The 57,671-nt window shown below is 61.9% G+C and carries 45 protein-coding genes, 2 tRNA genes and 1 riboswitch (1 of these 48 running past the window's edge); of the genes, 14 read left to right on the top strand and 33 right to left on the bottom strand.

Annotated features, from left to right (window positions below):
• A protein-coding gene (locus AB8E48_RS03245; protein WP_439958497.1) for an alpha/beta fold hydrolase crosses the window boundary here: on the top strand, positions 1-865 show its 3' portion. It extends 587 nt beyond the left edge of the window; only the last 865 of its 1,452 coding nucleotides appear in the window; its start codon lies off the left edge, out of view; its stop codon occupies positions 863-865.
• A gap of 128 nt (positions 866-993) precedes the next feature.
• Here the strand turns inward: AB8E48_RS03245 and AB8E48_RS03240 are convergent, their stop codons facing one another.
• From AB8E48_RS03240 to uvrB, 3 genes are all read right to left on the bottom strand, one after another.
• A complete protein-coding gene (locus tag AB8E48_RS03240) occupies positions 994-2,196 on the bottom strand; it encodes a TerC family protein (protein ID WP_368885741.1) in 1,203 nt (400 codons plus the stop codon).
• Positions 2,197-2,551: 355 nt separating this feature from the next.
• Entirely contained in the window at positions 2,552-3,331 is a 780-nt protein-coding gene (locus AB8E48_RS03235) for an ornithinee aminotransferase (protein ID WP_368885740.1), read from the bottom strand.
• A gap of 152 nt (positions 3,332-3,483) precedes the next feature.
• A complete protein-coding gene (gene uvrB / locus AB8E48_RS03230) occupies positions 3,484-5,652 on the bottom strand; it encodes an excinuclease ABC subunit UvrB (protein ID WP_368885739.1) in 2,169 nt (722 codons plus the stop codon).
• Between the two features lie 454 nt (positions 5,653-6,106).
• On the opposite strand from uvrB, the gene AB8E48_RS03225 reads away from it, so the two are divergent.
• The 3 genes from AB8E48_RS03225 to AB8E48_RS03215 all read left to right on the top strand — a co-directional run bounded on the left by AB8E48_RS03225 (position 6,107) and on the right by AB8E48_RS03215 (position 9,511).
• Positions 6,107-7,249: a FecCD family ABC transporter permease gene (locus tag AB8E48_RS03225; protein ID WP_083321742.1), complete on the top strand. Its 1,143-nt coding sequence runs from the start codon at positions 6,107-6,109 to the stop codon at positions 7,247-7,249.
• Positions 7,249-8,205 carry an ABC transporter ATP-binding protein gene (locus tag AB8E48_RS03220; RefSeq protein WP_368885738.1) on the top strand — a complete coding sequence of 319 codons (957 nt, stop codon included), beginning with the start codon at positions 7,249-7,251 and terminating at the stop codon, positions 8,203-8,205. The genes AB8E48_RS03225 and AB8E48_RS03220 overlap by 1 nt, the downstream gene beginning before the upstream one ends.
• Positions 8,206-8,368: 163 nt before the next feature.
• Complete coding sequence (locus AB8E48_RS03215) at positions 8,369-9,511, top strand: ABC transporter substrate-binding protein (RefSeq protein ID WP_368885737.1); 1,143 nt, start codon at positions 8,369-8,371, stop codon at positions 9,509-9,511.
• Between the two features lie 254 nt (positions 9,512-9,765).
• Here AB8E48_RS03215 and AB8E48_RS03210 read toward each other — a convergent pair whose 3' ends face one another.
• Both AB8E48_RS03210 and AB8E48_RS03205 read right to left on the bottom strand, forming a co-directional pair.
• Positions 9,766-11,082: a 2-oxoglutarate dehydrogenase gene (locus AB8E48_RS03210; protein WP_368885736.1), complete on the bottom strand. Its 1,317-nt coding sequence runs from the start codon at positions 11,080-11,082 to the stop codon at positions 9,766-9,768.
• A 496-nt stretch (positions 11,083-11,578) separates the two neighbouring features.
• Entirely contained in the window at positions 11,579-12,265 is a 687-nt protein-coding gene (locus AB8E48_RS03205; RefSeq protein WP_368885735.1) for a YigZ family protein, read from the bottom strand.
• A 58-nt stretch (positions 12,266-12,323) separates the two neighbouring features.
• On the opposite strand from AB8E48_RS03205, the gene coaE reads away from it, so the two are divergent.
• A complete protein-coding gene (gene coaE / locus AB8E48_RS03200) occupies positions 12,324-12,959 on the top strand; it encodes a dephospho-CoA kinase (protein WP_368885734.1) in 636 nt (211 codons plus the stop codon).
• 181 nt (positions 12,960-13,140) lie between these two features.
• On the opposite strand, the gene rpsA is transcribed toward coaE, so the two are convergent.
• Positions 13,141-14,595, bottom strand: coding sequence for a 30S ribosomal protein S1 (gene rpsA / locus AB8E48_RS03195; RefSeq protein WP_314728891.1), 1,455 nt, complete (start codon positions 14,593-14,595; stop codon positions 13,141-13,143).
• Positions 14,596-15,297: 702 nt separating this feature from the next.
• The gene (gene polA / locus AB8E48_RS03190) at positions 15,298-18,309 is read right to left on the bottom strand and encodes a DNA polymerase I (protein WP_368885733.1); all 3,012 of its coding nucleotides are present in this window, start codon (positions 18,307-18,309) and stop codon (positions 15,298-15,300) included.
• A gap of 453 nt (positions 18,310-18,762) precedes the next feature.
• Between polA and AB8E48_RS03185 the strand changes: the two genes are divergently transcribed.
• The 3 genes from AB8E48_RS03185 (at position 18,763) to AB8E48_RS03175 (ending at position 20,972) form a co-directional block, all read left to right on the top strand.
• A complete protein-coding gene (locus tag AB8E48_RS03185; protein WP_368885732.1) occupies positions 18,763-20,040 on the top strand; it encodes a dicarboxylate/amino acid:cation symporter in 1,278 nt (425 codons plus the stop codon).
• 122 nt (positions 20,041-20,162) lie between these two features.
• Complete coding sequence (locus AB8E48_RS03180) at positions 20,163-20,669, top strand: PaaI family thioesterase (RefSeq protein WP_070847530.1); 507 nt, start codon at positions 20,163-20,165, stop codon at positions 20,667-20,669.
• 54 nt (positions 20,670-20,723) lie between these two features.
• The gene (locus tag AB8E48_RS03175) at positions 20,724-20,972 is read left to right on the top strand and encodes a hypothetical protein (RefSeq protein ID WP_049341350.1); all 249 of its coding nucleotides are present in this window, start codon (positions 20,724-20,726) and stop codon (positions 20,970-20,972) included.
• A gap of 255 nt (positions 20,973-21,227) precedes the next feature.
• On the opposite strand, the gene AB8E48_RS03170 is transcribed toward AB8E48_RS03175, so the two are convergent.
• Positions 21,228-21,839 carry an ANTAR domain-containing response regulator gene (locus AB8E48_RS03170; protein ID WP_049327112.1) on the bottom strand — a complete coding sequence of 204 codons (612 nt, stop codon included), beginning with the start codon at positions 21,837-21,839 and terminating at the stop codon, positions 21,228-21,230.
• A 441-nt stretch (positions 21,840-22,280) separates the two neighbouring features.
• Between AB8E48_RS03170 and AB8E48_RS03165 the strand changes: the two genes are divergently transcribed.
• A complete protein-coding gene (locus AB8E48_RS03165; RefSeq protein ID WP_368885731.1) occupies positions 22,281-23,183 on the top strand; it encodes a PIN-like domain-containing protein in 903 nt (300 codons plus the stop codon).
• Positions 23,184-23,363: 180 nt separating this feature from the next.
• On the opposite strand, the gene AB8E48_RS03160 is transcribed toward AB8E48_RS03165, so the two are convergent.
• The gene (locus tag AB8E48_RS03160; protein ID WP_368885730.1) at positions 23,364-24,404 is read right to left on the bottom strand and encodes a glycosyltransferase; all 1,041 of its coding nucleotides are present in this window, start codon (positions 24,402-24,404) and stop codon (positions 23,364-23,366) included.
• Positions 24,405-24,610: 206 nt separating this feature from the next.
• A complete protein-coding gene (ftsY, locus tag AB8E48_RS03155; protein ID WP_368885755.1) occupies positions 24,611-25,720 on the bottom strand; it encodes a signal recognition particle-docking protein FtsY in 1,110 nt (369 codons plus the stop codon).
• A 180-nt stretch (positions 25,721-25,900) separates the two neighbouring features.
• On the opposite strand from ftsY, the gene AB8E48_RS03150 reads away from it, so the two are divergent.
• Complete coding sequence (locus AB8E48_RS03150) at positions 25,901-27,352, top strand: MFS transporter (RefSeq protein WP_368885729.1); 1,452 nt, start codon at positions 25,901-25,903, stop codon at positions 27,350-27,352.
• An 86-nt stretch (positions 27,353-27,438) separates the two neighbouring features.
• On the opposite strand, the gene AB8E48_RS03145 is transcribed toward AB8E48_RS03150, so the two are convergent.
• The 21 genes from AB8E48_RS03145 to AB8E48_RS03045 all read right to left on the bottom strand — a co-directional run bounded on the left by AB8E48_RS03145 (position 27,439) and on the right by AB8E48_RS03045 (position 52,449).
• Positions 27,439-28,872, bottom strand: coding sequence for a hypothetical protein (locus tag AB8E48_RS03145; RefSeq protein WP_368885728.1), 1,434 nt, complete (start codon positions 28,870-28,872; stop codon positions 27,439-27,441).
• Positions 28,873-29,541: 669 nt separating this feature from the next.
• The gene (gene trpC / locus AB8E48_RS03140) at positions 29,542-30,357 is read right to left on the bottom strand and encodes an indole-3-glycerol phosphate synthase TrpC (protein WP_368885727.1); all 816 of its coding nucleotides are present in this window, start codon (positions 30,355-30,357) and stop codon (positions 29,542-29,544) included.
• 14 nt (positions 30,358-30,371) lie between these two features.
• A complete protein-coding gene (locus AB8E48_RS03135) occupies positions 30,372-31,982 on the bottom strand; it encodes an anthranilate synthase component I (RefSeq protein ID WP_368885726.1) in 1,611 nt (536 codons plus the stop codon).
• A 313-nt stretch (positions 31,983-32,295) separates the two neighbouring features.
• Positions 32,296-32,772 (bottom strand): 6,7-dimethyl-8-ribityllumazine synthase, encoded by a 477-nt coding sequence (gene ribH, locus AB8E48_RS03130; protein ID WP_005506244.1) that lies wholly within the window; start codon positions 32,770-32,772, stop codon positions 32,296-32,298.
• Between the two features lie 112 nt (positions 32,773-32,884).
• On the bottom strand, positions 32,885-33,655 hold the full coding sequence (locus AB8E48_RS03125; protein WP_368885725.1) for a GTP cyclohydrolase II: 771 nt from the start codon (positions 33,653-33,655) through the stop codon (positions 32,885-32,887).
• Between the two features lie 8 nt (positions 33,656-33,663).
• Positions 33,664-34,947: a 3,4-dihydroxy-2-butanone-4-phosphate synthase gene (gene ribB, locus AB8E48_RS03120; RefSeq protein WP_368885724.1), complete on the bottom strand. Its 1,284-nt coding sequence runs from the start codon at positions 34,945-34,947 to the stop codon at positions 33,664-33,666.
• A 196-nt stretch (positions 34,948-35,143) separates the two neighbouring features.
• The gene (ribD, locus tag AB8E48_RS03115) at positions 35,144-36,454 is read right to left on the bottom strand and encodes a bifunctional diaminohydroxyphosphoribosylaminopyrimidine deaminase/5-amino-6-(5-phosphoribosylamino)uracil reductase RibD (RefSeq protein ID WP_368885723.1); all 1,311 of its coding nucleotides are present in this window, start codon (positions 36,452-36,454) and stop codon (positions 35,144-35,146) included.
• Position 36,455: 1 nt separating this feature from the next.
• Entirely contained in the window at positions 36,456-37,187 is a 732-nt protein-coding gene (pnuC, locus tag AB8E48_RS03110; protein ID WP_005506248.1) for a nicotinamide riboside transporter PnuC, read from the bottom strand.
• Between the two features lie 384 nt (positions 37,188-37,571).
• Positions 37,572-37,771: riboswitch (FMN riboswitch) on the bottom strand.
• 1,312 nt (positions 37,772-39,083) lie between these two features.
• The gene (fabF, locus tag AB8E48_RS03105) at positions 39,084-40,355 is read right to left on the bottom strand and encodes a beta-ketoacyl-ACP synthase II (RefSeq protein WP_297606769.1); all 1,272 of its coding nucleotides are present in this window, start codon (positions 40,353-40,355) and stop codon (positions 39,084-39,086) included.
• Between the two features lie 250 nt (positions 40,356-40,605).
• Entirely contained in the window at positions 40,606-40,848 is a 243-nt protein-coding gene (locus AB8E48_RS03100) for an acyl carrier protein (RefSeq protein ID WP_005507475.1), read from the bottom strand.
• A gap of 204 nt (positions 40,849-41,052) precedes the next feature.
• Entirely contained in the window at positions 41,053-42,078 is a 1,026-nt protein-coding gene (locus AB8E48_RS03095; protein ID WP_368885722.1) for a beta-ketoacyl-ACP synthase III, read from the bottom strand.
• A gap of 116 nt (positions 42,079-42,194) precedes the next feature.
• Positions 42,195-43,094 carry an ACP S-malonyltransferase gene (locus AB8E48_RS03090; protein WP_070830661.1) on the bottom strand — a complete coding sequence of 300 codons (900 nt, stop codon included), beginning with the start codon at positions 43,092-43,094 and terminating at the stop codon, positions 42,195-42,197.
• 310 nt (positions 43,095-43,404) lie between these two features.
• A complete protein-coding gene (locus tag AB8E48_RS03085) occupies positions 43,405-44,508 on the bottom strand; it encodes a tyrosine recombinase XerC (RefSeq protein ID WP_368885721.1) in 1,104 nt (367 codons plus the stop codon).
• Between the two features lie 154 nt (positions 44,509-44,662).
• The gene (gene dprA, locus AB8E48_RS03080; protein ID WP_368885720.1) at positions 44,663-46,318 is read right to left on the bottom strand and encodes a DNA-processing protein DprA; all 1,656 of its coding nucleotides are present in this window, start codon (positions 46,316-46,318) and stop codon (positions 44,663-44,665) included.
• A 120-nt stretch (positions 46,319-46,438) separates the two neighbouring features.
• Positions 46,439-47,977 carry a YifB family Mg chelatase-like AAA ATPase gene (locus tag AB8E48_RS03075; protein ID WP_368885719.1) on the bottom strand — a complete coding sequence of 513 codons (1,539 nt, stop codon included), beginning with the start codon at positions 47,975-47,977 and terminating at the stop codon, positions 46,439-46,441.
• Positions 47,977-48,432: a YraN family protein gene (locus AB8E48_RS03070; protein ID WP_368885718.1), complete on the bottom strand. Its 456-nt coding sequence runs from the start codon at positions 48,430-48,432 to the stop codon at positions 47,977-47,979. Before AB8E48_RS03070 ends, AB8E48_RS03075 begins: the two co-directional genes overlap by 1 nt.
• A gap of 325 nt (positions 48,433-48,757) precedes the next feature.
• Entirely contained in the window at positions 48,758-49,084 is a 327-nt protein-coding gene (locus AB8E48_RS03065) for a DUF2469 domain-containing protein (protein ID WP_368885717.1), read from the bottom strand.
• A 78-nt stretch (positions 49,085-49,162) separates the two neighbouring features.
• Positions 49,163-49,975 (bottom strand): ribonuclease HII, encoded by an 813-nt coding sequence (locus AB8E48_RS03060; protein ID WP_368885716.1) that lies wholly within the window; start codon positions 49,973-49,975, stop codon positions 49,163-49,165.
• Positions 49,976-49,990: 15 nt separating this feature from the next.
• Positions 49,991-51,124: a signal peptidase I gene (gene lepB / locus AB8E48_RS03055; protein ID WP_368885715.1), complete on the bottom strand. Its 1,134-nt coding sequence runs from the start codon at positions 51,122-51,124 to the stop codon at positions 49,991-49,993.
• Between the two features lie 223 nt (positions 51,125-51,347).
• Positions 51,348-51,695: a 50S ribosomal protein L19 gene (gene rplS, locus AB8E48_RS03050; RefSeq protein ID WP_012903660.1), complete on the bottom strand. Its 348-nt coding sequence runs from the start codon at positions 51,693-51,695 to the stop codon at positions 51,348-51,350.
• Between the two features lie 217 nt (positions 51,696-51,912).
• The gene (locus AB8E48_RS03045; protein ID WP_368885714.1) at positions 51,913-52,449 is read right to left on the bottom strand and encodes a single-stranded DNA-binding protein; all 537 of its coding nucleotides are present in this window, start codon (positions 52,447-52,449) and stop codon (positions 51,913-51,915) included.
• 398 nt (positions 52,450-52,847) lie between these two features.
• Between AB8E48_RS03045 and AB8E48_RS03040 the strand changes: the two genes are divergently transcribed.
• Entirely contained in the window at positions 52,848-53,747 is a 900-nt protein-coding gene (locus AB8E48_RS03040) for an HNH endonuclease family protein (RefSeq protein WP_368885713.1), read from the top strand.
• A 119-nt stretch (positions 53,748-53,866) separates the two neighbouring features.
• Here the strand turns inward: AB8E48_RS03040 and AB8E48_RS03035 are convergent.
• A tRNA-Arg gene (locus AB8E48_RS03035) sits at positions 53,867-53,942 on the bottom strand.
• A 107-nt stretch (positions 53,943-54,049) separates the two neighbouring features.
• Positions 54,050-55,723, bottom strand: a complete 1,674-nt coding sequence (gene mptB / locus AB8E48_RS03030; protein WP_368885712.1) for a polyprenol phosphomannose-dependent alpha 1,6 mannosyltransferase MptB — start codon at positions 55,721-55,723, stop codon at positions 54,050-54,052.
• 230 nt (positions 55,724-55,953) lie between these two features.
• Here mptB and orn point away from each other — a divergent pair, with 230 nt between their 5' ends.
• From orn to def, 3 genes are all read left to right on the top strand, one after another.
• Positions 55,954-56,640, top strand: coding sequence for an oligoribonuclease (orn, locus tag AB8E48_RS03025; RefSeq protein WP_368885711.1), 687 nt, complete (start codon positions 55,954-55,956; stop codon positions 56,638-56,640).
• Between the two features lie 106 nt (positions 56,641-56,746).
• Positions 56,747-56,819: transfer RNA gene (locus AB8E48_RS03020), tRNA-His, on the top strand.
• Positions 56,820-57,035: 216 nt separating this feature from the next.
• On the top strand, positions 57,036-57,608 hold the full coding sequence (def, locus tag AB8E48_RS03015) for a peptide deformylase (protein WP_049334074.1): 573 nt from the start codon (positions 57,036-57,038) through the stop codon (positions 57,606-57,608).
• The last annotated feature ends 63 nt before the right edge of the window (positions 57,609-57,671 follow it).

Here is a 57,671-nt window from a genome sequence, read left to right as displayed (position 1 = left end):
TCAGTCGCTGCGTGACTGCCGCATCACCGCGGGTCTGGCACCGATTCGTACCTCCGTGGACAACGTCTACCAGCACACCTTCGACCGCATGAAGGAACGTGTTGAGGAGTACTACAGCTGGTTCCCCGAGGACGCTGAGCTCGCTACCCGCATCGCTGAGCACCTGCGCACCCACAAGGAGTACCTGCCCACCGGTGAGCGTCTGACCGACCACCGCTTCCAGATGGCTGGTCACTTCCTGGGTGGCCGCTGGCGCGAGCGCGGCCTGCACTACTTCCTGGAGAACGCTTTCGCTGAGGGTAACGACCACCTCTCCGATCAGTTCCTGACCGCTATGGGTGCCGAGGTGACCTTCCAGGCGAACCCGCTGTACGCCCTGATGCACGAGACCATTTACGCTGACGGCCCCTCCGACGGCGTTCTGCCCGGCATCCCCGGCTACGAGCTGTCCCCCTCCCCCGCACCGACCAACTGGTCTGCTGCTCGCGTGGCGGCTTCCCGCCCCGAGTTCGCACCGGATGCGGACCGTCTGCTCTTCACCGGCGAGCACATCTTCCCCTGGTACTACGAGGAAGATCCCTCGCTGCGTCCGCTGGCTGAGCTTGCTAACCTGCTGGCTGAGAAGAAGGACTGGGGTCGCCTGTACGACCACGCACAGCTGCACAAGAACGAGGTTCCCGTGGTGGCTGCGGCGTACAACCCGGACGTGTACGTGGACTTTGAGCACTCCATGGAGACCGCCCGCTGGGTTGGTAACACCCACGTGTGGACCTCGAAGACCCACCACCACGACGGTTTCGGTTCTGACTCGCTGACCATTCTGGGTCACCTGAAGAACATGCTGGCTGAGGTTCACAACCAGTAATTCTTCTGAAATATCTTTGATATAGCTAAAGCCCCTCACCCCGGTTGATCCGGCGTGAGGGGCTTTAGTGTTGCGCTTGAGCTGACTAACTCAGGCTCTTGCGCTCAGTGCTACTTATGCGTTCAGCGCTACTTGGAGGAAGAGTGCGCATCCTGCGCAGTGCGGGCACGCACCACGAGGGCGTGGTACTCGTCTTCCTTCTCAATCAGCTCGTCACGCAGCTTCTGCGGAATGGCGTTGAGCTTCTCGGTTTCCTTCTGCCAGCGGGCGGTGATGTCCGCACGCTCGGCGGCGGGTGCATCCTCGGGCAGTGCCAGGTACTTCTCGGAGAGCGCCTGCACACGCTGGATGGTCTGCAGTGCGCGACCCTTGGGGCTGAGCAGCGAGGCGAGCACGGTAATGACCAGGACGCCCACGATGACCAGCAGCGACATTTCGGTGGTAATCTCAACCACGTGCACGGATTCGCCGTGGTTGATGAACGGCAGGTTGTTCTCGTGCATTGCGTGCAGGATGAGCTTCACACCAATGAACGCGAGGATAGTCGCCAGGCCGTAGGAGAGGTAGACGAGGCGGTCCAGCAGGCCGTCAATGAGGAAGTACAGCTGGCGCAGACCCATGAGGGAGAACGCGGTCGCGGTGAACACGATGTAGACGGACTGGGTGAGGCCGAAGATTGCGGGGATCGAGTCGAGTGCGAAGAGCAGGTCGGAGCCCGCGATAGCGACCATGACGAGCATCATGGGGGTCATGACGCGCTTACCGTTTTCGATGGTGAAGAGCTTGTCGCCGTCGAAGTGGTCGCTGGTCTTCAGGTACTTCTTGGCGAGGCGGACCATGATGTTGTCGGCTTCGTCGTCGCCGTCGCCTTCGGTGAGTTCGTCCTTGAGCAGGTTACCTGCAGTCATGAGCAGGACCAGGCCGAAGATGTAGAACACCCAGGCGAAGGAGTTGATAATCGCTGCGCCGGCGAAGATGAAGGTGCCGCGCGCCAGGATCGCGAAGACGATACCGAAGAGCAGGACCTTCTGCTGATTCTCACGGGCAACACGGAAGGTGCCCATAATGATCATGAAGACGAAGAGGTTATCAACCGAGAGAGCTTCTTCGGTGATGTAGCCTGCGTAGAATTCGGTGGCGGCGGTCGGGCCGTTCGTCACAAAAATGTACAGGCCAAACAACAGCGCGATGCCGATGTAAATACTCGACCAAATGGCCGCTTCCTTAACGGTGGGTTCGTGCGCCTTACGGACGTGGAACACGAAATCGAAGGCCAACAGACCCGCGATGATGAGAATAGTAACCAACCATTGCAACCCGGTAACTTCCATGGGGAGCCTTTCTTGTGGTGTGCGTACAGGACCACAAGTCTCTCCCGCCGACCTGAATGGAGGTCGGCTCGATTCACCGGTTAGACGCCTTCGGCTAACGTGCTGACGATGAGTCGATTGGTGGGATACTCCCTTGCTCGGTGAACGATTATACAGCAGGTTGAGGTTTTCGCACAGGAGCCCCTCCCGGAGGGTTCTTCAAGAGCAGCGGGCACGAGAACGCCACGTTGCCGGCCAGCACCGGGCAGACCAACACCGGGCAGACCAACACCGGGCCGCAAGCCCGCATAGAAGTAGCCCTCCCCGTGAACCATGCACGGGGAGGGCTACTTCTTTATTCAGTTAAGACAGCTGTTTAGGAGACCATATTGAAGGTCGGCGGGGTGAACGCAATCGCGTTCACCTGCTTGCTCGTATCAAGCTTGCCGTTCTCATGAATCGTCGGGACGGTAATAACCACCTCGAACTGGTACATGCCTTCCATGAGCGTATTGCCACGCAACGCAAAACGCGCGGAGATGCCGGTCGCCTTATCATTCACGCTCGACGCGAAGGGAATGACCTGGCCCTGAACGGTCTGAGTCTTGCCGTTACGGGTCATGACGGTTGCCACGCCGGTCGGGTCAGTCGTGAAGACCTGACGGTCAATGATTTTACCCTCGGGCGAGAAGAGGTAAATGTCCATGGACGGGTGCAGGTGCGTGGTGCCGGTCGTCGCCTCCAGCGCGGAGACGTTGTAGGTCATCACGAACTCACCGCAGTTCAGGTTGAGGTCGCCCTCGGGGCCGTGAGTCGCCTCGTACACGGACATGAGGCGAATCGTTGCGGGGTTCGGGGAGGTGGCATTCTCCATGGACCACCACGCCTGACCGGTCTCCGGGGCAGTCACGGGCTTGTTCTTAGTGCGCGACTGCAGGGCGCCACTGGCGGGGTTGGTAATCATCCAGCCGCCGACCTGGGTAAAGTCCGGGCCCTTGACAGCCTTGCAGTCATCAGCCGAAGCAGCGAAGGCGGGCACCGCCGTGGAGGCGGCAATAGCGGGCACAGCCCACAGCGCGCCGCGGGTGAGGTTGCGGCGGGTAACGGAACGAGCTCCCGTAGTGCGTGCGTCTGAAGAGTTATTCGAAATGGTCACAGATTTTTCTTTATCGTTCGGAAGCATCAAGGTTTTATTTGACACGTAAAACACCTTGATAGTGTACAGCATGTATCTGCACTCAGTAGAAGTTCATGAACAATGAGTTACCTCATGGCGAAAAACCCAAGTCGAACCCCTAAACACAGGGTTTAGGCGTGACCCGCCTCCTTCATCAGGCGCAGCTCCTTCTTCAAATCGGCAAGCTCATCACGCAGACGCGCCGCCAACTCAAACTGCAGGTTCTCCGCCGCCACGCGCATCTGCTCGTTCATCTGCTCAATCAAATCCAGCAGGTCCTCGGCGGGTGCCGCCGCCAGGCCGTCGGCGCGAACGCGCGCCTCCGCACGGGCGAGAAGCTCCTCCGACTCCGGGGTGCTCGTGGCAATCTTCGACGAGGTCGCAGAACCGGTCTTCGCACCCGCGCTCACCGTGCGGGCACCCTTCTTACCGCTCTTACGCTGCTGCAGAAGCTCGCGGGTGTCCTCTTCCTCGCGGGCGAGCACATCCGTAATATCGGCAATCTTCTTACGGAGCGGCTGCGGGTCAATGCCGTGCTCACGGTTGTACGCCTGCTGAATCTCGCGGCGGCGGTTTGTCTCATCAATCGCCACGCGCATCGAGTCCGTAATCTTATCGGCGTACATGTGCACCTGACCGGACACGTTACGCGCCGCGCGGCCAATGGTCTGAATCAGCGAGGTGGTCGAACGCAGGAAGCCTTCCTTATCGGCATCCAAAATCGCAACCAAGGAAACCTCGGGCAGGTCCAGGCCCTCACGCAGCAGGTTAATACCGACCAGCACGTCGAAGGTGCCCAGGCGCAGCTCGCGCAGAAGCTCCACGCGGCGCAGCGTATCCACGTCAGAGTGCAGGTACTGCACCTTCACGCCGTGCTGCAGCAGGTACTCGGTCAAATCCTCCGCCATGCGCTTGGTGAGGGTCGTAACCAGCACACGCTCGTCACGCTCCACGCGCACGCGAATCTCCTCGAGCAGGTCATCAATCTGACCCTTGGTCGGCTTGACCACAATCTCCGGGTCGACCAGGCCGGTCGGGCGAATAATCTGCTCCACATAACCATCAGCCTGCGACAGCTCGTACTTGCCCGGGGTTGCCGACAGGTAAATCGTCTGACCGATGCGCTCCAGGAACTCCTCCCACTTCAGCGGGCGGTTATCCATCGCAGAGGGCAGGCGGAAACCATGCTCCACCAGGGTGCGCTTACGAGACATATCACCCTCATACATGGCACCAATCTGCGGGACCGTCACATGCGACTCATCAATAATCAGCAGGAAATCATCCGGGAAATAATCCAGCAGACAGTTCGGGGCGCTACCGGGGGCACGACCGTCAATATGGCGCGAGTAGTTCTCGATGCCATTACAGAAGCCCATCTGCTCCATCATTTCCAGGTCGTAAGTGGTGCGCATACGCAGGCGCTGCGCCTCCAGCAGCTTGCCCTGGGATTCGAGGGTCTGCAGGCGCTCACGCAGCTCATCCTCAATGGAGGTAATAGCCTTCGCCATGCGCTCGGCGCCGGCAACGTAGTGGCTTGCGGGGAAGACGTACATCTCTTCTTCCTCGCGAATCACCTCTCCGGTCAGCGGGTGCAGGGTGTAAATCGCCTCAATCTCATCACCGAAGAACTCAACGCGGATCGCGTTCTCCTCGTACATGGGGATGATTTCGACGGTATCGCCGCGCACACGGAACGTGCCGCGGTGAAAGTCCATGTCATTACGCGCGTACTGCATCGCCACGAACTGGCGCAGCAGCTCGTCGCGGTCAATCTCCTCACCGCAACGCAGAGTCACCATCTGCTCAATGTACTCCTCGGGCGTACCCAGACCGTAAATGCAGGACACGGTCGAAACCACCACCACGTCGCGGCGAGTCAGCAGGGAGTTCGTCGCCGAGTGGCGCAGACGCTCCACCTCCTCATTGATGGAGGAGTCCTTCTCAATGAACGTATCGGTCTGCGGCACGTACGCCTCAGGCTGGTAGTAGTCGTAGTAGGAGACGAAATACTCCACCGCATTATTCGGTAGCAGCTCGCGCAGCTCATTCGCCAGCTGCGCCGCCAGAGTCTTATTCTGCACGAGCACCAGAGTCGGACGCTGCACCGCCTCAATCAGCCAGGCTGCGGTCGCGGACTTACCGGTACCGGTAGCGCCCATCAGCACAATGTCTTTCTCGCCGTTCTGCACGCGCTCGGTGAGCTCGGCGATCGCCTTCGGCTGGTCGCCGGCAGGCTGGAAGGGGCTGACCACTTCAAAGGGGGCAACAACACGGTTGATCTGGGGTGCGTAACTCATGTATCCATCCTAGGGGAAAGCCGCCCCATACGCCCCCGGATTGGTCGCCCTTTTCTGCTGGCGCAATATAATCACGCGCAATAGTCCATCACAACCGGGTCCATCACAACCATCGGCGTAGCTACCCGTGAAAGTGCCCAAGTTCATAAAAGAAAGGACGCAAAAGATAAGGGGTATTCGACTGGTTCATCTGCGCTACCGGGCAGGAGGCGAGCGGGAGCATTTTCCCGCACGATGACGGTGCTCTTAGGAACAGCGCTCTTAGGGGTGGCCGCCCTCCCCCACAGCCACCGCCATTCACGGGCGCCGCACCGCAGAAGATAAGCGGCAACACATAAAGACTTATGACGGGCGCTCCGCACTCACCCCCTTTGCCTCCTTGATGTGGCTCACATATGTTTAGAGCGCATACACGCAGACAGAACGGGACCACAAGAGCGCACGGAAGGACTCCATGAGCACGACCACGGAGACAGCTTCACAGGCAACCCCGAAAGAATCCACAGAAGCAAACCCGGAGGCGAACCCCACCGGCGCACCGGCCGCCACTTTAGTTGCCAAGACTGAGCATCGCCGCAGCCTCTTCGCATCCTCGTACCCGCTGATTCTGCTCATCGCCCTCACCATTCTGTTAGGCGTCACCTACCTCTCACTCATCACCGGCAGGTACCCGCTCGAATTGGACGAGCTCTTCCGCATTCTCGGTAAGAACTGGTTCGGCATGGACCTGAAAGTCTACAAGCCCGCAGAAAACATGTTGCTGACCGTGCGTATTCCGCGTCTGCTCGCCGCCGGGCTCATCGGTGCCGCCCTCGCCATTGCGGGCGCCACCTTCCAGGCGGTCTTCCGAAACCCGTTGGTCTCCCCGTACCTGCTGGGTGTTTCGCAGGGTGCGTCGGTGGGTGCCGCCTCCGCCATTCTACTGGGTGTGGGCACGAGCATCGCCATTCAGGGTTCTGCCCTGGCCGGTGGTCTTGCCGCCGTGCTACTGACCGTGAGCATTCCGCGTCTGCTCAAGAATCAGTCCACGCTCATGCTGGTGCTCTCCGGCGTGATTGTGGGTGGCTTTGGCACCGCCGCGCTGGGTGCGTTGAAGTTCATTGCGAACCCTGAAACTCAGCTGGCACAGATCGTGTTCTGGCAGATGGGTTCCCTGCAGGACGTACGCGCGGAAGCACTCACGCAGTTTGCGCTGGTGGCGGTGCCCTGCATTCTGTTGCTCTTGGCGATGCGTTGGCGCATCAATATCCTCTCGCTCGGTGACGATGAGGCGCGCACCCTCGGCATTAACCTGACCCGCACCCGCGGTATCACCATTCTGCTGGCAACCCTGGTCACCGCGACCAGCGTGTGTATTGGCGGCCCGATTTCTTGGGTTGGCCTGGTCATTCCGCACCTGTGCCGCCTGCTGGTCGGTAGTGACACGACCAAGCTCATGCCGCTGTCCATTCTGATGGGTGCTTCGTTCATGATGTTCGTCGATACCCTGGCACGTAGCCTCACCAGTGCGGAGGTGCCTTTGAGCGTACTGACCGGCTTCATTGGCACACCCCTGTACGTGGCGCTACTGCTGTTTGGAAAGGTTCGGGTGAAGTAATGTCGTCTTCCATTCCCGATGCTCAGCACCGCACGGATGCGAGCGCCGAGGTTCTGCTACACCTGGACGGTGCGGGCTTCCGTTACGGCCACCGGGGCGGGCACATCAAGCGCCGCCGCACGGATCACCGCGCTGGTCTGCACCGTTCCGGGCACCGCTCCAGCCGCTGGATTTTCCGCAACGTGAACCTGCAGGTGCGACGCGGTGAGGTCCTCGCCATTCTGGGTCGCAACGGTGTGGGTAAGTCCACCCTGTTGAACTCCCTGATTGGTTTGCACTCGCTCACCGAGGGCACCGTCCACCTGGGCGGTGAGCCGCTGGATTCTTTGACCGCGACTGAGCGTGCCCGCCGCATCGCGTACCTTCCGCAGATGGAAGGTCACGGCATCTCCTACACCGTGACCGAGTACCTGCTGATGGGTCGCGCACCCTATATCGGGTTGTTCTCTTCGCCCTCGCATCGTGACCGTGAGCAGGTGCACACCGTGATGGAGGAGCTGGGGCTGCTCGACCTGGCGCACTCCCCGCTGGATCAGCTGTCCGGCGGTCAGCGTCAGCAGGTGGGTATTGCCCGAACCCTGGTGCAAGACGCCCCGCTCATCGTTCTGGACGAGCCGACGAGCGCCCTCGATGTGGCGAATCAGGCGAAGGTTCTGCGGAAAATTCGGCAGCTGCGCGATGCCGGGTACGGGGTCATCTTCACGACCCACAACCCGGATCACGCCCTCATGCTGGATGCGACCGTCGCCCTGCTTGGTGCGCGCGATATGCCCGATACCGTGCCAAACGCAACGCCGGAGGTACCTGCAGATGCGCCGGCTCAACTTTTGACGGGCCGCGCCTCCAAGGTGCTCACGAGCGAGGTTCTCTCACGCACCTTCAATACCGGCCTGACGGTGGCCTACTCCCCCGAGCTGGGTCGTTCCAGCGTGCACATGACGAGCCTCGATAGCTGAGACTCCGCAGCGTTTAGTTTTCCGGTGGCGGTTTGGGCAGTACACAAGAGATGCGGTAGAGGTGCCCTTTGTCTTGTGAGAGGCGTGTCCCTAGCACGCCTGCCCCACCCAGGCCGCCGCCGGGTTATTCACCTATCCGTTGTACACCACAGAAAGACACATCATGAAGATTACGAAGTTCCACACCGGCATTGCCCTGACCACTTCCCTGCTGCTGGCTGCCCTGACCGGTTGCGGTGCCGCAAACACCGCTTCCTCCTCGGGTTCGGCTTCGAGCTCGACCTCCGTTTCGGCTTCGAGTAATTCCGCGAAGAAGCACACCAGCTTCTTCGTGAAGGATAACGGCGACGGCACCAAGGTCATTAAGGACATTGACGGCAAGGAGGTCACCGTCCCCACCAACCCGGAGCGCATCGCTGACCTGTGGCACGCAAACAACCAGGTGGTTCTGCTGCTGGGCGGTGCCGAGAAGCTGGTGTCCACCACAACGAACGTGAAGTCCCTGTCCTGGTTCAAGCAGGTGTACCCCGGTATTGAAAAGGTTGATGCGCCGGTGAAGGGCACCGACGTGAACATGGAGCAGCTGCTTGCCGATAAGCCGGAGGTGCTGCTCGCCTCGTCGAAGGATCAGATTTCGAAGGCTGCTGAGGCGGGCATCCCGGCGGTGCACGTGGAGTTCCAGAACTTCGCGGACCTGAAGCGCACCGTTGAGCTGACCGCTGAGGTTATTGGCACCGATGAGGCGATTGAGCGTGCCGAGAAGTACCTGGCGTACCTGGAGAAGAACGAGAACCTCATCAAGGAGCGCCTGAAGGACGTCACCGAGTCCCCGAAGGTTCTGCACATTGCGGGCGGTTCTGACCTGACGAAGGTGGACGGCTCGAACTCCCTAATTGGTGAATGGATGAAGCTTTCGGGTGCGAAGAACTCCCTGGACGGCGTGGAGAACTTGAAGAACATTTCCCTGGAGCAGATTATTGCCTCACAGCCGGAGTACATCATCATTGGCGGCGCGGATGCGCAGAAGGGCGTGGACGCGATTAAGGCGGACGCCGCGTGGGCTGACGTTCCGGCGGTGAAGAACGGCAAAATTATTAAGAACCCGGTCGGCACCTTCAACTGGGACCGCTACTCCGCCGAGGAGGCTCTGCAGATTCTGTGGGCGGCGAAGCTGTTCCATCCCGAGAAGTTCTCCGACGTTGACCTGGTGAAGGAGACCCGCGAGTTCTACTCGACCTTCTACGGCTACAACCTGACCGAGGATGAGGCTCAGCGCATCATCAACGGCCAGGGCCCCGCAAAGTAGTCCCCGTGGCTCGCTAGTTCGCTAGTTTTGTAGCTACCCCCGCCGGTTCTGCTGAGGCTCTTCTACCGAGGCTCTACGTCTGGAGCTCTTGTGGAGCCTCTGGATTCTCAGCGGAGCTGGCGGGGCTCCAAGTTTTTCACTCTTCTTCTCTCTATTCCTGTGTGCACATACCGCCCGGGACCGTGCTCAAGGCATGGTTCCAGGCGGTATTTATTGGTTCGCAGTGTTCGCTACAGCGTTAGTTGGTCGCTGCGTTAGCGCACCTCCACGGTGGCTCCGGCGAGGCTCATCAGCGCCCGGTTCGTCAGCGGAAGGTACCCGTTCAGGGCGCTCAAAATCAGCTGCATGGTGCGCTCTTCATCCTCCACGCTCAGCCCGCGCGGAATACCCACGCCCGGCACGCAGATACGCTGCTTGTACAGGTCAATGACCGCGCACACTGTACGGTTCGGCACGCCCAGCACGGGCAGCATGCCGCGGTGGTTGACGGTGCGCAGGCTCTTACCAACCACGGCGGCGGTGCGGATATCCGGGCGGATACTCCCCTCAAACCGGGAGGCGCCCGCACCGTTCGCAAAAGCCGCCGGGTCGGGGATGCTGTTCGGCACCGTGCTCTTCTCGTTCAGCGCCGCCAGCAGCGGCTCACCCACGGTGGCGGTGACCGCCACGTAGCGCACCTGCCGGTCCATCGCGTTGAGGAAGTCCAGTTCCGCGTACTCCTCCACGCGGTAGTTTTCGACCAGACCGGCTTCACCCGACCCGGTTTCTTCCACGGTTCGGGTGATGACTTCCTCGTCGTAGAAGCTTGCCACGCACACCTGCGGGGCGCCTCGCTCAATGCGGGCACGGCACCGATAGTCGTCGTCGAGTAGCCAGAGGGACAGCTCGTAGCCGTCGGGCACATCGCGCACACCGGTCGCGAGCAGCACCTCGCTGCCGTCCAGGTGGAAGGGTTCCCAGCCTGCCGGTTCGAACGCGTTGAGGGCGCCGTCCAGGGCGGGGTTGCAGGATCCGAGGCTCGGTGCCTGCTCAGCCGGGGTGAATGCCTCGGTGGAGGGCATGGCGACGGTGAGCCCGCGCATCCTGCCGGCGAGGCAGAGCTCAACCGCCATGAGCAGGTGGCCCGCCCCTTCACGGCTGAGTGCGGGGCTCTGCACCAGGTGCGCCACGCCGGAGTTGTCCAGGCTGAGGTGTTCGCCGACTCCGCGGGCGGCGTTGGAGTAGCGGTTGTGCAGGCGCACGAGCTCATCAATGGGCAGGGCACGACCAACGGTGCCGAATGCCTGGGCGATAGCGTGAACATGTTCGGGGAAGACGCGGCAGAGCCTGCCAAGCTGGCGGGCGAATTCTGCCGGACGCTGCGTGAGCACACTCAACAGGGTACCGAGGTTCTGCTGGCGGTAGGCGTTGAGCAACTGGGCAACAGTGGCGGGTTCGAGCTGTTCGACTGCACCCCTCTTAGGGAGGCGCGCTCCCCCACGGTTGAGGGTTGCGGTACCGCCGCGGCTGCCCGCGGACTGCTCCAGTGATTTTTTACCTGCTTGTTCTCGGTAGGTTCCCGACTGCGTCACGTTTTCACGACCTTGCGCTCTTCAGAGCGTTCGTTAGCTGATTCTTCGTAAGGTGACGGGCGGGGCTCAGCGCCTACCGGCAGATGGTTCATGCACACACACCACCGTCTGCCGGCTCGTATAGTACCGGCATACAGCTGTGCCTCGTTCCTTGAGTAACTAGGCTATAGCTTCAAGACGTCAGCATCAGGACCTCAGCGCTGAGATAGTACCCAGTTCTCCGCGCTGAGATGTCAGCGTTGAGCCCTGCCCGTCGGTGCGGGCGTACGCGCTCCCTCGTGGAGGCGCCGGGGCTGGGTTACCGCTGGTAATGAACCCGTTGCCCGTGCCGTGGAGGGGCGTGTGCGTTCCGCAACATTGTTTAGGCTATCAGCTTTAGCAGGCAATTACTAGGGCTAGAGTAACTATTAACTAAGGTTGGACTACCTTTTAGGTTTTGAGACCTTTATGAGAATGATTTAGCCCGGCAATCCAGGTGGCGGTAAGGGGCGGAAACCTAGACCGGCAGATCCACCCACTGCGTATCGCCCCAGGTTACGCTCGCCGCACCGGAACTCAGGCTCACCACCAGCTCCTCGGCACGCTCCAGCTCCTCGGGGCGATCAAACACGCCCAGAGAAATCATGGCACCCTCCGCACCGTACTCGGTACCCAGCACATTCAGACCGGCGGCGCGGATTTCGTTCTCCAGACGGCCAGCGTCCGCATGCGAACTGGGCACCTGACCCACGCGCAGACGCTCACGCGAATCGAACTGAGCCGAGTCCAGGGTCTGCACCACCGCATCCGTGTAGGCGCGCACCAGGCCGCCCGCGCCGAGCTTAATGCCGCCGAAATAGCGCACAACCACGGCAACCACATCCGACAGGTCAGTAGTGCCATCCTCGCGGGTCTGACGCGCCAGCAGCGCCTGCATCATCGGTACACCGGCGGTACCGGCGGGCTCACCATCATCGGAGGAACGCTGAATATCGCGGTCGGCACCAATAATGAACGCCGAGCACACGTGGCGGGCATCGTGGTAGGTCTTGCGCACCGACTCAATGTAGGCGCGCGCCTCCTCGACGGTGCTCACGCGCTTGATGTGGCCAATAAATTCGCTACGCTTAATTTCGAGGAGGCTCTCATAGGGCTCATCGCCGCGCGGCACAAGGTAGCGGTTGGCGCGAGTTTCTTCCTGCATGTGTCCTCCTCTAATCAGTACCTATCTATTGTGGCACAGCCCGTCAGGAGCACCGTCCATGTCCCAATCTTCTTCCCCCGCGCCTACTGCCCTGCGCCGTTACGCCCTCACCGGGGGTATCGGCAGCGGCAAGAGCACCATCGCCTCCCTTTTCGTTGAGCAGGGCGCGTTCCTGGTGGATGCGGACGCTATCTCCCGCTCCCTCATGGAGCCCGGCGAGGCGGTGCTCGCCCGCACGGTCGCGGAGTTCGGTGAGCATCTGCTCGATGAGGACGGCACCCTCAACCGCCCCGCTCTGGCGCATATTGTGTTCAATGATGAGCAGGCGCGTCTGCGCCTGAACGCGATTGTGCACCCGGCTATTCGTGAGCGTGCCGCACAGCTGGTGGAGCAGGCACAGTCCGAGCCGGGGTTCAGCGGCATCATTCTGGAGGACATTCCGCTGCTCGTGGAGAGCGGTGACCCGTCCGCCTTCGACGGCGTGGTCGTGGTGCGCACTCCCCTGGCGACCCGCCTGCAACGCCTGGTCTCTTCACGCGGCATGAGTGAGGAGGATGCGCGTGCCCGCATTGCCGCGCAGGCAACCGATGAGCAGCGTGAGGCGGTCGCCACCTGGATTATCGATAATGGCGGCTCGCTGGAGGAGACCGCCGAGCAGGTGCGCGCCGTGTGGGAGCAGATGACCGCCGCCTAAAGATACCTCAACACCCCGCATCACCCGGCACCCAAAACCTACCCCGGGCCCCAGCCTCCCCATAACGCAAAGAACCCCCTCACCTCCCAAACGGGAGATAAGGGGGTTCCTCTGCTCTAAGCGGCCCCGCGGGGCCACCTATCGGCTATAACGCCTGATGAGTGCTCATCTGAGCGGCAGATTAGTTGCCGGTCAGCTTCTTGCGGAGCTCAGCCAGTGCCTCATCCGATGCGAGGGTGCCTGCGGAAGCGGGCTCCTCGGAGGAGTAGGAGGTCGGTGCGGGCTCAGCTGCTGCGGGAGCTGCTGCTGCAGCCTCTGCGTCAGCCTCGAGAGCCTTAGCAACCTGAACCTTGTGAGCCTCGAAGCGAGCCTGTGCCTCTGCGTACTGTGCTTCCCAAGCCTCGCGCTGTGCGTCGAAGCCTTCCAGCCACTCGTTAGCCTCGGGGTCGAAGCCCTCGGGGTACTTGTAGTTGCCAGCCTCGTCGTACTCTGCAGCCATGCCGTACAGAGCGGGGTCAAACTCGGTAGCGTTGGGGTCAACGCCCTCGTTTGCCTGCTTGAGGGACAGGGAGATGCGGCGGCGGTCCATGTCGATGTCGATGATCTTAACGAAGACCTCTTCACCAACGGAGACGACCTGCTCAGCCAGGTCAACGTGGCGGGTTGCCAGCTCGGAGATGTGGACGAGGCCCTCGATGCCGTCCTCAACGCGCACGAATGCACCGAAGGGAACGAGCTTGGTGACCTTGCCGGGAACAATCTGACCCAGAGCGTGGGTGCGAGCAAATGCCTGCCACGGATCTTCCTGGGTTGCCTTGAGAGACAGGGACACGCGCTCGCGGTCCAGGTCCACCTCGAGAACCTCGACGGTAACGGGCTGGCCAACCTCGACAACCTCGGAGGGGTGGTCGATGTGCTTCCAGGACAGCTCGGAAACGTGAACCAGACCGTCCACGCCACCCAGGTCCACGAATGCACCGAAGTTGACGATGGAGGAGACAACGCCCTCGCGGACCTGACCCTTCTCCAGCTCGTTGAGGAAGGAGGAGCGAACAGCGGACTGGGTCTCTTCCAGGTATGCACGGCGAGACAGAACAACGTTGTTGCGGTTCTTGTCCAGCTCGATGATCTTAGCTTCGAGCTGCTGGCCGATGTAGGGAGCGAGGTCGCGGACGCGGCGCATCTCAACGAGGGATGCGGGCAGGAAGCCACGCAGACCAATGTCGAGGATGAGGCCACCCTTGACAACCTCGATAACGGTACCGGTAACGACGCCGTCGTTTTCCTTGACCTTCTCGATGTCGCCCCATGCACGCTCGTACTGTGCGCGCTTCTTGGAGAGGATCAGGCGACCTTCCTTGTCCTCCTTGGTGAGGACGAGTGCCTCAACCTCGGAGCCGAGCTCGACAACCTCAGAGGGGTCGATGTCGTGCTTGATGGACAGCTCGCGGGAGGGGATGACGCCTTCGGTCTTGTAACCGATGTCGAGCAGAACCTCATCGTGGTCGATCTTAACAACCTGGCCGGAGACGAGATCGCCGTCGTTGAAGACCTTAATGGTCTGCTCGACAGCCTCGAGGAATGCCTGCTCGTCGCCGATGTCGTTGATTGCGACCTGAGGGATGTTGGTGCTCATGTAGTGAGGGCTCCAATTGGATTTCTAATAGGTCGACGCTGCCGGTTCGCCGTTCAACACCTCCGGGTGGAGGCGCCGGCTGGCTCACTTTTTCACCCCGGCGCGCACGGCATAGGGCCGCGAACACCATGACTTGGGGTGAGGAAACGTCGAGCTGACGGATACTTACAATGTGTACCACCCACCGGAAGCAGATGCTTTAAGCAGGGTGTACGAGCGGTCTGCGCCCGTTTTCTCAGGGAGAAAAAGAGCATAGAAAACCCGTACGTTGGTACACGCGATTAACAGTGTACGGGAATCCCGGGCGTGTCGTCAATGGTTACGCGCCCGGAATTCCCGTACTTATTTGCGGTTTTAGAGTTGTGGTTTGCGGAGGGTGCGGCGTTCGTCCTCGTTCCTACAGGGAACCCGCCCTCGCTTCGCTTCGGGCACCCTGATGTCACTACGGACGATACCGCCCCTCCACACGACGCACCAAGCCTAACCGGAGCGGGGTAGCTATACCCTCCGGAAGCGACATCAGGGTGCCCACCCGGACGCTCTCCGCAGCGAAGCAAGGAGAGAGCGGAGCGTCCGGGTGCGGCGGGTGCCCCTGCAGGAGCGGAGGAAGGGTATAGCGTACCCACCCACCCAGCCCTGTAGGAACGAGGACGAATACCGCTTTTCGCACGCAACCAAACGGAGTCGAGTGGCGAGACGAACCTAGTGACCCGCCTCCTGCCAGGACTTACCCCAGCCGACCTGCACATCCAGAGGAACACGCAGGGATGCGGCACCGCTCATCTCCTCGACGAGTACGCGTTCGGCGGCTTCACGCTCACCGGTGGCGACTTCGAGGATGATTTCGTCGTGCACCTGCAGCAGCATGCGGGTCTTCAAACCCTCTTCGCGTAGGCGGCGGTGAATATTGATCATGGCGATCTTGATGATGTCCGCGGCGGTGCCCTGAATGGGGGCGTTGAGGGCGGCGCGTTCGGCGGCTTCGCGGCGTACGCGGTTGGGCGAGTCCAGGTCGGGCAGCACGCGGCGGCGACCGAAAATGGTTTCGGTGTAGCCGTCCTGGTGTGCCTGCTTGAGCACGCCGCGAAGGAAGCGTCCCACGCGTCCGAAGCGCTTGAAGTAGTTGGTACGCAGTTCGCCTGCTTCGTCGGAGCTGATATTCAGCTGCTTGGCGAGGCCGAAGCGGGACAGGCCGTACGCCAGGCCGTAGGACATTGCCTTGACCTTGGAACGCTGCTCGGGGGTGACGTCCTCGGGGGCTACGCCGAAGACTTCGGAGCCGACGTAGCGGTGCAGGTCCTCCCCCGCTTCGTAGGCGGCGATGAGCTTCTCGTCGGCGGCGAGGTGCACCATGATGCGCATTTCAATCTGCGAGTAGTCGGCGGTGAGCAGACCCTCGTACTCCACACCGTCGATGGGTGCGGGCGCGACGATGAAGGCGCCACGGATGCGGCGGCCTTCCTCGGTACGGATCGGGATATTCTGCAGGTTCGGTGCGGTCGAGGAGAGTCGGCCGGTGGATGCGGCACCCTGCTGGAAGGTGGTGTGCACGCGTCCGTCGTCGGCGGCTGCTTTCTGCAGGCCTTCGACGGTCTGTACGAGTTTGATGTTGTCGCGGTAGGCGGCGAGCGCACCGAGGAATGCGGCACCGTCGGACTCCGGGGAGATTTTGGTGAGCAGTTCGGTGACGGATTCGGCGTCGGTGGAGTAGCCGGACTTGATTTTGCGGGTGTGCGGTAGGGCGAGCTTGTCGAAGAGCACGGTCTGCAGCTGTTTGACGGAGGCGAGGTTGAGGGGTTCTTCGCCGTCGTCGGTTTCGACGGTGTCGCCGACGATGGTGCGTGCGGCGTCCTGTGCCTGGGCGGCGCGTGCGGAGAAGGTGTCGTGCAGTTCGGCAAGGAGCGCGTCGGAGACGGCGATGCCTGCCTGCTCCATGTCTGCGAGGACGTAGAGCAGCGGCAGCTCGATTTCTTCGTAGACCTTCAGCTGGCCGTGCTCTTCCATTTCGTAGTGCAGCAGGCGCGCGAGTTCGTGGATGATGCGGCTAATCTGCGTGAAGTAGCGCAGGTTTTCGACGGGTTCGGCTTCGCCGGGCATGCTGAAGAGGGAGGGTTCTGCCTCTTCTTCTTCGGGCTGGAAGACGAGCTGTGCGTAGGGGTCCTTGGGAATCCAGAGGTAGCGTTCGGCGAGGTCTTCCATGCGTTCGGAGAAGAGCTTGCGGGTTGCGGTGGGGATGAAGCCGCACATGTAGGAGGACAGTGCGGGGTCTTCGACGGCGCCGGCGAGTTCGTAGCCGTAGGCGCGCATGAGTTTGCGCTGAACCTTGAGGTCCATGACGATTTTGCGGGCTGCTTCGTCGGAGAGCCACGCGGCGAGGGCGGCGTCAAGTTCCGGGTCGATGCTGCGGGTGTCAATCCAGAGGCTGGTGCTCTTGCTGGTGAGGAGCACGCCGAGCAGTTCGGGGTTTTCTTCGGCGGCGCGGATCTTGGTTTTGGTGACCTTGACGGCGGGTGCGTCGCCGATGGCGGGGCGTGCTACGGGCAGGTTGGTGACCGGGTAGAGGGTCACGGCGCCTTCGAGGCGTTCGGGTACGGCGATGGGCGCGCCCTGTTCGTCGGTGCCGTAGTTTTCTTCGGCTGCGGCGGCGCAGAAGGCGCGGAATGCTGCTGCGTCTGCGTTTTTGGTAGGTGCGCTAGTGGCGATGGGTGCGTAGACGGGGCCGGTGGGTGCCTTCTTGGCGGCGCCCTCCTCCCCTGCTTCTGCGGCGGAGCTGGTGGAGCCAGCGGATCCGGCGGCGCGCACGATGGGGCCGAGGGTGTCGGCGGCGCGCTTGCGGATGGTGCGGAACTCTACCTCGTCGAAGAAGGTGTTGAGTGCATCCAGGTCGGGGGTGAATGCGGTGTCTTCGAGGGTGACGTCCAGGTCGAGGTCGTTGACGAGCTGGTTGAGGCGACGGTTACGCACCACGTTGTCCACGTTCTCGCGCAGCGCCTCGCCCTTCTTGCCGCCAATCTTGTCGCGGTTGTCGAGCACGCCCTGCAGGGAACCGTATTCGCCGAGCCACTTGGCGGCGAAGCCGGGGCCCACGCCGGGCACGCCGGGCAGGTTGTCCGCCTGCTCGCCGGTGAGGGCAGCAAGGTCGGGGTACATGTGCGGGGGCACCTTGGTTTTCTTTTCGACGGCGGCGGGGTCCATGCGCTGAATACCCTTGGAGGAGCCGGTGGTGACCGGGTAGAGCAGGGTGACGTCGTCGGTGACGAGCTGGAAGATGTCGCGGTCGCCGGAGAGGATGAGAACCTTGTAGCCGGCTTCGGTGCCGCGGCGGGTGAGGGTTGCGACGATGTCGTCGGCTTCGTAGTTCTCGTAGGTGAGCGCGGGAATGTTCAGCGCGCCGAGCATCTTCTTGATGAGGTCAATCTGGCCGTTGAAGGCTTCGGGGATGGCGTTGCGGCCGCCCTTGTATTCGCCGTATTCGGCGGTGCGGAAGGTGCCGCCGGGCAGGTCGAAGGCTACGGCGATGTGGCTGGGCTGGTTGTCTTTGATGATGCTCAGCAGGGTGGAGAGGAAGGCGTGGACAGCTTCGGTGTGCTGGCCGTCGCTGCGCACGAAGATGTGCTGTCCAGTCTTCTCCGCCATGGTGTAGATGCCGAAGAAGGAGCGTAGGGCGAGGGAGTGTCCGTCAATGAGCAGGAGGGTTTTGTTCTCTGTAGTCACCCCTCTAGTGTATCGAGTCTGAGTTTTCTCGGTGGTTGGGTTCGTGACGGCTGGGTTCGAGCGGCTAGTTTCGACGGGTGCGGGTCAGCCCTGCAAGGAGGCGCCCGCGCCGTATTGGGTGCAGGCGCCGTGTAAGTCCTCGCGCCGTTCCGTGTGGCGGTTTGGCGGGGTGCGGGGAAGGAGTTTTACCTCATATATAGGTGATGTATAGGTGCTCGTGGGGTGCGTTTGGTGAGTTTTTCCTGCAAAACTGTGCCCCAAGCCACTATGTGAGGTGGATAATAATACAGTTTCCAGATAATATATAACCTTATTATCGCCTCCAGCGTAGGAAACCCCCACACCCCCGTGTATTCATAGGCAGAACTCTACCCAGAATTCACCGGCAGGATTCACCAGACCGTGAGGGCACCTCCCACGCTCAACACACAACGAACCCTCATTTAGGAAACTATGAAGGCACTCAAAAAACTTCCCCTCCTCGCGTGGATTATCATCGCGATCGCAGCGGGCGTGCTCATCGGCATGCTCACCCCCGGAATGATTAGCGGCATCAATGACGCAACCGGAGCAGCTATCCCCACTGACTTCATTGTGCAGCTCTTCGTCTCCTTCTCTACCGTGTTCAGCGCCTTCCTGAGCTTCGCTATCCCGCTGATTATTATCGGCTTCATCGTGCCCGGCATTGGTTCCCTCGCGCAGGGCGCGGGCAAGATGCTCGGCATCACCGTGGGCCTGGCGTACGTTTCCAGCATCCTCGCTGGCTTCCTGGCACTGATTAGCGCGTTGCTGCTCTACCCCATCATTCTGAAGGGCCAGCAGCTCGCCTCCTTCGACAACCCCGAGAACGCTCTCTCCAAGGGTTACATCTCCTTCGAGCTGACCCCGATTATGGGCGTGCTGAGTGCACTGATTCTCTCCTTCATCCTGGGCCTGGGCATTACCGCCCTGAAGACCCGTGCGATGCTGAACCTCTTCGAGGACTTCCAGGTCATCGTTGAGAAGATGCTCGGCTACGTGATTATTCCCCTGCTGCCCGTGCACATCGTGGGCGTGTTTGCGAACATGACCCTCGCCGGTCAGGTGGCGAAGATTCTCTCGGTCTTCGGTCTGGTGTTCGTCATGGTGATCATTCTGCACTGGGTCACCCTGGTACTGCAGTACTCGGTGGCTGGTGCGGTATCTCGCCGTAACCCTATCCAGATGCTCAAAGCCATGCTCCCGGCATACTTCACCGCAATCGGTACCCAGTCTTCGGCTGCAACCATTCCGGTGACCGTGCGTTCGGCAAAGAAGGCTGGCATCTCGCCCCGCGTGGTGGACTTCGCGATTCCGCTGTGTGCGACCATTCACCTCTCCGGCTCCATGATTACCATTACCTCCTGCTCGGTGGCAGTGCTATTCATGACCGGTCAGCACCCCGACTTCGGTAGCCTGATTCCCATGATTCTGGTGCTCGGCGTGATGATGGTTGCCGCTCCCGGCGTTCCCGGCGGTGGCGTGATGACCGCAATCGGTCTGCTGCAGTCCATGCTCGGCTTCGACGCCTCCATGATTGCCCTGATGATTGCCCTGTACCTGGCTCAGGACTCCTTCGGCACCGCAACCAACGTGACCGGTGACGCGACCATCGCAGCCCTGACCGAACGTATCTCCAAGGCAAGTGGCGTGAACCCCGATAAGGAAATCCGCGACGAGGACATCGAAAAGGCAGAAGCTATTTCCGCCTAACCCTCTCCGCCTCCGCAGCGTTTTTCAGCCCCGTCTCCCCATTCAGGAGGCGGGGCTGATGCGTACCCGGAGCCTCCCCCCGCAGGTCAAAGCACCAAAAACCGAGGAGTACACTGGAAGTCATGACTGAAAACAACACACAGCACGCACCCGTCCGCGCGGCAGCACCCACCACCCTTACCGCAGAAGAAATCAAGGCACAGCTGACCGAGAGCGGCATCCCCGAGCACCTGCACTCCTACTTCCCCCGCGGCCTGGGCGAGCTCATCCCCGCCATGGGCATTAAGTTCCAGGAACTCACCGCAGAACGCACCGTCGCAACCATGCCCGTCGCCGGTAACACTCAGCCCATCGGCCTGCTGCACGGTGGCGCTAACGTGGTGCTCGCCGAGACCCTCGGCTCCCTCTCTGCAGGCGTGCACGGCGGCGAAGACCTCGTAGCAGTCGGCGTGGACATCAACGCAACCCACGTGCGCCCGGCAGTCTCCGGTGTGGTCACCGCAACCTGCACCGCCGTTAAGCTCGGACGCACCCTATGCATCCACTCCATCGACATTGTGGATGAGCGCGGCCGCACCACCTGCACCGCACGCATCACCAACATGCTGATTCCCCGCCCCACCGCCTAAGCCAACACCGTCTAAGCTAAGGTAGAGGGAACGACCCCCAACGAAAGGACAACCATGGCCCGCGAGCGCACCCCCTATTTCAAGCGTTACCCGAAGATTGTGCGCGCCAAGCGCATTGTCCTGCCCATCGCAATCGGTGTGATGCTGGTGTGCCTGGTGACCGCGATTAATAATCCCGGCAGCTTCTGGTGGCTGGGCGTGATGCTCGGTACCGGTGGCATGCTCTGGGCTGGTTCTCCGACGGACCGCCCCATCAGCGGCCCCAACAATGACGACGACGATTTGAACCGCTACCTGCGTTAGGCTCTGCCTGCCTTAGGGTTCCCACCCGCGCTAGGCACCCGGTTCGCCGCGCGTACCCGCGAACGGTCAGAAACGAACGGTTAAACACGAACGCCCCGTCCCTCAGCTTCATCGTGAGGGGTGGGGCGTTTGTGTGTCATGAATAAAGGCGCTGGCTCATCACTGCACCAGCTGTGTGTGCTCAGCGGCGAATCCTAGTCTTCGCCGTAGCGTGCATTCGTACCTGTACTGTCACGTACTGTGTACGTCTTGTGCTTAGGAGAGCTGCTTGATGATGGTGTCAGAAACTTCGCGCATGGACAGGCGGCGGTCCATGGAGGTCTTCTGAATCCAGCGGAATGCTTCCGGCTCAGTCAGGTTCATCTTGGTGATGAGCAGCGACTTTGCGCGGTCAACGAGCTTGCGGGTCTCGAACTGGTCGCGGATGGTGCCAACTTCCTTCTCGAGGGCACGAATCTGCTCGTAGCGGCTGATTGCCACCTCGATTGCGGGAACCAGATCGTTCGGGGAGAAAGGCTTGACGACGTACGCCATAGCGCCTGCCTCAACGGCACGGTCGACGAGTTCCTTCTGGCTGAATGCAGTCAGCAGAACGACGGGAGCAATCTGCTCCTTCGCGATTTCCTCGGCTGCGGTGATGCCGTCCATAATCGGCATCTTCACGTCCATGAGGACGAGGTCGGGGCGGTGCTTCTGCGCCAGCTCGACGGCAGTCTTGCCGTTATCGGTTTCTGCAACAACATCGAAACCCTGGTCCTTCAGAATTTCTACGATGTCGAGGCGAATCAATGCCTCGTCTTCTGCCACGACGACGGTGCGGGCGGGACCCTGCTCCTCTGCCTGGTCCTGAGTGGTCAGCTCTGACATTACTCTTCTCCTTTATCAAATTTCAGTCACTTTAAAGTTTACAGGAGGGAATAAATGTTCATCTACTTTCGCGCCTTGTCCCCCGCGTGTTATATGCGTCCTATGTGCAGGTGGGAGGGGTTTTCTGAGGTCATTTTGAGCGCCACCCCATAGATTTTGCACATTAATGCACCTTTTTGTTCTATACTGCTCATAACAACGCAGAAAAAACCGCGCAGCATAGACGTCACGCGGCGAAATTCACAGCTAAAACATAGACCCGAAAATGACTCTGACATGCAGTAACACACCATCGGGCTAAACCTAAACGTAATAAACAAAATATTTATACCGAAACTCCATCACCTGCCAAAGAAGGCCGATACACTGGAATGGATTATTCTCCTCGACTTCTCCGGCACTCGCATTTGACCGACCATACTCGATACCCGGAGGGGATTCATGTCAATCACCCGTCAAGCACGCACCCTGTACTCAGACTTCGTCGAGTACAAGGAACTCGATCGCGAACCGCTGACTTCCATTCACCCCGGAATTCTCGTCGCCTTCGACTCCACCGCGCTTGCAAGCCTCTACAACTACCCAACCCACATTAGCGACGAAATCCTCCGCGCCTACTCCCAACTCCGCGGACACGCCTTTCTCCCCCACCAGGCACTCAAAGAATTCTGGGCAGCACTCGACGGCGCATCCCCCGTGCCCGCCGCCGCAGAACGCGTCCGCTCAGCGCTCGCATCCTTCAAAGAAACCCTGCCCGCAGAAAGCCACTCCCCCTGGAGTGCGCTACGTTCAGTCACGCACCAGCTGGACCACTCCATCGCGCAGATCATGCGGATTCTCGAACCCACCACCGACACCGGATCCATCAACGTGGCGCGCCGCGAAGACGACACGATCCTGCCGCGACTGAACCGCATCTTCACCGGACACGTAGGCGCAGCCCCCAGCCCCGAACGCCACGAACAGCAGTGCCGCGAAGCACTCGAACAGGGCCACCCGCTGCTGGCGAGCACCTCCTTCGACGCCGACTTCGCGCTCTGGAACCAGTGCATCGCCGAAGCCACCACCCGCGTGAAGGGCACCGACTGCGTATTCGTCACCGGCGGCGTGCGCGACACCTGGCTACGCAACGGCCCGCAGGTACGCGCCGCATCGGGTGACGAGCCCGTACACCAGCTCGCAAACCGTCAGCTGCTGCGTGAATACGCGCAGGCAACCGGAGGCGGTGTGTTCCGCATCTACACCGTCGAGGAGATTCTGCGACTCGCCTCCAAGCAGTACGGCGTGACCGTCAGCGACGCAACCTACAGTGCAATCCGCGCGGAACAGCCCGTAGCTGTGTAAATTCGCCGTATAAAGTCACCGCTGAGAATAATCCCACCACACTGACCACAATTAACCGCAAGAAGCCACATGTGTTCCGAACACATGTGGCTTCTTAGCGTCTGCAGGCAGGGTGTCTACGAGCAGAGTATCTGCAGGCAGAGCGCTTACCGGGTCAGAGTATCTACCGGGCGCGAAAACCTACTTCTCGCGGCTTGCGCGGTAGAGCTCCGCGGCGCGCTCCTCCGAGGACTCGTCATCGCCGAGCACCAGGTAGCACAGGTACAGGGTGAAGGCGGCGCGGCGGTCATCAGCGAGCGCGCTGGTTCCCTCACCAGGCTGGGTACCGAAAGCGATAGCGTCGTGTGCCTGGGGAAGGGCGGCGAGCAGGTGCGCGGCAGTTTCGTAGCCGTCCTGGTTGCCGGGCAGGGTGAAGTGGTGCGGCTCCGAGTTCTCGGTAGCGCCGGCTTCCGCACGGGCGGCGGAAAAGTTAGCCTTGAGGACGTCCTCAACGCGGCGAATCTGCTCAGCATCGGGCAGGGTACGGTCCGCGGCAAACGCAACGTGGATGCTGTTCAGGGTCTCGTAGGGGTGCTCGCCCGCGTAGTATCCGGCGGCGAGCGCATAGCCGGTCAGCAGGCGTGCCTCGTCGGCGGTGAAGGTGCCGCGCGCCTCACGCAGGGCGGGCAGCAGAAGTTCGGTCAGGAGCGGGTGCAGGGACTCGGGGGCGTTCGCGATAGCCTCCTGCAGGGACTCTTCCGCCTGCGCGGTGGGCTCGGCGTTGAGCAGGGTCAGGAAAGCCTCATCGGTGCCATCCCAGTAGCGGGCAATCAGTACGAGGGTCGCAATGAGCGCGAGCAGTTCGCGGTAGTCGCCGGAACGGTCAGAACCGAAAGTGTTAGCAACAACGCGAGCGAGCATACGGGCGGCGATGTTCTCGAGGACGAACTCGTCGTAGGGGTTCTCGCCGGGCCAGTTAGCGGAATCGGGCAGGTAGGTTTCGTCCAGGTAGCGCAGGACCGGATCGAGGGGTGCGGGCGCATCCGCGACAAGGTCGGGGCAGCACTGCACAACCCAGCTGTTCACGGTCGCCTCGTCGGCAATGCCGGTAGCCTCAGCGAGCTGGGTGCGCGAAAGATTGTAGGGTGCAACGAGTGCGGCGAGGTCGTCGCAGGCGCCGTTGGAGCGGTAGGTGGGCTGGTAGTTGGCGTTGGGAAGAGTTCCGGGGAGGGCGGCTGCCATGGTGGCTCCTTCGCTGAGTTTCGGGGTGAATTGGGTTGTATGGTGTGCGATGCGCCCGACCGTTTGAGGGCCCTGCGCGTCTTCTAAATTCAGAATATCCCAGAGCTTCGAATCGTGTACTGCCCGTCGTCATTACCCACCCATTAACCGCGAGAAGCCACATGTGTTCCAAACACATGTGGCTTCTCGGCGGAATATGAGGGATGCTAGTCCAGCAGCGCGTCCACGAATGCTTCCGGGTCGAACGGCGCCAGGTCGTCCGGGCCTTCACCCAGGCCGATGAGCTTGACGGGAACGCCGAGCTCCTCCTGAATAGCGACCACGATACCGCCCTTAGCGGTGCCGTCCAGCTTGGTCAGCACGATACCGGTCACGTCCACAATATCGCCGAAGACTTTCGCCTGAACCATACCGTTCTGGCCGGTCGTCGCATCAATCACGAGCAGAACCTCGGTGACCGGCGCTTCCTTCTCAATCACGCGCTTGATCTTGCCGAGCTGGTCCATCAGACCGGACTTGTTCTGCAGGCGGCCCGCGGTGTCCACGAGCACGGTGTCAACGCCCTGCTCCTTACCAGCCTTCACAGCGTCAAACGCGACGGATGCGGGGTCGGCGCCTTCCTTCTCAGAACGCACGGTCTTCACGCCCACGCGGTCACCCCAGGTGGTCAACTGCTCAGACGCAGCGGCACGGAAGGTATCCGCCGCACCCAGAATCAGGGACTGACCGTCAGCAACCATCACACGGGCAATCTTACCGACGGTCGTGGTCTTACCCACGCCGTTCACGCCAACGACCAGCACCACGCCGGGGTTGCCGTCACTACCGGCGGTCTTCAGTTCGCGGTCCATGTCGGGGCGAACAATCTTCACGAGCTCCTCACGGAGCATCTTCTTTACCGCAGCGGGGTTGCTCGTACCCTCAACGCGCACGCGCTGCTGCAGCGCCTCCACCAGGCGGGTGGTCGGCTCAGAACCCAGGTCGGCAAGCAACAGGGTTTCCTCAACCTCATCCCAGACGTCCTGGTCGATGCGGTCGCGAGAAAGCAGAGCCAGCAGGCCCTTGCCGAGCATATTGTTCGAACGAGCCAGGCGGGCACGCAGGCGCACCAGGCGACCCGCGGACGGGTCAGGCATATCAAGTTCAATAGCGCGAGGTGCCGAGCTTTCGGGCTCTTCCGCCGAACCGCCGGAGGCCTTAGCCGCCTCCTGACGCAAAGACTGCAGGTCCGCGGTCTTCTTGGGTCGACGCAGAACGGCGAAAAGCACACCGGCAATAACCAGTACACCCAGCACAATCGCGCAAATCATCATCATCGTTTCATTCACACTACTAGCTTACCGGGTTGGGCGGTTTGACTGGTCGAGGTTACGCGCATGCCCGGCTGTCGGCGGAGTAGACTGGACACTGTTAAGTTTTTTAGCCGAACACATGGTTGACAGTTGCGGGTGGGGCCCGCGGCTGCCGCACGGCACCGCACGATTTCGAGGATGAACATGAGGAACCCTGCCAAAACACCGCCTGTTTTTGACCCGCGCACGATTGACCCGAACCGTGTGCCGACCGGCTTGAAGGTTCTGATTGCTGCGTCGTTCATGATTGCGGTGGGTTTCGGTTTGGTGGCGCCGGTGCTGCCGAACTATGCGCAGAATTTTAATGCCACGGTCACTATGGCGACGATGGTGGTTTCTGCGTTGGCGATTACGCGCCTGATTTTTGCGCCGTCGGCGGGTCAGCTGATTACCCGGTGGGGTGAGCGTCCGGTGTACACGATTGGCATGCTGATTGTGTCGGTGACGTCATTCATGATTGCGTTCGCCTGGGATTATTGGGTGCTGCTGGGTTCGCGTGCGGTGGCGGGTATCGGCTCGGTCATGTTCACGGTCTCCGCGATGGGTCTGCTGGTGCGACTGTCCCCGGCGCATATGCGCGGCCGTATTTCGGGCTACTATGCGACGGCGTTCCTGTTGGGTAACCTGCTGGGCCCGGTGATTGCGAGCGCGCTGGCGCCCTTTGGTATGCGTGCCCCGTTTATTGTGTATGGTTTCTCGCTGCTGGCTGCGGGCCTGATTGTGTGGTTCTTGATGCCGTCGCAGGCTGCACTGGAGGCGGAGCGTGACGCGATTACGGAGGCGGCGTTGCTGGCTGAGGGTAAGGGCACCGGGGTGCTGCCGTCGGCGGCGGACTCCCCCGCTTCTGACAATGCTGAGCCTGCTGATTCTGCGGCTAAATCCCCCGCTGGCGCGTCCGACAAGGCGGCTAAGCCTACCGCGTCGGGCGGCGCTTCGGGTAAGAGCAACCTGCCTGCGATGGCGGTTCGTGACGCGTGGAAGTTCACGAATTACCGTTCGGCGCTGGTGTCGAATTGGGCGATTGGCTGGTCGGTGTTTGGTGTGCAGTCGTCGATTATTCCGTTGGCGGCGGCGTATTTGGCGACGGGCGGCGATATGTCGGATTCGGTGGCGGCTACCCTGTTGGCGTCGTTGGCGATGGCGACGAACTCGTTTGGCAATGCGTTGACGCAGACGTTCTCGGGTCGTTTTTCGGATCGTTTTGGTCGCCGTGTGATGGCGTTTTCGGGTCTGCTGTTGGCGGGTTCTGCGGTGACGGTTATGGGTTTCGCGCCGGTGGCGTGGGTGTTTGTGTCGTTGACGGCGTGCCTGGGTATTGGTGCGGCGTTTATGGGCCCGTCGATTCAGGCTGCGGTGTCTGATGTGATTGGTACTCGCCGTAGTGGTGGCCAGGTGTTGGCGGTGTATCAGATGGCTAGCGATTTTGGTATGATTTTGGGCCCGCTGGTGGCTGGCATGATTGCGGATGCGTGGGGCTTCGTTCCGGCGTTCATCATGAGTGGTTTGTTGTTGGTGGCGGCGGCGTTTACGTGGGCGCCGTTCCGTAAGGCGCGCTGGCCGAAGGATATTGCGGACGCGGACTATACGGGCCGCTAAAAGCTCTCTAACAAGTGAAAAGCCGGTGCCCGGTTCCTGCTGTGTGACAGGAACCGGGCACCGGCTTTATGTATTTATTTTTGATTCTAGGGCAGCAGCCAGACGGGCCCGATGACGTCCGGGCCGCCCCAGAGCAGGCGCATCCACAGGGCGGAGCCGAGCAGACCTGCCACTACCAGCAGGAGGCGGTACACGCGGCTCTTCGGCAGGTAAGCGGCGACCAGCAGCGACAGCGGGAATAGCGGCAGCAGAATACGGAACGTAGACGGCGTCGGGAGCCAGAAGATGAACAGGTATCCGGCGTAGCAGGCGGTCCACAGCCACAGGGCGGGGTGCAGCAGGGTTCGGGTGAACTTCTGCGACATCCACCAGTAGAAGCTCAGGATGAGGAGCACCAGGCCCGCCCACATGATGATGGCGGGTACGGAGCCCACGTAGTAGAGGTTGAATTGGTGAACCCACTGGGCGAAGTACTGGTGGCCGTCTTCGACCTTGCGGAAGCTCCAGCCGAGTTCGGTGGCGAGGTACGCATCCATACGTCCGGTGCGCAGAGCCGCGTGCAGGGGGTGCACGAAGGCGAAAGAGCAGACCAGCAGGGCACCCAAGAGCTGACCGAAGCGTCCACGGAACGCAACCCACGCATCCAACAGGACAGACTGCGAGGATTCATCAGCGCGGCGGGCAAGATAGTCAGAAATCGTGCACCACAGCCACCACAGGCCAACGAAAGCACCCAGCGGAACACCCAGCGGGCGGGACAGTGCCGTCATAAGAGCTACAGGCAGCAGCAGGATGTAGCGTTCACGCACCACACACCAGACGCTCAGGGCAAGGAGCAGGGTGGAGAGAGCCTCGGCGTAACCGGTGACGAAGATGGGGCTTGCCGGGCTGAATGCGTACACGGCGAGCGCCCACAGGGCGATACGGTTCCGCTTCTCATCGCCGACGAGTGCGCGGGTGTCGAAGATGCCGCGGGCACGCCAGTTCAGGGAGCCCACGAAGAGGCGGTAGAGTACGACTGCCAGGGCGAGGCCTGCGGCGAGGCTGACTCCGACCGCGGCGAGGCGGTACTCGATTCCAAAAATGTCAGCGACCTTGCCGCTGATCATTGAGTGGAGGGGCATGAAAGCCCAGGGGTTGAAGGATACGGACCCGTCGGCGCGCAGGGGCAACTCGGTGGGGTACCACTCTTTGTAGATGCCCTGGTACCAGCCGGCGTCCCATATGTTGAGGTAGGAGAGGAAGCCGTTATGGTTTTTGTTTTCGTTGCTGAGGGGGTTTCGCTGGTCTTCGGCAAGCGAGTAGGCGAAGGTGACGAAGTGGGTTGCGCAGGCTAGTACCCAGATGATGAGGGCTGGGATCCAGGTGCGCCAAGCAGCCAGCTTCTGGGGAGCCGCGGCGGGTTCGGTATTACGCATCTTAGTTTTTGTGGAGGGGCGCTGCGCTTCGAGGGTGGGTACGGAACCGGACGAGAGGTCGCGTTCGATGAAGGATGTAGATTTTCCTGGGGATTGAGCCATAAGTATTCTCTCGAGTGTAGTGTGGACGCATGATGGATATTCCGGTGCTGCACCTGTTGGACCGTGTCTATTAGATGTGGCGGGTGCTAGCCAGCCAAGATGGGTGGTGCAGTTTGGTGAAATATCCATGTGTAGACTATCAACGAACTGACTGCTGCTCAATGCGAACGCGCTGTTCCTGTTGATTATGACGAAAGAGATACATGAAGCCGGCCCCTGCTGAATAGCAGACACCGGCTTTACACGTACCAGGCTTATGTTCAGGAAATAGATAAAGAATCCGACAGGATAAATAACCTCAGAATTAGGTGAGCTGACAGTATCGCCCAACCCAAGACCAAGCCTCCTATATATCCCCATCCCAAGGCGAGCTAACCAGAGAAGGTAACCACCTACCAACCCCTACCTCAACCAACCCGAGGGATAGGCGACCTAGAGGGCGTACCGGACACGCGAAGCGGGGGCTCCGTCCTCAAGGCGCCCCAGCGCCGCAGAGGGGGCACTCCCCCGCAAGCGTTGTCCGGTACGACCTCTCAAACAACTAAGCCACGGAAGCCGCACTCCCCCGCGAGCGTTGTCCGGTATGCCATCTCAAACAACTAACCCACGGAAGCCGTACTCCCCCGCTTCGTGTGTTTCGTTTGCCTTCTCCAACCCCTAACCCACAGGCTAGCGGCTCACAGGCACCTTGGAGAATTCACGCACAGTACCTTCGGGGTCGCCGGAGCGTACCAGCGCTTCACCGATGAGGATTGCATCCGCACCGGCACCGGCGTAGGCGCGCACATCCTCGATGCTGGCAACGCCGGATTCGGCAACCTTGATGACCGAGTCGGGCAGGTGCGCCGCGAGGGATGCGTAGTGTTCGTTGTTGACTTCGAGGGTCTTGAGGTTGCGCACGTTGATGCCCACGATCTTGGCGCCGATTCGCTGGGCGACTTCGATTTCTTCGGGGGTGTGGGTTTCGACGAGGGCGTTCATGCCGAGCGATTCGGTGAGTTCGAGGAACTCGCGCAGGGTCTTCTCGTCGAGTGCCGCGACGATGAGCAGCACGAGGTCGGCGCCGTGTGCGCGTGCTTCCCAGATCTGGTATTCGTCGACGGTGAAGTCCTTACGCAGCACGGGGATGTTCACGGCGGCGCGCACAGCGTCCAGGTCGGCGAGGGAGCCGTTGAAGCGGCGCTGTTCGGTGAGCACGGAGATTGCTGCGGCGCCACCTGCCTCATAACGTGCGGCGAGCGCGGCGGGGTCCGGGATTTCGCCGAGGGCACCCTTGGAGGGCGAGGAGCGCTTCACCTCAGAAATGATGCGTGCGGTCGTGCCGTTGCCGCCGCCGGGTACTTCGCCGCGCAGGGAGGCGAGGGCGTCACGGGCGGGTGCGGCTGCGAGGGCGCGCTTCTTCATTTCTTCGAGGGGAACCTGCTGTACGCGGGCGGCGAGGTCTTCGCGGACGCCGACAATGATCTCGTCGAGAACGGTGCTCATGGTGTCTCCTTGGGTTACTTGGTGGCGTTGACGGCTGCGTCTGCGTCGAGGGGTGCCAGGCCGGAGGCGGTCAGCACGGCGCGCAGCGGGGCGGCGGACTTGTTGACGGTTTCGAGGGTTTCGGAGTCCGGGTTGGAGTCCATGACGAGGCCTGCACCTGCCTGCACGTAGGCGGTGCCTTCCTTGAGTACGGCGGTGCGGATGGCGATTGCCATGTCCATGTTGCCGGCGAAGTCGAAGTAGCCGCACACGCCGCCGTAGACGCCGCGGCGGGTCGGTTCGTATTCGTCGATGAGCTGCATGGCGCGCGGCTTGGGCGCGCCGGAGAGGGTGCCCGCCGGGAAGGCGACACGTAGCACGTCGTAGGCGCTGAACTGCGGGTCGAGTTCGGCGCTGACGGCGGAGGAAATGTGCATGATGTGGCTGAAACGCTCAATGATCATGAACTGGTCGACGGACACGGTGCCGGGCTTGGCGATGCGCGAGAGGTCGTTGCGTGCCAGGTCGACGAGCATGAGGTGCTCGGAGCGTTCCTTCTGGTCGGCGAGCAGCTCCTCGGCCAGGGCCACGTCCTCCTCGCGGGTTGCGCCGCGCGGGCGGGAACCGGCGATGGGGTGGGTGCTGGCGATGCCGTCCTTGAGGGTGACGAGCGCCTCCGGGGAGGAACCGACAATGTGGAAGGGGGTGCCGTTGCTGTCTTCGAAGTTGAAGAGATACATGTACGGCGAGGGGTTGGACTGGCGCAGCACGCGGTACACGTCGAGTGCCTTCGCGTTGGTTTCGGCTTCGAATCGGCGTGAGAGCACGATCTGGAAGACGTCGCCGTCGATGATGTTCTTCTTGGAGCGGTCGATGGCGTCCTTGAAGCCCTGTTCGCTCCAGGTGAGGGTGACGTCTTCGCGGACCTTACGGTCGACGTCAGCCACGCCGGAGAGAATGGAGGTGGTTGCTGCGGCGCCGCGCTGCAGGCGGCGGAGCATGCTGTGCAGGCGCGCAACGGCGTCTTCGTAGGCGCCGTCTACGTTTTCGCTGGTGCCGTTGAAGTTGATGGCGTTGGCGACGAGCAGGACGGTGCCGTCCTTGTTGTCGTGGATTGCCATGTCGGAGACCATGTTGAGCGCGAATTCGGGCAGGTTCACGTCATCGGCGGGCGGGAACGGCAGGTGCTCCCAGTGGCGCACGACGTCCCAGCCGAGGTAGCCAACCAGGCCGGAGGTCAGCGGCGGCAGGGTCGGGTCGGGTTCGGTGTAGAGCATCTGCAGGGTCTTGGCGATGGCTTCTACGGGGTCGCCGTCGACGGGTGCGCCGGCGGGGGTGCGGCCCTGCCAGTGGACTGCGCCGTCAACGGTGGTGAGGGTCGAGCGGGAGGACGCACCAATGAAGGAGTAGCGGTCCCAGGCTGCGGATTCGCCTTCTGCGGAGATTTTGGCGGATTCGAGCAGGAAGGTGCCGTGGGCTGCTTCGACGGGTTCGCCCTGGTCGTTTTGGAGTACGAGGGATCGGTAGATGCCGATGGGGGTGAGTGAGTCGGCGAGGATTTTGATGTGTACGGGAATGACGCGGGTGCCGGCGGCGCGGGCGCGGAATTCTTCGAGGCTGGGGGTGATGGTGCCCAGATCCTGCATTGCTGTACTCCTTGTGTTGGGTTGGACCTGCCGATGTGTGACATGACAGTCGTGACATGACAGTGTGGGCATGCCAGCTGAGGGCATGTCGGCGCGGGTGTTAAGCCTAGTCAGCGAGGTGTACCGAGCCGTAGGTTGGCGCGTCGGTGCGCTGTCACCTCATGGCGTTCTGGCGCTGGGGTTCGGCGCACTGTGACTCGATGTGACTCTAGTGCCGCGCGTTGTTTCAGTTTAACCGGTGCTGCGGCCCAGTTCCACGGTGAAGATCAGAACGTTCTCTTCGTGAAACTGAGCCGCGCACCGTTCAGCCGTGTTAGTTGCTGAACTGCTTGAGGGTTGCTGCGGTCTGCAGTGCCGCCGCGGTCGCCTCGTAGCCCTTGTCTTCGTTGGAGCCTTCCAGGCCTGCACGGTCGAGTGCCTGCTGCTCGTTATCGCAGGTGAGCACGCCGAAGCCGATGGGGCGGCCGGTCAGCACGGACACGTCGGTCAGGCCGTTGGTTGCGCCCTGGCAGACGTAGTCGAAGTGGGGGGTGCCGCCGCGGATGACCACGCCGAGCGCGACGATTGCGTCGAACTTCTCAGCGAGGCGGGTCGCTGCGACGGGCAGCTCGAAGGTGCCGGGCACACGCACGAGGGTCGGCTCGATACCTGCGTCGCGTGCGGCGCGCTGTGCACCGTCGATGAGGCCGTCCATGACCTGGGTGTGCCAGCTTGCCGCTACGATTGCGAGCTTGAAGCCCTTGTAGTCTTCGGGGTTGAGGGTGGTGTCTGCTGCGCCTACGCCGCTCATAGTGTTCTCCTTGTGGGTTTTGGTTATTGAAAAGTTTAGTGTGCCGGGGTTGTTTGCCGGGGTTGCCGCGGGCTATCTGCGGGGGTTCTGCCCTGCGCCGTTACGGGTGCCGCTACGCGCTTTTGAGCACGTGGCGCATACGCTCACGTTTGGTCTGCAGGTAGTGGGCGTTCTCAACGCGGGCGGGAATTTCGTCCGGGATGAGTTCGGTGACCTGCACGCCGAGGCTTTCAAGCGCCTCCTGCTTGGCGGGGTTATTGGTCACGAGCCTCAGCTCGTGCACGCCGAGCTCCTGCAGGATCAGTGCCGCCTGCGAGTAGTCGCGCATATCGCCGTCCAGGCCGAGCGCCAGGTTCGCGTCGAGCGTGTCGAGCCCGGCATCCTGCAGCGCGTAGGCGCGGAGCTTATTCACCAGGCCGATGCCGCGTCCCTCGTGGTTGCGCACGTAGATGAGGTACCCGCCGGTGCGGCTGAGGATGCGCAGGCCGTTCTCCAGCTGGGGGCCGCAATCGCATCGGAAGGAACCGAAGATATCGCCGGTGGCGCATTCGGAGTGGATACGTACCGCGGGCGCTCCCCCGTCCTCGGTGGGTACGGGGGTGCCGTCACGGTCGAGGGCGCGGGCGCTGATGTGCTCGGCGCCGTCTGCAAATCGCCAGGCGCGCAGACCGAACACGCCCTGCGGGGTGGGTACGGCGACCTCTTCGGTGCTTTCGACCAGCAGCGGGCTGGGGTTGGGCACCATGTCGAGGGGGCTGACTCGGTAGCCTTCAGCAAGCTCGGAGGCGATGCGCAGGGATTCGGCGCTGAGCTCTTCAGCCTGCGCCTCAACCGGCTCAGCCAGGGTGCCCGGCGTTGCCTGGGTGTTAGGGGTTTCGCTCATGCGTTCTCCTACGCCGCCTCGGCTACGTACTTGATGAGGTCTTCAATAGAAATCATGGGCAGGTTGTGCTCGGTTGCGAAGGCGCGCAGGGCGTCGAAACGCATCATGGAGCCGTCATCGTGCACGACCTCGGCAATAACACCCACGCCGGACAGGCCCGCCGCGCGGGAAAGCTCCACTGCAGCTTCGGTGTGGCCGGGGCGCTCCGCCACGCCGCCATCAACGGCGCGCAGCGGGAAGATATGGCCAGGGCGGGTAATGTCCGCCGGAGTGGAGGTAGCGTCCGCGAGAATCTGCACCGTGCGTGCGCGGTCTGCCGCGGAAATACCGGTGCTCACGCTGGAGGCCGCATCGCACGAGACGGTGTAAGCGGTGCCCTTGGGGTCCTCGTTGTTGGAGACCATGGGCGGCAGGTTCATCTCGTCGGCACGCTTGTTGCTCATGGGCGCGCACACGACGCCGGAGGTGTAGCGAATCATGAAACCCATCAGCTCGGCGGTTGCGTACTCGGCGGCGAAGATGATGTCGCCTTCGTTTTCGCGGTCCTCATCATCAACGACAACCACGGCGCGACCGGCGGCGATAGCGTCCACTGCGGTCTGCACGCTGTCGAGGACGCTTGCGGCGTCGGCGCGGCGCGGCGCAACCTGCTCAGAAACAGTCTGGGGCACGCCAGCGAACGCGGTCAGGCGCTGCACGTACTTAGCGAGCGCATCGGTCTCAAGGTTCACGCTGTCACCGACCTTGAGAGCGCCAAGGTTGGTTGCCTTCAGGGTTTCGGGAATCAGACCAACCTCGAACCATGCGGGGGTAACACCGGGCTCAGAAACCGCGGTGACGGTCAGGGACACGCCAGACACAGCGATGGAGCCCTTCTCCGCCAGCAGGGGTGCCAGCTCGGCGGGCAGGTTGAATCGCAGGGTGCTCCACGCCTCGTGCGCGGTGACGGATGCGAGGGTACCCACCGCATCCACGTGACCCTGCACGACGTGACCGTCGAGGCGGCCACCGGCGGGCAGGCAACGCTCCAGGTTGACGGTGTCGCCGGGGTTCAGGTTGCCGAGGTTGGTGCGGCGCAGGGTCTCGCCCATAGCGTAGGCGCGGAACTGGCCGGGCTGCAGCTGGTCAAGGTCAATAGCGGTGAGGCATACACCGTTGACGGCGAGGGAGCCGCCGTGTTCGAGGTCGGCGACGATGTCTCCGGCGTTGAGGGTCAGGTAGGCTGCGTCGCTACCTTCGATGGGGGTGATGGATTCTACGGTGCCGAGGGCGCCAATGATTCCGGTAAACATGTGTGCTTTCCTTTTCTCGCCGTGTCCGCCGGGTCGTCGTCGTTGAGGGCGACGGGCGGCGATGGTTTGTTCGTCTGTATAACTATACGTATTTTTCGAATATTCCCCGTGACGGGGAGCTTTTGTGCCAGCATGCGAACCCGGTAGCGTTCGGTGAAGCTACCGAGCCCGCATCGCGGGGTGTCAGATTCTGGGTCTAATCCAGCCGCGGTTCGGGCGCGTGGCAGGCGTCCAGCTTCGGCAGGGTGCGCCGTTCGCCCGGCTCCTGCGCCGTTCCGCGAGGTGCCGGCACCAGGTGCGTTGCGGTGTCATTGCCGAGCACGCGCACCGCCGGGAACATGCCCAGGTCATCCAGTTGCAGGCGTGGTGCCTGCGCGAGGGTGTCCACGAGCAGACGGTAGACGGCGCTCTTGCCGCGACCCATAATCATGGGGGCGCGGTACCAGACCATCTCGTCGATGAGGTCCTCACCGGCGAAGAGGCCGACCATGCCGGGGCCGCCCTCAATCATGAGGTGCCGCACCCCGCGGGCATACAGCTCATCGAGCAGTTCGCGCGGGTCGTGGGTGAAAATCTGCAGGAAGTTCTGCGGGTCCGCATCCACGCCTTCGGGCGGGTTGAGACCGCGAATCCGGTAGTTCTCGGTAATCTCGGTTTTGCCCATGACCACGCGCAGCGGCTGCTTCTCGAAGCGTTCCCCGTTGGCGTCGCGCGCGTCCAGGGTCGGGTCGTCCATGAGGGTGGTTCGGGTGCCAATCATGACGGCGTCGGCGCGGTGACGAATCAGATGCCCGTCAATGCGCGCGGCGGGGCCGGTAATCCACTTGCTCGTGCCGTCAGCTGCCGCAATGAACCCGTCCAGGGTGGAGGCGCTCTTTGCGGTAATGAAGGGGCGGCGTTCGGCAGCGGCGATGAACCAGCGCTCGTTCAGCAGGTAGGAGGCGTTCGCGAACTCCTCCATGGCGTGCACGGTGACGCCCCGCGAGCGCAGGTATGCGGCGCCTCCGGCGGCGTTTTCGGTGTCGTCGCTGTAGGCGTAGTAGAGTTCGCTGATGCCCGCCTCGGCGACGGCGTGGGAGCAGGGGCCGGTGCGTCCGGTGTGGTTGCAGGGCTCGAGGCTCACGTACATGCGGGCGTCGGTGAGGTCGGTTCCGGCGGCACGGGCGGCGGCGAGTGCGTCGGCTTCGGCGTGCGGGGTGCCTGCGCCTCGGTGGTAGCCCACGTGCAGCAGGTGCCCGTCGCGGTCGGTGATGACAGCACCGACGAGCGGGTTCGCGCCGCGGATGCCCTGGCGTGCCGCCTGCAGGGCCAGGCTCATCGCCTCATCGTGGCTGAGGGTCTGCTCGGGACCCGGCAGGTTCAGGGTGCGTGCGGTGGGCAGCCCAGCGAGGTGCCCGTACTCTGCGGCGGAGTAATCCAGGTCGTTGCGCGGCGAAGATACGCTCGGGGTGACGGTTGCGGGCAGGTGTGCGCTCGCCAGCGCCTCCTGCGAGGGGTTCTGAGTCATCTTATGCACGGCCCTTCTGCACGTCGGTTACCTCAACGGTCACGTCGGGGAACTGGGTCTGCACCTGGGTCTTCTGCGCCTCCAGGTTGCGGGTGCGCCACCAGACGAAGAAGCCGACCAGGGTGAAGCATCCGTAGAACACGTACATGAGGGAGGTCGCGTAGTAGCCTGCGCTCCACAGCAGCGGCACGCCGACCAGGTCGACGGCAACCCAGATGAGCCAGAATTCAACCCAACCGCGCGCCATGCCGTAGGTGGCGAGCAGCGAGCCGGTGAAGATCCAGGCGTCGGACCAGACCGGTTCGTAGGAACCGAGGGCGCGGAAGATGGGGGTGAGCAGCAGGGTGCCTGCAACCATGGCAACAACCAGACCTGCACGTTCGGTGTTGGTCGCCCACTTGGGGATCACTGCGGCACCTTCGGAGGCGTCACCACCGGCGGCGCGGGTTGCACGCCAACGATGCCAGCCCCAGATGGACACGGCAATAAACATGATTTGGCGGCCTGCCTGGCCGAGCATGGTCACGGGGTGCGGGCTGCCGACGAGGGCGCCCAGGAAGACGGTGAGGAGTAGCAGGTTGCCGAGAATGCCGACGGGCCACGCCCATACTTTGCGTCGCATGCCGCCCAGCGCCGATGCTAGGCCGAATGCGTTTCCGAGAACTTCGCGCACGAGGAGGGACTGGTCCCCCACGTGAATTTGTGCGTCGAAGAGCCACCGCAGGATGTCCATTGTTTCTTTCCTCTCTGAGTTGGACCGTGTTTCGGATGCGCGGGGTGCGCATCTGCGGCGGCTCCGGGGAGAGGAACAGAAAGGGCGGCTACCGTGGGCACCTTAGGGGTGCCCGGTGTCCGTGGTGAGGCGGGAGCGGCGAATCAGCCAACCGCAACTGAAAATCGCAGCTGAAATCAGCCGACTGCGACTGAGGGGAATAACGTACCGGCACCTCCGAGGTGCCTCTCCCCTGTCTCACAGAAAGCTGATGCTCTGCCAAGAAACCGCTCTCTCAGCAACGGCTCTCTCAGCAACAGTTCTCTCAAGTAACCGAGTCGCGTGCACTCTGCCAGCTACCCCGGTTTTCGGGAGGTTCGGCGGAGTGCGCTCCTGCCTTTTTCTGCTCGTGCTACCTTCCATCCAGACTGTACTGTCGGCACCGGATTTTCACCGGTTCGGCCTCTCTTGCGGGCGGGCGTCTCTAGCGGAGTCTTGGCATCCTGTGCGGATGCGAAGATTCGTACGATTTTTTGCCTGCCTGCGAGAGCGGTTCGCGGGCTGTGACCGCCGGTTCGGAATTTCACCGACCCCGGAGCACGATGTTGATATTGATTATGCCACAGCGCACGCCGGGGGTTTAATTTGTTTTCTCTGGGATAACTTACGTGACAAGATGACGTTTTGTGACTGCATCCTGAGCATGCCTTCAAGCCCCACTATGCAACTCCTCTCTGCAACCACTCGCGGGACCGCTTCGGAACCCAATTCTTCATTTTTTCGGGGTCGATTTATCACGGTTTCATAACGGTGGAGAGCACCAAACAGACCAAAGAGTTACGGAGGCCTCCAGGGGGTTACTCAGGGCACATTGAACACCCGTCAATACCTTTATGACAAGGAATTATAACAATAAGGTTAAATTATTGGTTTAAGGTTTACTCTAGGGGTGATTTAAGGTTATTCTTATCTACAGGAGCTCCCATCACCGATAAACCGGTTCCGTTGAGAGCTACATGATTCGGACCATCCGAGCACTCACATCAAACCCTTAAGCTTCTGCCATTTGAAGCTGGAAAACTGGCCCGCGGACTGCATTCCCGAGTATGGTTTTCACGCAGCATCTGCGTCCCCTATTTGCGCAGCAATGCGGCACATGATGTTGATGTGCTTCACCATCGGGAGGCAACCACACCGAATTATTTTCTCGACGGAACCGGCGTGGGAGCTCTTCCGAATAAACTTCCGGAAGATCGCACGGCGTGCCCCTTTGTGTGGGGTGTTGTGTGTGTCAAACGGTCATAAGCTCCCGTTCTTCTGTCGTCGCCTACCGTGGTGCGCGATGGAGGTTGCGGGAACCTTGCGGGATGGTTGATCCCGCGCGCTCTGCATTGTCTTGTGGAGTGTGGTGTGTTTGGGTGGCGTATTCGCAGTGCCGGAGCGAATACGCCACCCGTTTTTAACGTCTAAAACGGGGGCACCCCAAACTCAGGTGAGCTGCGCACGAAACTCAGCCCCAGACCAGCCCTACTCAATCCAAATTTTGGCGAGCTGACCGAATGCCCTAACCCGGTACCAAGCATCTATATCTACTCCCCCGAGGGGTGGGCGACCTAGAGGGCGTACCGGACACGCGACGGGGCTCCCTCCTCAAGGCGGCTGGGCTATTTGAAGGTTAGAGCACCGAAGAGGGGGCACTCCCCCGCTTCGTGTGTTCTGGTCGTCTTCTCAAAACAACTAACCCACAGAAACAGGGTCGCCCGCGATAGCTAACTATCACAGGCGACCCTGTTTGTTACCAAACCTCTAGAGGGTGCGTCGGTAATGCGTGGCGGGGGCTCCGTCCTCGAAGCGCCCCCAGGCGCTGAAGAGGGGACACTCCCCCGCTAGCATTATCCGACGTACCTTTTTACGGGATTAGTCCTCTACGGAGCGGAATGCCACAACAGCGTTGTGACCGCCGAAACCGAAGGAGTTCGACAGTGCCACAATTTCGCCGGCGGGCAGCTCGCGTGCGTCGGTCACCACGTCCAGGTCAATCTGGGGGTCCTTGTTGTCCAGGTTGATGGTGCAGGGTGCGGTGCGGTGGTGCAGAGCCAGGACGGTCAGCACAGCCTCGAGGGCGCCCGCGCCACCGAGCAGGTGGCCGGTCATGGACTTGGTTGCGGAGACGGCGATGTTCTTGGTGTGCTCGCCGAAGGTTTCGTGCATTGCGGTTGCTTCGGGCAGGTCACCGGCGGGGGTGCTGGTGGCGTGCGCGTTGATGTGCACGACGGTCTTCGGGTCGATGTTGCCGTCTTCGAGGGCTTCGCGCAGTGCGCGGGTTGCGCCGAGTGCTGCGGGGTCCGGTGCGGTGATGTGGTAGGAGTCGGCGGAGACGCCGGTGCCTGCCAGTTCCGCGTAGACGCGTGCGCCGCGTGCCTTGGCGTGCTCTTCGGATTCGAGGATGAGTGCTGCTGCGCCTTCACCCATGACGAAGCCGTCGCGGTCGACGTCGTAGGGGCGGGATGCCTTTTCGGGTTCGTCGTTGCGGGAGGAGAGTGCCTGCATCTTGGCGAATGCTGCCATGGGCAGGGGGTGGATTGCTGCTTCGGCGCCGCCGACGATGACGACGTCTGCCTTGCCGCTGCGAATCATTTCGGCGCCGAGCTGCATGGCTTCGGTGGAGGATGCGCATGCGGAGACGACGGTCTGTGCTGCGGCGCGTGCCTTGAGGTTCATGGAGACGGCTGCTGCGTTGCCGTTGGGCATGAGCATGGGCACGGTCATGGGCAGGACGCGGCGGGGGCCCTTTTCGCGGAGGGTGTCCCATGCGTCGAGGAGGGTCCATACGCCACCGATACCGGTACCGAATGCAACACCGGTGCGTTCGGGGTCGACTTCTTCTGCGGATTCGGCGTCGGGGCCGGAGAATCCTGCGTCTTCCCATGCTTCGCGTGCGGCGATGAGGGCGAGCTGGCCCGAGGGATCCAGGCGCTTTGCTTCTACCTTGGTGAGGCGGCCGGATTCGAGGGCGGGCACAGCGAGCTGGCCTGCAATGTATACGGGAAGGTCGTATTCCTTAACCCAGGGGTAGTCGAGGGTGGATACACCAGATACGCCCTTGGTTGCGTTTTCCCAGGTGGTGGGGACGTCGCCGCCAATGGGGGTGGTCGCGCCGAGGCCGGTCACCAGCACTTTTCGAGACATTGTGGCACTTTCTCTTCGGTGGTCGATTTGGTGGTTTATCCGGTGGTGTGTGGATAAAAACCTGTAGGGCCCGGGGTTGCGCGGTGCGCGTTTTTACGCGGAGAGACGCTGTCGTTGCGCCCTGTCTGTTCCGCGCCGTGTATTCCGCGCGGGTTCCGCTTTGTGTTCCCGGGGTGTGTTGGGCTGTTGGGTGAATAGCGATGCGGCGCGGGCCGGTGAGAGCCCGCGCCGCCTCGTTATTAGCTATAGCTTAGGCAGCGTTCGCGATGAACTCGACTGCGTCGCCAACGGTCTTGAGGTTCTTGACCTCTTCGTCCGGGATGGTCACCTCGAACTTCTCCTCAGCGTTCACGACGATGGTCATCATCGAGATGGAGTCGATGTCCAGGTCCTCGGTGAAGGACTTGTCCAGCTGAACGTCCTCAACCTCAACGCCGGTCTCTTCGTTAACGATTTCTGCCAGACCTGCGAGGATCTCTTCCTTGTTAGCCATTCAGGGGCTCCTTTGTTGTTTCGATGGTCATCGCACCCGCCGGGTGGGGGTACGCGTGCATTACCGAGTTTATCGTGTCTGCGTGGTGTACGCATGCGTCAACTCGGAGTTAATGGGGATGCTTTCCCGCTTTATTTTCTTTCTCGTGCACCGGCGCTGTGCCGGTTGTGAGGGGCGGGGAGCATCGGGCTCCGGTGGTTTCCTTTAGGGAAGGACGACTACCTGAGCTGCGAATGCCAGGCCGGCACCGAAGCCAATCTGCAGGGCGAACTTGCCGGAGAGTTCCGGGTTCTCCTTGAGCAGGCGGTGTGCGGCGAGGGGGACCGATGCGGCGGAGGTGTTACCGGCATCGACGATGTCGCGTGCCACTGCCACCGTGTCGGGAAGCTTGAGGGTCTTGACCATCTGGTCAATGATGCGGGCGTTTGCCTGGTGCGGGATGAGCGCGCCGAGTTCGTCGGGGGTGATGCCGGCGGTTTCGAGTGCCTGCTTGGCGACCTTCGCCATTTCCCATACTGCCCAGCGGAAGACGGAGGGGCCGTCCTGACGCAGGGTGGGCCAGATCTTTTCGCCTTCCTGCACGGGGTTTGCAATGAAGTCGCGGTTGCGGATGTCCAGCAGGGAGCGGTCCATGCCGACGGTGCCCCAGCGGGAGCCGTCCGAACCCCAAACGGTCGGTGCGATGCCCGGCTCGTCGGAGACGCCTACGACTGCTGCGCCTGCGCCGTCGCCGAGCAGGAAGGAGATGGTGCGTTCGGTGTTGTCGATGAAGTCGGAGAGCTTCTCAACGCCGATGACCAGCACATGCTTTGCGGTACCCGCGCGGACGAGGGCGTCTGCCTGGGCGATGCCGTAGCAGAAACCTGCACACGCTGCGGAGATGTCGTATGCGGGGCACTTGGAACCGATTGCGTCGGCGACCAGGGTTGCCAGGGAGGGGGTTGCGTAGGGGTGCGAGATGGTCGAGATGATGACCGCCTCAATGTCCTCGCCAGCTACGCCGGATGCTTCGAGGGCGTCCTTTGCGGCGCCGATGGCAAGGTCGGCTACCGACTGGTTTTCGCTGGCGCGGTGGCGGGTTGCGATGCCGGTGCGCTGCTTAATCCATTCGTCGGAGGAGTCAATCGCCTCGACAATGTCATCGTTGGGGACGATGACCTCGCCGCGGGCTGCGCCGTAACCGAGGATGCGGGAGTAGCGGTTGATTTCGTACTGCTTGAGGGTAGTCACGTATTCAATCCTTAGTGCTGATGCTTGCAAGGCGGTGTGTGCCTCGCATGTCTAAAGTGCATGTCTAGTGTGAAGGGTTCCCGGTACTGGGAGGGCGGGGTGCTCTCCCCCGGCGTTTAGCCCTTCAGCGAGGCAAGATCCTCGGGAGTGTTGATGGAGGTGCCAGGCACGCCGCGCATCGCACGCTTTGCCAGGCCGACCAGGGTGCCTGCGGGGGCGACCTCGATAATGCCGGCGACTTCACGCTCGAGCAGGGTTGCCATGCACAGGTCCCAGCGGACGGGGCTGGTGACCTGGGAGACGAGGGTCTTGACGAACTCTTCACCGGACGCCACGGCGGAACCGTCGCGGTTGGTCAGCAGTGCGGAGGTCGGGTCGGAGACCTTCAGGGATGCGGCGAACTCTTCCAGGGCGGGCACGGCGGGTGCCATTGCCTCGGTGTGGAATGCGCCGGCAACCTTCAGGGGGATGACGCGAGCGCGTGCGGGCGGGTTCGCGGCGAATGCTTCGATGGCGGGGATGGGGCCTGCGGCTACGATCTGGCCGCCGCCGTTGGAGTTTGCGGCAACGAGGCCTGCTGCCTCGATTGCTTCGCGGACGTTTTCTTCAACGCCGCCGAGTACTGCAGCCATGCCGGTCGGGGAGGCGGCCGCCGCCTCCGCCATGCCGTTGGCGCGCACGCGCACGAAACGCATTGCATCTTCGTCGCTGAGCACACCGGCGAGGGCTGCTGCGGTGATTTCGCCGACGGAGTGACCCGCGAAGATGAGCTCTTCACCGTCGAGTTCGCGCAGTGCGAGGCGGCCGGTGACGATGCCTGCAGCCACGATGAGGGGCTGGGCGATGGCGGTGTCCTTGATGGTTTCTTCTTCGGCTTCGGTGCCGTAGTGAATCAGGTCGATGCCTGCCGCTTCGGAGAGTCGTTCCAGGTGCTCACGCACACCTTCAATCTCGAGCCAGGGGCTCAGGAAGCCCTTCTTCTGGGAGCCCTGTCCGGGGCAAACGAGTGCGCGCATGCGGTGCGACCTTTCTGGTTTTTAGTACTCGTACACGTGCCTCCGTAGAGACGGAGACCACGGCTAGTCTGTTACCTATGCTACCTTGTTCAGCCGCTTTGTATAAACATCGCAGTGCAGAAATTCGGGGCGCACTGGGAGTTTAGGCGGTGGTTGAACAGTGTATAGCTTAGATTGAACTCACCCATTCGTACAACCCGGACGGGCAAGGTTCAAATAGAGAGACATTAGCGGCGGCGTTCAGAGCTTCATTCACAGCGGTGACCAGAGCACTCCCCCGCACTAGGCGGCGGCCCCCCGGGCGCGAAACCTATGCTCGAGGATGCGCCCGCGCGTACGTCTCCGCCAAACGCTTCATCGACACGTGCGTGTAAATCTGCGTGGTCGCCAACGACGAATGGCCCAGCAGCTCCTGTACCGAACGAATATCGGCGCCACCATCGACCAGGTGAGTCGCCGCCGAATGACGCAAAACGTGCGCACCCGACGCCTGAGTGTTCTCCACCGTGCGCAGCAGGCGGGTCAGGTCCTCACGAATCTGACGGGCATTCGCACGCCCACCGCGAGGACCAATAAACAGCGCCGTCACGCCCTGGGCCCCTTCCGGAATCCACTGCGGACGACCGTACGAAACCCAACGATTCAACGCCTTGAGCGCCGGAGTACCCAGCGGAACCACACGCTCCTTATTGCCCTTGCCCAGCACGCGCACCGTCTTATTCGCCCGGTCCACGCTCTGCAAATCCAGGCCGGTCAACTCAGAAATACGCATGCCAGAGGCGTATAGCACCTCAACCACAGCCTCCAAGCGTAGCAGGCGCGCATCACGAGGATCCTGCGCCCGACGCTCCTGCAGGGTTGCCAGCAGCTGGTTCATCTGCTCGCGGCTCAGCACCGGCGGCAGATGGCTCTCCCGCTTGGGGGTGCGCATACCGCGCGTGGGGTTGGCGTGCACCAGCTCCTCCTCCTGAGCCCAGGTGAAGAACGTGCGCAGGGTCGAGCCGCGGCGCGCCACCGTAGAACGAGCCGCCTGCCGCAGATGCAACGAACCCAGCCACTCACGAATCAGGGACGCATCAATGCTGTCCAGATGCCGCACACCGCGGCGCGCCATATAGCCGAAGAAGCCCTCCAAATCGGAAATATAGGAGCGGATTGTCTCTTCGGAACGGTGCTTCTCATAGCGCAGAAAACGCTCAAAACGGTCCAGGACTGGGCGGAATACCTCACCGGAAACACCCAGCGCAGAATCAGGTAGAACAGAGCCGGGTAGGGCGGAGCTCTCTACTTGCTCCGGCGCAAGCGTGCGGGTGTAGGTCACCGGCAGGGTCGTGGAGGGAGCCTCGTCCCGGTATTCCTCGCGGTTCTCGTTCCGGTTTTCAGCTCGGTTTTCGGGCTGGCGGGCGGGGGTCATGCGTCCCTCCTTTCGTACTTTCTCGGTGCGCCTATCGATGATGCGGCGGCAGGGGTAGGCGGCGGGGTAGGCTCCGCTCCAGTACGCGCAAGCCTACCCCAATTGTAGAGAGGTTCCGCGCTCTCTACGTGCCGCCCCGTCATCAGGAAGAACCCTACGCCGCAACCGCCGGGCGGACCTTCCTCCAACTCGTTCCGCTACTCTCCGCAAGACCGCAGCGGCCCAGGTGGAACAGGTCAGCCATCACGTCGCGAGCGCTCAACCCGAGGGCTGCGGCAATCTCGTCCACGCCGCGGTAGGAGCGCGGGCTCAAATCGTCCCAGACCCTACCCTGTCGTTCGGTCAGCTCATCCAGCGCCGTCGAGGATGCAGCAGATGCCGGATCCCACTCGCTCTCATGTTCGGTACCCAGCTCGAAACCGGCGGCGGCATCGTATTCGAGGATGTCGGCGGCTTCGGTGAGCGTTTGCGCTAGTCCATCGCGTAGCAGACGGTTCGTACCCACCGAATTCGGCGAATTAATCTGCCCCGGAACAGCCCAGAGCGTACGCCCAATCTCCATCGCGTGACGAGCCGTATTCAGGGCACCGGAACGCCAGCGCGCCTCCACCACAATGGTGTGCCGCGCCAACGCCGCAATCAGGCGGTTACGCTCCAGAAAACGCCAACGCGTGGGGGTGTTACCCACGCTCACCTCGCTCATGATGAGCCCGCGGTCAACAATCATGTTCAGCGCATCCGAGTTCTGCGCCGGGTAGAGCCGGTCCAACCCACCCGCCATGAAGGCGATGGTCGACAGGTCGCTGCCCTGCTGGGTCAGCGCCGCCCGATGCGCCGCAATATCAATACCCATCGCACCACCAGAAATCACCGTGTACCCGCGACGCGCCAGCTCGGCGGCGAGGTGGGTCGTCGCCTCCGTGCCGTAGATGCTCGGGTCACGCGAACCAACCAGCGCAACGCTCGGGGTAGCCGCCAAATCCAGCAGGTGCCGCGAATCGCCCCTGCACCACAGCCCGTACGGTCGGGCGGGCCCCAAATCGTTCAGCTGCGGTGGCCACAGCGGATCGGCAGGAGTGACCAGCCACGCCCCGCAGGTTGCCGCCATGTGCGCCTCCGCGTTCAGGGTACGTTCCATTCGGCGGTTCCAGCGCAGGCGGCGGGTCGCGAGCGCCTTGCCGAACTTATCGCGGCTCAGCTGATGCTCACCCGGCGTGTAGTAGCCATTCGCACTGGAAAACAGGGCGGACTCCCCCTCGGCGGGTACACCCACCGAGTGCAGAAATTTGCTCAGATGCTCATCCGGTTCGCCGTGCTCCCAGGTATGCTCATCCGGGATGTGCCCGGTCAGCAGGTAGTGCAGGGTCAGCGGCGCTCCCAGGGTGGTGAGGGATTCAACCACGAGCTCATCGGCGGGTTCGGCGTAGCGCATCAGCTGGGCGGTGCAGCAGCGGATGTACTCGCGGCACGCCGCCTCAAGCTCCTCCGCGCTGAGGGCGGGGTTGAACAGGGGCGCGGGCTCAGAGCTGGTGGAGGCTGTTCCCGCCGCGGGATCGGGGTGCTCGCCCTGTAGCTCCTCCCCCAGCTGTTCCTGCTGGTTCATTTCTTCCAAGTACACCGGGTTCAGGCAGGAGGCGAGGAACCCAGGCAGGCGCGCCGCGTTATACGGGCTCGGCGAAGGCTCCTGCCCCAGCGACAGAATATGCGCCACCCTCTCACGCACCAGGGCATGCCGATCCAGGGTGCGACCGGGCAGGCGAACCTGCAGTTCCTCCTGTACAAAATCTTCCGCCGCGCTTTCTTCTGGCACAGCGTTTCTCAGCTCGGCATCTCTGACTTGCTTCTGCCTTTTCTTCTCACTCATGATGTTTTTCTCCTTTCGTCAGTGATTCGTTCTCGTTAACGCGTCGGTGTTCACTGCTCCGGCACACTATTTCAGCTGCCCCTGCTGCCTCAAAAAGAGCGCCACATCCAGGTGCTCCCGGCTCGGGTAGGCGGCACCCTCCAAATCGGCGAGAGTCCAGGCGATACGCAGCACCCGGTCATAGCCGCGAGCCGTCAGCGTGCCCCGATCCACGGCGGCGTTCAGCTCGCCGGTGAGCTTCGCATCCAAACGCAGCGGACCACGCAGAATCTTGCCGTTCATCTCCGCATTCGTCTTCAACCCGTACGGTTCCAGGCGCTCACGCTGAGCCTGCCGTGCCTCCATGACGCGCTCACGAATCTGCGCCGAACTCTCGTTCACCTGACCGCCCGCAAGCTCCGTGGACGACACTTTCGGAACCGTCACATTCACGTCAATACGGTCCACCAGCGGGCCGGACAGCCGCCCAAAATAGGCGCGACGCTCACGCGGGGCACACGTGCACTCCGTACCGGTGCCCACGTTCATGCCGCAGGGGCACGGGTTCGCCGCCAGAATCAGCTGAAAACGCGCCGGGTACGTCGCCGATGCGCTCGAACGGTCCAGGGTCACGGTCCCCGATTCCAGGGGCTGGCGCAGCGAATCAAGCACCGTGCGTTTGAACTCGGGCGCCTCGTCCAGAAAGAGCACGCCGCGGTGCGCTTTAGACACACAGCCGGGGCGGGGAATGCCGCTGCCGCCACCCAGAATCGCCGGCGCGGAGGCGCTATGATGCGGCGCCTCAAACGGTGGCTGACGCACCAGCTCGCTCAGGTGCTCCCCCGCTGAGCAGAGGGACCGAATCGCGGTCACCTCCATCGCGGCATCGTTGTCGAGGGTCGGAAGGATGCTCGGCAGGCGCTCCGCCAGCATGGTTTTACCCGAACCGGGCGGGCCGGTCAGCAACATGTGGTGGCCGCCCGCAGCGGCAATTTCCAGGGCGAAACGCCCCTGCGACTGGCCGGCAACATCGCTCATATCCGAGGGAATTTCAGCCGGTTTCACCGTCGGTGCGCTCACCTCCGTCTGCGGGACGGGCGGGTAGGTCAGCTTCTGGCTCTCCGCGCCGAGAGCGGCAAAAACCTCCGCCAAGCAGCGGAAACCGCTCACCTGCGCGCCGGGGATGAGTGCCGCCTCCTCAGCATTTTCGGCGGGCACAATCACGCGGTGGTGACCGGCGTCCACGGCGGCTTTGACCGCGGGCAGGATGCCCGGCACGGGGCGTAGGGTTCCGTCCAGGCCCAGCTCGCCCAGGAAGACGCTATCGCCGCTGGGGTGCAGTTTCTTCTCAGCCTGCAGCGCCGCAACCACGATGGCAAGGTCGAATGCCGAGCCGCGTTTGGGCAGGGTCGCCGGGGTCAGGTTCACGGTGAGCCGGTGCTGAGTGAGGGTGATGCCGGTGTTCTTCGCCGCGGAGCGCACACGCTCTTTGGACTCGTTGAGGGCGGTGTCCGGCAGGCCCAGTAGCACGAAGCCGGGCAGGCCCTGCGAAATGTCCGCCTCAACGTCAACAATGTGCCCGCGCAAGCCAACCAGCGCCACGGAATAGGTGCGTGCGAATCCCATTACGCCACCGCCTTCAGGTGCTCGAAGGTGAAGGTTTCGCAGGTTCCGGTCACCGCAATTGCGTCGATGCGAAAGCGCGGAAAATCCAGGTTTTCACGCAGACGGCACCAGAGAATCGCCAGGGAGCGCGTGCGGCGCGCCTTGTCGCGGTCAATGGAGGCGAACGGGTGCCCAAAGTCTTCGCTGCTGCGGGTCTTGACCTCAACGAACACCAGCTCATCCTCGGGGTCAATAGCGATCAGGTCGAGCTCCCCGCGGATCTGTTCATGTTCCAGTCCGGCGGGCGGTCGCCAATTCCTCTCCAGGATGCGGTAGCCGTTCACCTCCAGGATGCGGGCGGTCAGTTCCTCACCCCAACGCCCGACGCTGTGGGCGCGGGGCAGGGCGTTCTGAGGCTGGGTTCTGCGGGGCGCGCTTCGGGTTGCGGCGCGGGCTGTTATTCGGGCTGTTGTCATGGGTCTCTCCCCTAAGTAGATAGCGGTTGTGCTTCTACTGTGCCCGCCGCGCGCGTGCCCGAACGCGGTTAACGAAAAACTGTGGATAACCTCGGCTTCCAGAAGGAATTAGAGGTTATCCACAGTCGTTTATTTGAAATTTTGGGGCATATTTTTCAAAAATACCGCCCGTGCGCCGATTCGGCACGTCATATTTGCGCAGGTTCGTCGCCTAGTTCTGCGCGCACTTTCATCACTCAGTCCCGCCGCCCGGCAACCCGGCGCCAGCGCGCCTACCCGCGGTTGCACTCGGTTACCCCCGGCGAGGCATTGAATCAGCGTTGAACTAGGCGTTGAAGTCCGGTATTTCCGGCACGGTGAATTCCTGGTTGGGCAGGCGCTCCTCCACGTTCACGTCACGCACCGAGTAGGCGTGCACCTTCTTCACAAAGCGGTTGGAGCGGAACACGTCCCACACCCACACGTCGCTCATACTCACCTCAAAGTAGAGGGTGCCGTCCTGCACGTGCGGGGTGACGTCCACCTGGTTTGCCAGGTAGAAGCGTCGGTCGGTTTCTACCGCGTAGCTAAAGAGCGACATGACGTCTTTGTATTCGCGGTAGAGCGCCATTTGGGCGTCGGTCTCGTAGTTTTCGAGGTCTTCTGCGCTCACTACTCTTCCTTTCCTGGGCTTTCTTAGTACTGATTCAGCGGTAGCATGCGGGCTCACGAGGGTGCCGCGTCCTGCGCCTTAGCCGCGTTGTGCCGCCGCAGCCTCAATCTGCTCGGCGGTCGCCGGAAGCGACCATGACAGTCGATGCTGCGGGCTGGGGCCCTGCACGCTAATCGCCTCGCGGTGAGCGGCGGATCCGTAGCCCTTGTTCTTTGCCCAACCGTACCCCGGGTAGCGGGTATCCAGCTGGACCATCAGCTCGTCACGTTCCACCTTCGCAACCACCGATGCGGCGGCGATGGAGGCGCACTTATAGTCACCCTTAATGACCATGGTTACGGGCATCTGCGCGGGCTCACCTGCGCTTTCCCATGCCTGGGCGAGTAGTGCGTTGTAGTGTGCCTGCGCCGGATCCGGCGCCAACGCGCTGAACAGGTCTTCCTGCGGAGGGGTGAACCAGTCGTGCTTACCGTCCAGCAGGGCGGCGTCGGCACGGTATCCGCGGCGCGCCAACTCGGCGAGCGCACGCTGGGCGGCAAGCCTCAGCGAGAGGGTCATGCCGAGCCGGTCAATATCAGCCGGTTCCACGTGCCCGACCGCCACGGCGCACCACTGGCGAATCTCGGGAACCATGGATTCGCGGCGTGCCGGTGAGAGCGCCTTGGAGTCAATCAGCCCGCCCACCTCGAGGGTGGCGTCCGGGGTGAGGATTGCGACGCCCACGGTGACCGGGCCCGCCATGGAGCCGCGGCCCACCTCGTCGATTCCGGCAACCGTGCGGGCACCGGAGGCGAAGAGCTTCTGCTCGTATTCGAGGTCGGCTGCGGGCGGGGTTGCCTTCGCGGGCTTAGTCTTCGCGGGTTTCGTTGCGCTCTTCTGGGCGCTCGCCATCATTCCCAAGCTCGCTTACTCGCTCGGGGTGGAGGTCGGTGCGGGAACCGAGGAGAATACGGAGCTCTCGTCGGTCAGCAGGCCGAAGTGGTTCAGCGGCCACGCCACGACGAACACGTTGCCCTGCACGTCGTCCTTGGAGATGAACGCGGTGCCGTCGCTAATGTGGTAGCGGGAGTCGGCGGAGTTGCTGCGGTGGTCACCCATCACGAAGTACTTACCGGCGGGCACGGTCACCTTGAAGGGGACCTCCGAGGGGGTGTTGCCGGGGTACAGGTAGGGTTCGTTAATCTCTACGCCGTTGACCTTGATCTTACCGTTGCCGTCGCTTTCGACCACGTCACCGGGGGTGCCGATAACGCGCTTGACCAGGAAGTTCGAGGAAGTATCCGGCAGAATACCCGCGAAGGACAGGGCGTCCTTGAGCGGGCTGCTGGTCTTCTGGGTGGAGGGAATCCAGCCCTGAGAGTCCTTGAAGACGATGACGTCGCCACGCTTGGGCTCGCTAAAGTAGGAGCCCGCCACGTTAATGAACACGCGGTCGTTAACCTGCAGGGTCTGCTCCATGGAGCCGGAGGGAATGTAGAAGCCGCGCAGCAGGAAGGTCTTCACCAGGAATGCGATGACCAGTGCGTACAGGATGACGGTGCCACCCTCGCGTGCCTGCACCCAGAACCATTCGCCGAGGCGGCCTTCTTCCTGCGCCTGGGAGTAGGTCAGCTCCGCCTGTTCGGCGCGCTTTGCCTTGCGGCGTTCCCTGGGGGTCATTTCGGAGAAGTCCTTGGTGGGCTCCACGTCTGCGGTAGTCTCCTCGTCGGTGGCTTCTTCGCGCTTAGTATTCTTCTTCGCGTCCTTCGCGGCGGCACCTGCGGAGGCGGCGCTCGCCTCGGCGCTAGCTACCACCTCGTGATCGCGCTCGGAGGTGCCCTTGGCGTCACTTTCGGTGGAAGAGGTAGCGCTCCAGGGGGCGGCCTTCTCGGTTGCCGCCTTTTCAGAGGTCAGGTTCTCTGCACCGCTCTTTTCTGCAGCTGCCTTTTCAGCGGCGAGGCGCGCAAAGTATTCTTCCATTTCGCGGCGCTCGCGGCGGCTTTGAGGCTGGTATCCCTCAGGGAAGGGGCTGGTGTTCGCAGTGTTCTTGTCGTCTGCCATGCTGGAGTGAGCCTTTCGTTTGAGAGATACCTAGCTCGAGTGAAACGGTACCTAGCTATTGTATCGAGAGTGTTTGCGCTCTTGGGCTTTTGTTTCCTGAGAGCGGCAAGGTTCTCAGAAACCGAGTCCTCAGAAACCGGGTCTCAGAATATGCAAAAACCGCTCCTTGCCCGCGGAATGCGGTTGGGGAGCGGTTTGCAACAGAATTCTGTATCTATAAAGATTAGAACTCGCGCTTCTCGCGGATACGAGCAGCCTTACCGTGGCGGTCGCGCATGTAGTACAGCTTTGCACGACGGACGTCACCGCGGGTTACCAGCTCGATCTTCTCGATGGAGGGAGAGTGAACCGGGAAGGTACGCTCAACACCAACGCCGAAGGAAACCTTGCGGACGGTGAAGGTCTCGCGAACGCCTGCACCCTGGCGGCCAACGACGAAGCCCTTGAAGACCTGGATACGGTGGTTCTTACCTTCAACGATCTTAACGTGAACGTTCAGGGTGTCACCGGGGCCGAATGCGGGGATGTCGTCACGGAGGGACTTCTTGTCGAGGAAGTCAAGAGTCTGCATAGTTGTAGATCTCCAGAGCCATCTGCCGCAGGTCAAATAGACTCAGATTGCTCTGCCCCACTGCGGGACAGAAAACTTGATGCTTCGGACAGGATTGGTGCCCGAAGGCTGACATCGTTGGTCGCTCTCCCCCCTGCGGCAGGGGCGTGCCCGATGTCAACACAATGCTCCATTATCCCAATGCACCCGCGTTTATGCAAGCATCCGGGGAGTACTTTTAGAAGGGGGGTTCGTCACTCTGCGCTTCCCCGCCCTGGGATGCACCGTTCTGCGCCGGAGCACCCGGAGGGGTCACGCCCGGTGCCTCCGCGTTCTGCTGGGGTGCGTGCGCAGGTGCATACAGCTGCGGCGCGCCCTGAGGCGTACCCTGCATGGCTCCCTCATTGACCGTACGCTTCTCCACGGTGCGGGCGAAGGTGCTCGTGCCGTAGTTCAGGTCGTGACCGATGCCGAGGGCGTCCACTTCTACCGTGGTGCCCTGCGTGCCGTCTTCGCGGTTCCAGCGGCTAATGCGCTGACGACCGCTCACAACCAGCGGCTGCCCCTTCTCAATGGAGGTGGCAATGTTCTGCGCGAGGCGGCGGTAGGCTTTCACGGTGTACCAGTTGGTGGTGCCTTCTTTCCAGGTGCCGGTGGCGTCCTGCCAGCGTGGGGTGCTGGCGAGGCGAAAGTTCACGACGGGCACCCCGTTGGGCAGGGTGCTCAGTGCCGGGTCGGAGGCGGTGAATCCGCGGATCAGGATGGTGTCGCTCATGGTTTCTCCTTAGAACTAGTGGGTGGGTTCCTTCAACCCTGCCAGGGCTGAGTCGAGCCCGCATCCGGCGGTTACCGGTTCTGTGGATAACCTCGCGTTTTGCGGTTTTGAGCACCACTTGTGGATAGATTTTTTGAACTTTTCGCCCTGTTTTTTCAAAATTTGCTCGCAAGTAGCGCACTCCCTGCAGAAATATGACGGCCGCTCCCCCACGGCTAAGACCCTCATCCCCACTCACCAAAACCTCCGCAACCCCCACCCCACCCGGCATGGTGACAGGTATCTCAGCATCGGGGCGGCTATTTTTGCCCTCAAGTTCACTATTTCAGCCCCGCGCCCTCTATCCTTGATGATGCGGTGCACTCAGCCGCGTCCCGTCTACCCGCCTTGGAGAACCCGTGAGCAAAAAGCCCGCGAACAACAACCTGCCCTCCCTGCAGGAACTTCAGCAGCTGCAGCGCAACCTGCCCAAGCTGCCCGATTCGATGGACCCGCAGAAGAAGCGCCTCATTTATGGTCTGCTCGCTGTGTTTGCCGTGATCGTGTTGATTATTGGTCTGGTCTACGTGAGTAAGAACGGCGTGGACGGCCTGCTCGGCTCCGATACGACAACTTCCGCCACCGACGAGGAAGAAACCAACGTCCAGACCGAAACCCTCGCCGAGGTCAAGAATCCCTACAAGGCGGTTGACCCCGCGACCGCGCTCGCACCGGATCTGGCGACCGCGAAGAGCGAACTGGCATCCCTGCAGGTGAAGGACCGTGCATCGAAGAACGGTTACTCTCGTGACCAGTTCGGCCCCGCCTGGGATGACGTTGACGGCAATAAGTGCAACACCCGCGACGATATTCTGCGCCGCGACCTGACCAATGTTCGTTTCAAGGTCAGGACCCACGCATGCACCGTTATCAGCGGCACTCTGGATGACCCGTACACCGGCAAGACCATCGAGTTCAAGCGCGGTAAGAAGACCTCCTCGGCTGTGCAGATCGACCACGTGGTTGCCCTGTCGAATGCTTGGCAGACCGGCGCGCAGGATTTGACCGCCGAGCAGCGCCGCCAGCTGGCAAACGACCCGGAGAACCTGCTCGCCGCGGACGGCCCGGCGAACCAGCAGAAGTCCGATGCGGACGCCTCCGAGTGGTTGCCGAGCAACACCGCCTACCGTTGCACCTACGTGGCTCGTCAGGTACATGTGAAGGCGAAGTACAAGCTGTGGGTAACCGCGGACGAGAAGAAGGTTATGGAGCGCGTCCTCAACTCCTGCAAGGACACCAACCCGACTAAGAAGAAATAGTCCCAACCAAGAAATAGCCTCCCGGCACCGCCTCCTTACGTACGGCGGCGCATAAACGTCAAAGCATAAAGAAAACCGCCCCGCACCCTGAGTTTAGGGTGCGGGGCGGTTTTCGTCTGTGGCGCCCCAGGAGGGAATCGAACCCCCGACCAAGAGATTAGAAGGCTCCTGCTCTATCCTCTGAGCTACTGAGGCCTTCCTCTAGGGTACATGAGAATTTATGCTTCTCATGCACCGCGCTTCTACAGGCGGAGGATGCTCCACTGGGCTACCCAGCCAGGCGGGCGCGTTAGGAGTTCACGCTAGGAGCCTATCTTGGCGGCTTCCCGTTCTGCTTTCTTCACCTCGCGGCGGCGTGCACGGCGGCTTGAGGCGCCGGGGAACAGCTGCCACCACAGGCGGATGGTGGTGCGGCGAATCTGCGTGGGGTGCAGGCTCACGTACACCAGGCGGCGGGTTGCCGGGTCGAGGGCGACCAGGTAGATGATGTAGCCCAGGCAGATGACGGTCGCGATGAGTCGGCCCATGTCCTGGTTGAAATCGCGCAGGTAGGGCGACACGTTCAGCTGGTCACTCACGCCATACGCCATGAAGAACAGCGTGGTGATGAAGTACCACATGAGCTGGAAGTGCGAGCGCAGGCCGGTTGCGGCGAGCATCGGGATCGCCCAGAGCAGGTACCAGGGCTGAATCATGGGGCTGCACAGGAGCATGAACAGGATGGCGAGGCCGGCGTGGCGCACGATGTTGCGGTCGCGTCCGACGAATGCCATTGCTACCGCACCGAGCATGCCGATGCCCTTGCCGACGGTCTCGATGAGCTTGCGGATGACCTCAAAGGCGTCGCCCTGAACGAATAGGGATGCGGCACCGATGACCAGGCCGAAGGGGGTGTACCAGATGTACTGGCCGCCGGTGGTGGACAGTGCCTTGATCCAGCCGAATTCCAGTCCGGTTGCCCAGCCCATAAGTGCCATTTCGGCGAGCAGCAGCACGCCGGAGAGCACCCAGAAGATGAACTTGCGCGGCCAGGAGGCGTTCTTACCCGCCCAGAGCAGACCCACGAAGGGCAGCACCACGAGGGCGAGCGGCTTGACGGCAACACCGAGGGCTATGAAGGTCACGCCGAGGGGTCCACCCCATCGGGTGTCGCGGTAACGCTTGGCGTAGTAGAGGCCGCCGAGCATGAACATGGTCATGAGCGAGTCGTTGTGGCCGCTGGCGATGAACGATGCGATGAACAGCGGGTTCGGGCCGATCTGCCAGAGGGCGCGGACCTGGTTGAAGCCGTGCGCCTTGGCGAGTTTTGCCACGTAGAAGAGAATGCCGATGACCGCGAGCACGGAGAGCAGGCGGAAGTAGAAGAGGGAGAGGTCGATGTTCTCCCCCGCCAGGCGCACAATCCACTCTTCGAGCTTGAGGGAGACCGGACCGTACGGCGGCGGGGATTCCGCCCACATGGGGTCCGCGCCGTTCTGCATGAAGTTCGAAATTTCGGAGACGCCGTGCTTGTACGGGTTGAGGCCGTGCGCCATGACCATGCCCTGACCGTAGTAGGAGAACATGTCGCGGCTGTAGATGGTGAACGCGAAGACCTGCGGCAGGGACCAACTGACGGTGACGGCAATCATCCACCGCATGGTGTTGGGTTCGTTCCAGTCGCCCATTTTCTGGTAGATGCGCAGCCATTCACGGCACATGATCATGGCGCCGAGGGCGAGCAGAATAATGCCGGTGATGACCCACGCGGCTTCGAATCGGATGGCGCGAATAATTTCGTAACGCCAGAAGTTGGAGCTGTCGGCGAGCCAGCCGACGGCGTAGGAGCCGAGGGTGACCATGATGGAGCCGATGGTGCCGATAATCAGCGTGCGCAGACGGTGATTATTGACGTAGTCCAAGAGTTTGGGTGAGAGAGGTGCGTCGTGTGCGCCGGGGGTGGTGAGCCGGTGTGCTAGCTCCTTTGGTGCGCGCATAACTCCCTTTCTGTCTGCATCGTCGTTCTGGTTTTTATCATACCCGAGCGGCTCTGAGCACCCGGCGGATTCACTGTTGCGGTAGAACTGGCGGACAAGGTGGCGAGCGCATGGGTGGGTACATCGGTGGGCGTGTCCGCTCCCCTATTTCTGGTCGGCTGAGCGTACTGCGTGTGCTTTTATGACAGGCGGAGAGGCTGGTCGGCGGCGTTTGGGGGTAGAGTGGGAGGGTGAGTATTTCTAGTGAACGTATTGTATGGATTGACTGCGAGATGACCGGCCTGGACGTGGAGAACGACGCTCTCGTCGAGGTGGGCGTTCTGGTCACGGATGCCGATTTGAACATTCTGGGTTCTGGCGTTGAGTTCGTCATTAAGCCCGGTGATGAGTCTCCTGCCGGTGCGCTGGAGAACATGAATGACTTTGTCCGTTCGATGCATGAGGCGTCGGGTCTGCTGCCCGATATTGAGCACGGCGTGTCGATGGATTACGCGCAGGAGCAGGTGCTTCGCTACATCAAGAAGTATGTTCCGGTGGCGGGCAAGGCGCAGCTGGGCGGCAACTCCGTGGGCATGGATAAGCGTTTCTTGGAGCGTTACATGCCCGAGGTCATGGCGCACCTTCACTATCGTGTGATTGATGTGTCGACCATTAAGGAGCTGGCGGCGCGCTGGTACCCGGCGGCTCGTCATAGCGCCCCGGCGAAGACCGGTAACCACCGCGCACTGGGTGATATCAAGGACTCGATTGATGAGTTGAAGTATTACCGCCGCGCTATTTTTGTGCCGCAGGGCCCGGATGCGATTGCTTCGGCGCAGATTGCGCGTGAGGTGGAGGCGGAGCGTGCCGCACGTGAGACTGCTGAGCGCGAAGCTGAGGCTTCCGTTTCTGAGGCGGCTGAGGCATCCGAGGCGTAAGCGTAACATGTAACGAGCATCACGGCTTTTCAACTTGGCAGGTTTCTGAATCTCCTGTACAGTAGTATCCGTTGCATATCGCAAGGGAAACCAAGCGAAGCACATGGTGGTCGTAGCTCAGTTGGCAGAGCGCCTGGTTGTGGTCCAGGAGGTCGCGGGTTCAACCCCCGTCGATCACCCCGATGGAAAGGGTCGTTATGGTTATCCGTAACGGCCCTTTCGCTTTACCCTCTGTTCGCGTTATCCCCTGTTCGGTTGCCCCGCACACGGTTTACCGGAATAGAGCTTTTACACCCGCACTTTAAACCAGCGAGCGGGAGCAGGGCACGCCCCGCATCCTCATGCGACAGGGGCACCCGGCAAGTTCCCGTTCAACACAAGCAAAGGATGATTCCGTGGCTATTCGCCCCATCGTTATTCACGGCAACCCCGTTCTGCACCGCCCCGCGGCACCCGTCACCGAGTTTAATGATGAGCTCAAGGAGCTCGTGGCTGACATGTACGAGACCATGGACGCATCCAACGGCGTGGGCCTGGCGGCACCGCAGATTGGTGTGGGCCTGCGCATCTTCACCTACAAGATGGAGAACGAGGACGGCGTGCCCCCGCGCGGTTGCATCATCAACCCGGTGCTGACCCTGGGCAAGATTTCCACCGCTGACCCGGACCCGTACGAAGAGGAAGAGGGCTGCCTGTCCTTCCCCGGTTACGGCTTCCCCCTCAAGCGCGCCGAGTGGGTGACCGTGAACGGCCTTGACGAGCACGGCAATCCCGTCCATTTTGAGGCAACCGGCTGGTTCGCACGCTGCATGCAGCACGAGACCGACCACCTGGACGGCAAACTGTACGTGAACCGCCTGAACAAGAAGTGGACCAGCAAGATGAAGAAGGTCGTGAAGAAGGAAGGCTGGACCGTCGACGGTAACTCGTGGATGCCCGGCGTAGATCCGGATCCCTTCGGCCACTAATCGCTGACTCACCCAAGTTTCAGATCCTCTCCAGCTTTTCGGCAGAGGACTCTTAGGCAGACC

Origin of the sequence: Rothia mucilaginosa, assembly GCF_964211445.1 — a bacterium.
In the GTDB taxonomy this organism is placed as follows: domain Bacteria; phylum Actinomycetota; class Actinomycetes; order Actinomycetales; family Micrococcaceae; genus Rothia; species Rothia mucilaginosa_E.
Note: the sequence above shows the minus strand (reverse complement) of the source record. Positions and strands in the feature narration are given on the sequence as shown.

Coding starts and splice junctions, on each gene's coding strand:
- AB8E48_RS03240 (WP_368885741.1), bottom strand. CDS start 2,196: ATGGAAGTTACCGGGTTGCAATGGTTGGTTACTATTCTCATCATCGCG.
- uvrB (WP_368885739.1), bottom strand. CDS start 5,652: ATGAGTTACGCACCCCAGATCAACCGTGTTGTTGCCCCCTTTGAAGTG.
- AB8E48_RS03225 (WP_083321742.1), top strand. CDS start 6,107: ATGAGCACGACCACGGAGACAGCTTCACAGGCAACCCCGAAAGAATCC.
- AB8E48_RS03220 (WP_368885738.1), top strand. CDS start 7,249: ATGTCGTCTTCCATTCCCGATGCTCAGCACCGCACGGATGCGAGCGCC.
- AB8E48_RS03215 (WP_368885737.1), top strand. CDS start 8,369: ATGAAGATTACGAAGTTCCACACCGGCATTGCCCTGACCACTTCCCTG.
- AB8E48_RS03205 (WP_368885735.1), bottom strand. CDS start 12,265: ATGCAGGAAGAAACTCGCGCCAACCGCTACCTTGTGCCGCGCGGCGAT.
- coaE (WP_368885734.1), top strand. CDS start 12,324: ATGTCCCAATCTTCTTCCCCCGCGCCTACTGCCCTGCGCCGTTACGCC.
- rpsA (WP_314728891.1), bottom strand. CDS start 14,595: ATGAGCACCAACATCCCTCAGGTCGCAATCAACGACATCGGCGACGAG.
- AB8E48_RS03185 (WP_368885732.1), top strand. CDS start 18,763: ATGAAGGCACTCAAAAAACTTCCCCTCCTCGCGTGGATTATCATCGCG.
- AB8E48_RS03180 (WP_070847530.1), top strand. CDS start 20,163: ATGACTGAAAACAACACACAGCACGCACCCGTCCGCGCGGCAGCACCC.
- AB8E48_RS03175 (WP_049341350.1), top strand. CDS start 20,724: ATGGCCCGCGAGCGCACCCCCTATTTCAAGCGTTACCCGAAGATTGTG.
- AB8E48_RS03170 (WP_049327112.1), bottom strand. CDS start 21,839: ATGTCAGAGCTGACCACTCAGGACCAGGCAGAGGAGCAGGGTCCCGCC.
- AB8E48_RS03165 (WP_368885731.1), top strand. CDS start 22,281: ATGTCAATCACCCGTCAAGCACGCACCCTGTACTCAGACTTCGTCGAG.
- AB8E48_RS03160 (WP_368885730.1), bottom strand. CDS start 24,404: ATGGCAGCCGCCCTCCCCGGAACTCTTCCCAACGCCAACTACCAGCCC.
- ftsY (WP_368885755.1), bottom strand. CDS start 25,720: ATGATGATGATTTGCGCGATTGTGCTGGGTGTACTGGTTATTGCCGGT.
- AB8E48_RS03150 (WP_368885729.1), top strand. CDS start 25,901: ATGAGGAACCCTGCCAAAACACCGCCTGTTTTTGACCCGCGCACGATT.
- AB8E48_RS03145 (WP_368885728.1), bottom strand. CDS start 28,872: ATGGCTCAATCCCCAGGAAAATCTACATCCTTCATCGAACGCGACCTC.
- trpC (WP_368885727.1), bottom strand. CDS start 30,357: ATGAGCACCGTTCTCGACGAGATCATTGTCGGCGTCCGCGAAGACCTC.
- AB8E48_RS03135 (WP_368885726.1), bottom strand. CDS start 31,982: ATGCAGGATCTGGGCACCATCACCCCCAGCCTCGAAGAATTCCGCGCC.
- ribH (WP_005506244.1), bottom strand. CDS start 32,772: ATGAGCGGCGTAGGCGCAGCAGACACCACCCTCAACCCCGAAGACTAC.
- AB8E48_RS03125 (WP_368885725.1), bottom strand. CDS start 33,655: ATGAGCGAAACCCCTAACACCCAGGCAACGCCGGGCACCCTGGCTGAG.
- ribB (WP_368885724.1), bottom strand. CDS start 34,947: ATGTTTACCGGAATCATTGGCGCCCTCGGCACCGTAGAATCCATCACC.
- ribD (WP_368885723.1), bottom strand. CDS start 36,454: ATGACTCAGAACCCCTCGCAGGAGGCGCTGGCGAGCGCACACCTGCCC.
- pnuC (WP_005506248.1), bottom strand. CDS start 37,187: ATGGACATCCTGCGGTGGCTCTTCGACGCACAAATTCACGTGGGGGAC.
- fabF (WP_297606769.1), bottom strand. CDS start 40,355: ATGTCTCGAAAAGTGCTGGTGACCGGCCTCGGCGCGACCACCCCCATT.
- AB8E48_RS03100 (WP_005507475.1), bottom strand. CDS start 40,848: ATGGCTAACAAGGAAGAGATCCTCGCAGGTCTGGCAGAAATCGTTAAC.
- AB8E48_RS03090 (WP_070830661.1), bottom strand. CDS start 43,094: ATGCGCGCACTCGTTTGCCCCGGACAGGGCTCCCAGAAGAAGGGCTTC.
- AB8E48_RS03085 (WP_368885721.1), bottom strand. CDS start 44,508: ATGACCCCCGCCCGCCAGCCCGAAAACCGAGCTGAAAACCGGAACGAG.
- AB8E48_RS03075 (WP_368885719.1), bottom strand. CDS start 47,977: ATGGGATTCGCACGCACCTATTCCGTGGCGCTGGTTGGCTTGCGCGGG.
- AB8E48_RS03070 (WP_368885718.1), bottom strand. CDS start 48,432: ATGACAACAGCCCGAATAACAGCCCGCGCCGCAACCCGAAGCGCGCCC.
- AB8E48_RS03060 (WP_368885716.1), bottom strand. CDS start 49,975: ATGGCGAGCGCCCAGAAGAGCGCAACGAAACCCGCGAAGACTAAGCCC.
- lepB (WP_368885715.1), bottom strand. CDS start 51,124: ATGGCAGACGACAAGAACACTGCGAACACCAGCCCCTTCCCTGAGGGA.
- rplS (WP_012903660.1), bottom strand. CDS start 51,695: ATGCAGACTCTTGACTTCCTCGACAAGAAGTCCCTCCGTGACGACATC.
- AB8E48_RS03045 (WP_368885714.1), bottom strand. CDS start 52,449: ATGAGCGACACCATCCTGATCCGCGGATTCACCGCCTCCGACCCGGCA.
- mptB (WP_368885712.1), bottom strand. CDS start 55,723: ATGCGCGCACCAAAGGAGCTAGCACACCGGCTCACCACCCCCGGCGCA.